The sequence below is a fragment of the Pseudomonas pisciculturae genome (assembly GCF_015461805.1).
GTDB lineage: Bacteria > Pseudomonadota > Gammaproteobacteria > Pseudomonadales > Pseudomonadaceae > Aquipseudomonas > Aquipseudomonas pisciculturae.
In genome coordinates, this window is the sequence record NZ_JACVZE010000003.1 from 1 (window position 1) to 57,671 (window position 57,671).

Annotated in this window: 51 protein-coding genes (1 of these 51 running past the window's edge); 26 read left to right on the forward strand and 25 right to left on the reverse strand. The window is 61.6% G+C overall.

Features of this window, described 5'->3' with window-relative positions:
• Positions 1-125: transposase (locus ICY20_RS09130; RefSeq protein WP_194937326.1), on the reverse strand; the 125-nt coding region annotated here is incomplete at its 3' end.
• 179 nt (positions 126-304) lie between these two features.
• A complete protein-coding gene (locus tag ICY20_RS09135) occupies positions 305-1,390 on the reverse strand; it encodes a calcium:proton antiporter (protein WP_159962888.1) in 1,086 nt (361 codons plus the stop codon).
• A 193-nt stretch (positions 1,391-1,583) separates the two neighbouring features.
• Here ICY20_RS09135 and ICY20_RS09140 point away from each other — a divergent pair, with 193 nt between their 5' ends.
• Positions 1,584-2,537 (forward strand): adenosine deaminase, encoded by a 954-nt coding sequence (locus ICY20_RS09140; RefSeq protein ID WP_159962889.1) that lies wholly within the window; start codon positions 1,584-1,586, stop codon positions 2,535-2,537.
• Between the two features lie 136 nt (positions 2,538-2,673).
• Here ICY20_RS09140 and ICY20_RS09145 read toward each other — a convergent pair whose 3' ends face one another.
• The 3 genes from ICY20_RS09145 to ICY20_RS09155 all read right to left on the reverse strand — a co-directional run bounded on the left by ICY20_RS09145 (position 2,674) and on the right by ICY20_RS09155 (position 5,909).
• Entirely contained in the window at positions 2,674-4,044 is a 1,371-nt protein-coding gene (locus ICY20_RS09145) for an MFS transporter (protein WP_159962890.1), read from the reverse strand.
• A gap of 105 nt (positions 4,045-4,149) precedes the next feature.
• Positions 4,150-4,845, reverse strand: a complete 696-nt coding sequence (locus ICY20_RS09150) for an ArsR/SmtB family transcription factor (RefSeq protein ID WP_159962891.1) — start codon at positions 4,843-4,845, stop codon at positions 4,150-4,152.
• A gap of 134 nt (positions 4,846-4,979) precedes the next feature.
• Positions 4,980-5,909, reverse strand: a complete 930-nt coding sequence (locus ICY20_RS09155; RefSeq protein WP_194937327.1) for a LysR family transcriptional regulator — start codon at positions 5,907-5,909, stop codon at positions 4,980-4,982.
• 118 nt (positions 5,910-6,027) lie between these two features.
• On the opposite strand from ICY20_RS09155, the gene ICY20_RS09160 reads away from it, so the two are divergent.
• The 3 genes from ICY20_RS09160 (at position 6,028) to ICY20_RS09170 (ending at position 7,677) form a co-directional block, all read left to right on the forward strand.
• Positions 6,028-6,321: a putative quinol monooxygenase gene (locus ICY20_RS09160; RefSeq protein WP_159962893.1), complete on the forward strand. Its 294-nt coding sequence runs from the start codon at positions 6,028-6,030 to the stop codon at positions 6,319-6,321.
• Between the two features lie 23 nt (positions 6,322-6,344).
• Positions 6,345-7,358 carry a zinc-binding alcohol dehydrogenase family protein gene (locus ICY20_RS09165; RefSeq protein WP_159962894.1) on the forward strand — a complete coding sequence of 338 codons (1,014 nt, stop codon included), beginning with the start codon at positions 6,345-6,347 and terminating at the stop codon, positions 7,356-7,358.
• A 145-nt stretch (positions 7,359-7,503) separates the two neighbouring features.
• Positions 7,504-7,677, forward strand: a complete 174-nt coding sequence (locus ICY20_RS09170) for a hypothetical protein (RefSeq protein WP_194937328.1) — start codon at positions 7,504-7,506, stop codon at positions 7,675-7,677.
• Positions 7,678-7,684: 7 nt separating this feature from the next.
• Here ICY20_RS09170 and ICY20_RS09175 read toward each other — a convergent pair whose 3' ends face one another.
• The gene (locus ICY20_RS09175; RefSeq protein ID WP_159962895.1) at positions 7,685-8,878 is read right to left on the reverse strand and encodes a Bcr/CflA family multidrug efflux MFS transporter; all 1,194 of its coding nucleotides are present in this window, start codon (positions 8,876-8,878) and stop codon (positions 7,685-7,687) included.
• Positions 8,879-8,963: 85 nt separating this feature from the next.
• A complete protein-coding gene (locus tag ICY20_RS09180; protein ID WP_159962896.1) occupies positions 8,964-9,155 on the reverse strand; it encodes a heavy-metal-associated domain-containing protein in 192 nt (63 codons plus the stop codon).
• Positions 9,156-9,302: 147 nt separating this feature from the next.
• Here ICY20_RS09180 and ICY20_RS09185 point away from each other — a divergent pair, with 147 nt between their 5' ends.
• From ICY20_RS09185 to cueR, 3 genes are all read left to right on the forward strand, one after another.
• Entirely contained in the window at positions 9,303-9,683 is a 381-nt protein-coding gene (locus ICY20_RS09185; RefSeq protein WP_159962897.1) for a hypothetical protein, read from the forward strand.
• Between the two features lie 66 nt (positions 9,684-9,749).
• Positions 9,750-11,951: a heavy metal translocating P-type ATPase gene (locus ICY20_RS09190; RefSeq protein ID WP_194937329.1), complete on the forward strand. Its 2,202-nt coding sequence runs from the start codon at positions 9,750-9,752 to the stop codon at positions 11,949-11,951.
• The gene (gene cueR / locus ICY20_RS09195; protein ID WP_159962899.1) at positions 11,948-12,349 is read left to right on the forward strand and encodes a Cu(I)-responsive transcriptional regulator; all 402 of its coding nucleotides are present in this window, start codon (positions 11,948-11,950) and stop codon (positions 12,347-12,349) included. Before ICY20_RS09190 ends, cueR begins: the two co-directional genes overlap by 4 nt.
• 161 nt (positions 12,350-12,510) lie before the next feature.
• Here the strand turns inward: cueR and ICY20_RS09200 are convergent, their stop codons facing one another.
• Both ICY20_RS09200 and ICY20_RS09205 read right to left on the reverse strand, forming a co-directional pair.
• Positions 12,511-13,410 carry a PA4780 family RIO1-like protein kinase gene (locus ICY20_RS09200; protein ID WP_159962900.1) on the reverse strand — a complete coding sequence of 300 codons (900 nt, stop codon included), beginning with the start codon at positions 13,408-13,410 and terminating at the stop codon, positions 12,511-12,513.
• Between the two features lie 124 nt (positions 13,411-13,534).
• On the reverse strand, positions 13,535-14,812 hold the full coding sequence (locus ICY20_RS09205) for an acetyl-CoA C-acetyltransferase (RefSeq protein WP_159962901.1): 1,278 nt from the start codon (positions 14,810-14,812) through the stop codon (positions 13,535-13,537).
• A gap of 113 nt (positions 14,813-14,925) precedes the next feature.
• Between ICY20_RS09205 and ICY20_RS09210 the strand changes: the two genes are divergently transcribed.
• The 4 genes from ICY20_RS09210 to ICY20_RS09225 all read left to right on the forward strand — a co-directional run bounded on the left by ICY20_RS09210 (position 14,926) and on the right by ICY20_RS09225 (position 20,764).
• Positions 14,926-16,269: a 3-oxoacyl-ACP reductase gene (locus ICY20_RS09210; protein WP_194937330.1), complete on the forward strand. Its 1,344-nt coding sequence runs from the start codon at positions 14,926-14,928 to the stop codon at positions 16,267-16,269.
• Between the two features lie 2 nt (positions 16,270-16,271).
• Positions 16,272-17,120: a MaoC family dehydratase gene (locus tag ICY20_RS09215; RefSeq protein ID WP_159962903.1), complete on the forward strand. Its 849-nt coding sequence runs from the start codon at positions 16,272-16,274 to the stop codon at positions 17,118-17,120.
• 302 nt (positions 17,121-17,422) lie between these two features.
• The gene (locus ICY20_RS09220; RefSeq protein WP_194937331.1) at positions 17,423-18,898 is read left to right on the forward strand and encodes a collagen-like triple helix repeat-containing protein; all 1,476 of its coding nucleotides are present in this window, start codon (positions 17,423-17,425) and stop codon (positions 18,896-18,898) included.
• A 183-nt stretch (positions 18,899-19,081) separates the two neighbouring features.
• Entirely contained in the window at positions 19,082-20,764 is a 1,683-nt protein-coding gene (locus tag ICY20_RS09225) for a ShlB/FhaC/HecB family hemolysin secretion/activation protein (RefSeq protein ID WP_194937332.1), read from the forward strand.
• Between the two features lie 353 nt (positions 20,765-21,117).
• Here ICY20_RS09225 and ICY20_RS09230 read toward each other — a convergent pair whose 3' ends face one another.
• Both ICY20_RS09230 and ICY20_RS09235 read right to left on the reverse strand, forming a co-directional pair.
• Positions 21,118-21,522, reverse strand: coding sequence for a response regulator (locus ICY20_RS09230; RefSeq protein ID WP_194937333.1), 405 nt, complete (start codon positions 21,520-21,522; stop codon positions 21,118-21,120).
• A gap of 53 nt (positions 21,523-21,575) precedes the next feature.
• A complete protein-coding gene (locus tag ICY20_RS09235; RefSeq protein WP_194937334.1) occupies positions 21,576-21,773 on the reverse strand; it encodes a Flp family type IVb pilin in 198 nt (65 codons plus the stop codon).
• Between the two features lie 334 nt (positions 21,774-22,107).
• Between ICY20_RS09235 and cpaB the strand changes: the two genes are divergently transcribed.
• The 8 genes from cpaB to ICY20_RS09275 are packed head-to-tail and all read left to right on the forward strand — an operon-like array spanning position 22,108 to position 29,531.
• Positions 22,108-23,052, forward strand: coding sequence for a Flp pilus assembly protein CpaB (cpaB, locus tag ICY20_RS09240; protein ID WP_194937335.1), 945 nt, complete (start codon positions 22,108-22,110; stop codon positions 23,050-23,052).
• A gap of 19 nt (positions 23,053-23,071) precedes the next feature.
• Positions 23,072-24,277 (forward strand): type II and III secretion system protein family protein, encoded by a 1,206-nt coding sequence (locus ICY20_RS09245; protein ID WP_159962909.1) that lies wholly within the window; start codon positions 23,072-23,074, stop codon positions 24,275-24,277.
• A complete protein-coding gene (locus ICY20_RS09250) occupies positions 24,274-25,467 on the forward strand; it encodes a pilus assembly protein (RefSeq protein WP_159962910.1) in 1,194 nt (397 codons plus the stop codon). The genes ICY20_RS09245 and ICY20_RS09250 overlap by 4 nt, the downstream gene beginning before the upstream one ends.
• Positions 25,464-26,735 (forward strand): CpaF family protein, encoded by a 1,272-nt coding sequence (locus tag ICY20_RS09255; RefSeq protein WP_159962911.1) that lies wholly within the window; start codon positions 25,464-25,466, stop codon positions 26,733-26,735. Before ICY20_RS09250 ends, ICY20_RS09255 begins: the two co-directional genes overlap by 4 nt.
• A gap of 13 nt (positions 26,736-26,748) precedes the next feature.
• The gene (locus tag ICY20_RS09260) at positions 26,749-27,630 is read left to right on the forward strand and encodes a type II secretion system F family protein (RefSeq protein ID WP_159962912.1); all 882 of its coding nucleotides are present in this window, start codon (positions 26,749-26,751) and stop codon (positions 27,628-27,630) included.
• 1 nt (position 27,631) lies between these two features.
• Positions 27,632-28,519 carry a type II secretion system F family protein gene (locus ICY20_RS09265; protein ID WP_194937336.1) on the forward strand — a complete coding sequence of 296 codons (888 nt, stop codon included), beginning with the start codon at positions 27,632-27,634 and terminating at the stop codon, positions 28,517-28,519.
• 10 nt (positions 28,520-28,529) lie between these two features.
• Positions 28,530-29,255: a tetratricopeptide repeat protein gene (locus ICY20_RS09270; protein ID WP_159962914.1), complete on the forward strand. Its 726-nt coding sequence runs from the start codon at positions 28,530-28,532 to the stop codon at positions 29,253-29,255.
• 9 nt (positions 29,256-29,264) lie between these two features.
• Positions 29,265-29,531 (forward strand): DUF3613 domain-containing protein, encoded by a 267-nt coding sequence (locus tag ICY20_RS09275; protein WP_159962915.1) that lies wholly within the window; start codon positions 29,265-29,267, stop codon positions 29,529-29,531.
• Between the two features lie 16 nt (positions 29,532-29,547).
• Here ICY20_RS09275 and ICY20_RS09280 read toward each other — a convergent pair whose 3' ends face one another.
• Positions 29,548-30,336: a response regulator transcription factor gene (locus ICY20_RS09280; protein ID WP_159962916.1), complete on the reverse strand. Its 789-nt coding sequence runs from the start codon at positions 30,334-30,336 to the stop codon at positions 29,548-29,550.
• A gap of 127 nt (positions 30,337-30,463) precedes the next feature.
• Positions 30,464-30,913 carry a prepilin peptidase gene (locus tag ICY20_RS09285; RefSeq protein WP_194937337.1) on the reverse strand — a complete coding sequence of 150 codons (450 nt, stop codon included), beginning with the start codon at positions 30,911-30,913 and terminating at the stop codon, positions 30,464-30,466.
• Between the two features lie 72 nt (positions 30,914-30,985).
• Here ICY20_RS09285 and ICY20_RS09290 point away from each other — a divergent pair, with 72 nt between their 5' ends.
• A complete protein-coding gene (locus ICY20_RS09290; protein ID WP_159963372.1) occupies positions 30,986-31,423 on the forward strand; it encodes a TadE/TadG family type IV pilus assembly protein in 438 nt (145 codons plus the stop codon).
• A 14-nt stretch (positions 31,424-31,437) separates the two neighbouring features.
• Positions 31,438-34,152: a PAS domain-containing protein gene (locus ICY20_RS09295; RefSeq protein WP_407692619.1), complete on the forward strand. Its 2,715-nt coding sequence runs from the start codon at positions 31,438-31,440 to the stop codon at positions 34,150-34,152.
• On the opposite strand, the gene ICY20_RS09300 is transcribed toward ICY20_RS09295, so the two are convergent.
• The 6 genes from ICY20_RS09300 to pbpC all read right to left on the reverse strand — a co-directional run bounded on the left by ICY20_RS09300 (position 34,149) and on the right by pbpC (position 41,033).
• A complete protein-coding gene (locus ICY20_RS09300; protein ID WP_194937339.1) occupies positions 34,149-36,104 on the reverse strand; it encodes a pilus assembly protein TadG-related protein in 1,956 nt (651 codons plus the stop codon). The two genes, ICY20_RS09295 and ICY20_RS09300, sit on opposite strands and share 4 nt — an antisense overlap.
• 190 nt (positions 36,105-36,294) lie before the next feature.
• Positions 36,295-36,852: a DUF4136 domain-containing protein gene (locus ICY20_RS09305; protein WP_159963374.1), complete on the reverse strand. Its 558-nt coding sequence runs from the start codon at positions 36,850-36,852 to the stop codon at positions 36,295-36,297.
• Positions 36,853-36,897: 45 nt separating this feature from the next.
• A complete protein-coding gene (locus ICY20_RS09310; RefSeq protein WP_159963375.1) occupies positions 36,898-37,500 on the reverse strand; it encodes a DUF4136 domain-containing protein in 603 nt (200 codons plus the stop codon).
• 24 nt (positions 37,501-37,524) lie between these two features.
• Entirely contained in the window at positions 37,525-38,274 is a 750-nt protein-coding gene (locus ICY20_RS09315; RefSeq protein WP_194937340.1) for a methyltransferase, read from the reverse strand.
• Positions 38,267-38,575 (reverse strand): MazG-like family protein, encoded by a 309-nt coding sequence (locus ICY20_RS09320; RefSeq protein WP_135291546.1) that lies wholly within the window; start codon positions 38,573-38,575, stop codon positions 38,267-38,269. Before ICY20_RS09320 ends, ICY20_RS09315 begins: the two co-directional genes overlap by 8 nt.
• Before the next feature lie 145 nt (positions 38,576-38,720).
• Positions 38,721-41,033: a peptidoglycan glycosyltransferase PbpC gene (gene pbpC, locus ICY20_RS09325; protein ID WP_194937569.1), complete on the reverse strand. Its 2,313-nt coding sequence runs from the start codon at positions 41,031-41,033 to the stop codon at positions 38,721-38,723.
• Between the two features lie 227 nt (positions 41,034-41,260).
• On the opposite strand from pbpC, the gene ICY20_RS09330 reads away from it, so the two are divergent.
• Positions 41,261-41,554, forward strand: a complete 294-nt coding sequence (locus ICY20_RS09330) for a hypothetical protein (protein ID WP_159962943.1) — start codon at positions 41,261-41,263, stop codon at positions 41,552-41,554.
• 122 nt (positions 41,555-41,676) lie between these two features.
• On the opposite strand, the gene ICY20_RS09335 is transcribed toward ICY20_RS09330, so the two are convergent.
• Positions 41,677-46,572, reverse strand: a complete 4,896-nt coding sequence (locus tag ICY20_RS09335; RefSeq protein WP_194937341.1) for an alpha-2-macroglobulin — start codon at positions 46,570-46,572, stop codon at positions 41,677-41,679.
• 298 nt (positions 46,573-46,870) lie between these two features.
• Between ICY20_RS09335 and ICY20_RS09340 the strand changes: the two genes are divergently transcribed.
• On the forward strand, positions 46,871-48,208 hold the full coding sequence (locus ICY20_RS09340) for an MATE family efflux transporter (RefSeq protein WP_159962941.1): 1,338 nt from the start codon (positions 46,871-46,873) through the stop codon (positions 48,206-48,208).
• Here the strand turns inward: ICY20_RS09340 and ICY20_RS09345 are convergent.
• From ICY20_RS09345 to ICY20_RS09365, 5 genes are all read right to left on the reverse strand, one after another.
• A complete protein-coding gene (locus tag ICY20_RS09345; protein WP_159962940.1) occupies positions 48,153-49,046 on the reverse strand; it encodes an alpha/beta hydrolase in 894 nt (297 codons plus the stop codon). The two genes, ICY20_RS09340 and ICY20_RS09345, sit on opposite strands and share 56 nt — an antisense overlap.
• A 100-nt stretch (positions 49,047-49,146) precedes the next feature.
• On the reverse strand, positions 49,147-51,060 hold the full coding sequence (gene speA, locus ICY20_RS09350; RefSeq protein ID WP_159962939.1) for an arginine decarboxylase: 1,914 nt from the start codon (positions 51,058-51,060) through the stop codon (positions 49,147-49,149).
• A 143-nt stretch (positions 51,061-51,203) separates the two neighbouring features.
• The gene (locus tag ICY20_RS09355; protein ID WP_043049484.1) at positions 51,204-51,575 is read right to left on the reverse strand and encodes a translation initiation factor Sui1; all 372 of its coding nucleotides are present in this window, start codon (positions 51,573-51,575) and stop codon (positions 51,204-51,206) included.
• Between the two features lie 196 nt (positions 51,576-51,771).
• Positions 51,772-52,308 carry an NUDIX hydrolase gene (locus ICY20_RS09360; RefSeq protein ID WP_159962938.1) on the reverse strand — a complete coding sequence of 179 codons (537 nt, stop codon included), beginning with the start codon at positions 52,306-52,308 and terminating at the stop codon, positions 51,772-51,774.
• Between the two features lie 2 nt (positions 52,309-52,310).
• Entirely contained in the window at positions 52,311-53,378 is a 1,068-nt protein-coding gene (locus ICY20_RS09365; protein WP_159962937.1) for a DUF2333 family protein, read from the reverse strand.
• A gap of 300 nt (positions 53,379-53,678) precedes the next feature.
• Between ICY20_RS09365 and ICY20_RS09370 the strand changes: the two genes are divergently transcribed.
• From ICY20_RS09370 to aroQ, 3 genes are all read left to right on the forward strand, one after another.
• Positions 53,679-55,349 carry a response regulator gene (locus ICY20_RS09370; RefSeq protein ID WP_159962936.1) on the forward strand — a complete coding sequence of 557 codons (1,671 nt, stop codon included), beginning with the start codon at positions 53,679-53,681 and terminating at the stop codon, positions 55,347-55,349.
• A 1,466-nt stretch (positions 55,350-56,815) separates the two neighbouring features.
• A complete protein-coding gene (locus ICY20_RS28385) occupies positions 56,816-57,364 on the forward strand; it encodes a methyl-accepting chemotaxis protein (RefSeq protein ID WP_407692620.1) in 549 nt (182 codons plus the stop codon).
• A 297-nt stretch (positions 57,365-57,661) separates the two neighbouring features.
• On the forward strand, positions 57,662-57,671 hold the start of the coding sequence (aroQ, locus tag ICY20_RS09380; RefSeq protein WP_056860456.1) for a type II 3-dehydroquinate dehydratase. 446 nt of this gene lie beyond the right edge of the window; 10 of the gene's 456 nt are visible here — the first part of the coding sequence; it begins with the start codon at positions 57,662-57,664; its stop codon lies off the right edge, out of view.

Consider the following 57,671-nt stretch of genomic DNA (forward strand, 5'->3'; position numbering starts at 1 on the left):
ACCCAGCGGCGCAGGGCCGTGGGACCAATATCCAAGCTGGCACAGACTTCAGGAACTGGCTGCTCCTCATCGAGCACCATACTGGCTGCCTTGAGTTTGAATTCACTGGAATAAGATTTGCGCATATTCAAAACACCTCAAATTTAGGCGCCATCATAGCGCCCGATTAAAGTGTCCAAAATCATTAGGCCAGATCAGCTTGCCCCCGATGAGGGAGTGTCAGTCGGCATATGTACCGCCTGGCACACCGCTATCGGGGGCAAGCCCCCTCCCACACTGCGCCCCATTGAGGTCAAAAATTGGGTTACAGACCGAGTAACGACAACATAATGAAGGTCGCAAACAACACAAAATGCGTCATCCCCTCGATGGCATTGGTCTCACCGTCGTTGAGGTTGATCGCACTCACAATCAGCGTAATAAACACCATCACCGTTTGCACCGGCGTCATCGCCATCTGGAACGGCTGGCCGGTATAGAGCGCCATCGCCTCCATCACCGGCACCGTCAGGATCACCGTCGACAACGACGCACCCAGCGCAATATTGACCACCGACTGCATACGGTTGGCCAACGCCGCACGTAGCGCCGTCAAGATCTCCGGCGCCGCCGAAATGGCTGCCACCACAATCGCCGTGATCACCGGCGGTGCGCCCGTCCCTTCAAGGCCCAGGTCCAGCGTCTTGGACATCACCTCGGCCAGTGCGCCAATCACAATCACGCCAAATACCAGCGTTCCAATAGAGAACGCCAGATTGATAGACGGCGCTTCTTCCGACGGTTTCTTACCGCGCTTCTCTGGGTAGTTGTAACTGAAGAAGTAACTGTGGGGCCCCACCTGCATGCGCAGGAACAAGGTGTACAGCACCACCATCGCGCCAATGGTGAAGGCCGAGTAAATTTTCCAGTCAGCCTCGGGGATGAATTCCGGCACCACCATCGACACGCCCATGGCGGTGAGGATCATCACGCTGTAGCTGCGCGCTGAATCATCGTTGTAAGACTGTTCGCCATGCTTGATACCCCCCATCAGCGCAGCCAGGCCAAGGATGCCGTTGATATCGAGCATCACCGCCGAATAAATCGTGTCGCGCACCAAGGTAGGCGACGGTTCGTTGCTCATCATGATCGCCAATATCACCACTTCCACAAGCACGGCGGCCAAGGTGAGAATCATGGTGCCGTAGGGGTCGCCGACCTTTTCCGCCAGTTGCTCAGCGTGATGCGCCACGCGCATCGAGGCGATCACGATGAACACGATCAGCGTCACTCCACCGAGCAGCGCCACGCCCTGCCCGCTGTTGAGCATCCAGTGTTCCAGCGGGTACGCGGCGATGGCTGCAATCAGCGCCAGCAGCATGAATTTTTCTTGCTTAAGGGATGTGAGCATTCCGGGCCTTATCAAACAGCAAATCAGTCATTGATGAGGTACAGACTACGGCGTGCCGCTAACGTTTCGTTACACCTTAGTTCACGCCGCCATTGCGCGAATGCAACAAAAACGATCCTGCTGGTCAGGTTTTACCGATTATTTCGGCCATGGCCTGTAGAATGCCGCCATTGCACCTGATGAGATTTTAGACATGTACGATTGGCTCAACGCCCTGCCCAAGGCTGAACTGCACCTGCACCTGGAGGGTTCGCTGGAGCCTGAGTTGCTGTTTGCCCTGGCCGAACGCAACAAAATTGCGCTGCCGTGGAACGACGTCGAAACCCTGCGCAAGGCCTACGCCTTCAACAACCTGCAAGAGTTTCTCGACCTGTACTACAAGGGCGCCGATGTGCTGCGCACCTCCCAGGATTTCTACGACCTGACCTGGGCCTACCTGCTGCGCTGCAAAGAACAGAACGTGATCCACACCGAACCGTTCTTCGACCCGCAAACCCACACCGACCGTGGCATCCCATTCGAAGTGGTGCTCAACGGCATCGCCGCGGCACTTAAAGATGGCGAGCAGAAGTTGGGCATCACCAGCGGTTTGATCCTCAGCTTCCTGCGCCACTTGAGCGAAGCCGAAGCCGAGAAAACCCTCGACCAGGCGCTGCCGTTCCGTGATGCGTTCGTGGCCGTAGGCCTGGACAGTTCCGAGATGGGTCACCCGCCGAGCAAGTTCCAGCGCGTATTCGACCGTGCCCGTCACGAAGGCTTCCTCACCGTGGCGCACGCCGGCGAAGAAGGCCCGCCCGAGTACATCTGGGAAGCCATCGACCTGCTGAAAATCCAGCGTATCGACCATGGCGTGCGCGCTATCGAAGATGAGCGCTTGATGCAGCGCATCATCGACGAGCAGATCCCGCTGACCGTGTGCCCGCTGTCCAACACCAAGCTGTGCGTGTTCGACGATATGGCCCAGCACAACATCCTCGACATGCTTGAGCGAGGTGTGAAAGTCACGGTGAACTCCGATGACCCGGCGTACTTCGGCGGTTATGTCACCGAGAACTTCCATGCGCTGTACACCAGCCTGGGCATGACCCAGGACCAGGCCAAACGCCTGGCGCAGAACAGCCTGGATGCAAGGCTCGTAAAGCCATAACCCGCACTCACTGAATGAATGCAGGCTAAATGTGGGAGTGGGCTTGCCCGCGATGGCGATGGATCAGTCAGCTTCAATGTCGACTGTTAAATCGCCATCGCGGGCAAGCCCGGCTCCCACACTGACCTCACCGGCCTTAAGCCTGAGTCAATTCTTCCAGCGTCTTACCCTTCGTCTCCATCCCAAACACCCACACCACCACAGCCGCTACCGCAAAACACAGCGCCCCCAAGGCAAACACCCCGCCCTGCCCGGTAATCGGGAACACCAACCCCGTCACCAACGGCCCCAGCAAAGAACCGACCCGGCCAATCGCCGAAGCAAACCCCGAGCCCGTCGCCCGCGCCGATGTGGGGTACAACTCAGGCGTGTAGGTGTACAGCACCGCCCACATGCCAAACAAAAAGAACTGCATCAACAAGCCTGACGTAATCAGCAGGCCAACGTTGCCGCCAAACACCGCACTCTGCCCATAAAGAAACGCCATCACCCCGCCGCCAAGCAACGTCACGACGCACACCGGTTTACGCCCCCACCGCTCCACCAGCCAGGCCGCCATCAAGAAGCCGGGGATCCCACCGAGGGAAATGATCACCGTGTAATACACCGACTGCGTCACGGCAAAACCCGACTGCTGCAACAGCGCGCTCAACCACGAGGTCAGCCCGTAGAAGCCGAGCAAAGCAAAGAACCACACACTCCAAATCATCATCGTGCGCTGGCGATACTGCGGCGACCACAGTTGCTGAAATGCCGAGAAGAACGTCCCCGGCGTGCTCTCCACCCGAGGCAGGCGAATCGGCTCCGGCAAGTCGGCTTGGCCTGTCGAGTGGCGAACCCTCTGCTCGATACCCAGCAATACCTTATCGGCCGCTTCATGCCGCCCGGCCTGTTCCAGCCAGCGTGGTGACTCCGGGATAAAAAAACGGATCGCCAGTACAAACACGGCCGGTACCGCCAACACCAGGAAGATGTCGCGCCAGCCAATTACCGGTAACAGGAAGTAAGACAACACCCCCGCCGCCACAAAGCCCAGCGGCCAGAAGCCATCCATCAAAGCGATATAGCGCCCGCGCCCCTTGGCTGGAATCAACTCCGAGAGCATCGACTGCGCAATCGGAAACTCCATGCCCATGCCAATGCCCAACAAAATGCGAAACAGCGTCAACGTCTCCACCGTCTGCGCGGTGGAACACAGGTAACTGGCGATGCCCCACAACACGATGCTCCACTGGAACACCGGCTTGCGCCCGAAGCGATCGGCGAGCATCCCAGACAGGGACGCGCCCACCACCATGCCGAAAAAGCTCGAACTGGCCAGTAACCCAGCCTGGGCCGTGCTTAAACCAAACTCGGTTTTGATCGACCCCAGGAGGAACGTCATCATCGCCAGGTCCATGGAGTCGAAGAAAAACGCCAAGGCGATGATGATAAAGATCACGCGGTGGTAGCCGCTGATGGGCAACCGTTCCAGCCGCTCTGCTGCGCTATAGCCTTGCATACCCATGCCGCACCCCCAGTGTGAAAAAACCCCTCGGCGAGTGTGCGGCATCGTTTTGCCGGGTTATTGCTGGATGCGACCTGATTAAAACTCTGAGCGACGCCACTGAAGCTAGGGTTGCTCGATCGCAGCCAATCGTGAGATTTCCACCTGCCCGAGATCGTGAACCACCAAGGCCCGGGAGTCGCTGACCACACTGACCCAGTTCGACTGCAAAAAAAGCTGCAGCAACCCGGCACCCAGCGCTCCGCCCAGGTGCGGGTATTGCTGACTCCAGTCGAAACAGTCACACACCAACGGCGTAGCCAGCGCCTGGGTAAAAATGCCCAGGCTCGCTAAATGCTGCGCCCCCTTAAGCGTGACTTCGGTGCGATGCTCATGGTGTTCGATCCATCCTGTCGCCAGCATTCGCTCGTACAGCCCTGCCGCCAGCTCCCCACCGAGATGGCCGTGGCACAAGCGAGCACGACGCAATGACAGCGGCGCGGCCAAAGGCGACAGTAAAACGTGCGGCGTGCGGCGTACCGCACTGGCAACGGTGGTGGTGGCCAAGGCATCGATGGCCGCGCTGACATCCGGGGCTGCCACGCGAAACAGCCGCTGACCACGCCGGCCTTCGGTGCGCAGCAAGCCGCTACCTGTCAGCCGGGCCAGATGCGCATTGGCCGATGCCAGCGTCAGCCCGGCGAGGCTCGCCAGGTCCTCCGACGACTTGGCCGAACCGTCCATCAAGGACCAGAGCATGGCGGTGCGTTTGGGGTCGGCCAGTAAGCTGGCGATCTGACTGATGCAAGGTGCTTCTTCCATCTATTCACTCCCTGTTAAGTCACTTGTTTGCTGTGATTAGCGTCGAAGTATAGGAGTGCAAACAGCCGGTTCCGCGTGGTCCTACAGCGCAGAGATGGACAGCAATTGAGTGAAACTTCCGTTTGTTCGTGAGGCTACTGGCCAGCGCTCAACCGCTCCGGCAACTGCGCACTCAAGGTCGCACAGCAGGACACGAGCATTTCCCGCAGCAGGTTGATGGGTTTGCTCAACTGCGCGCGATGGGCGCACAGCAGGTTGAGCGGCGTACGCTCGCCGCGCAGCTCGGGCAGGATCAGGCGCAGACGCCCCGCCAGCACATCGCTGCTCACATCCAGCCAGGACTTATAGGCTATGCCCACACCGGCCACTGCCCAGCGGCGCACCACATCGGCATCATCGCTGAAACGGTCGCCGCTGACCGTCAGGCTGACTTCTCGCTTGCCGTCGTGAAAGGTCCAGTGATCGTGGACACGGCTGCCGAGCATATAAAGCAGGCAATTGTGTTGGGCCAATTGCTCCAGGTGCCGAGGCTCGCCGTGGCGTGCAAGGTAACCTGGCGCAGCACACAGCACGCGCACGTTTTGTGGGGCCACGGGCAGCGCGATCAGGCTTGAGTCCTCGGGCTCGCCGTAGCGCAGGGCGATGTCTACCGGTTGGCGAAACAGGTCGGCAATGCGGTCGCCCAGTAACAAGCGCACGGAGAGTTGCGGGTACTCGCGCTGAAACTCATCCAACCAGGGCAATAGTTGATTGCGGCCAAAGTCCGAAGGGGCCGACAGTTGCAGCACACCGCTGACATGATCCTGGCCGCTGGCCAATAAACGCCGCCCCTCATCCAGCGAGCTCAGTGCTGCGCGGGCATATTCCAGGAACCCTTCACCTTCAGCCGTCAGGCGCAAGCTGCGGGTGGATCGCGCCAACAGGCGAGCGCCCAATTGTTGCTCGATGCGCTTCAACGCGGCGCTGGCCACAGCCGGCGACAAGTCCATCACCCGCGCCGCGGCCGACAGGCTGCCCAAGTCGGCGGCGCGTACAAACAACTGCAAATCATCAAAACGCAGCATGCATTCCTGCTCATTATCAAAATTTCATTGAAACAGCCCTCTGTTTTAGCCGCTTTTATCTTCATGGGAAATAGCCAATCATCTGCCCATCCCGTTCATCACGTGTCTGGAGTTGAATATGACCACCGCCTTTAACGTCATTGCCACGCTGATCGCCAAACCCGGTCAACAGGCCACCTTGGAAACCCTGCTGCGCGGCCTGCTGGAACCTACCCGCCTTGAAGCCGGTTGTGAGCAATACGACCTGCACCAAGACCTGCAACACCCAGAGACCTTCTACATGCTCGAACGCTGGAGCGACGACGCAGCCCTGGCCGACCATGACCAGAGCGCGCATATCCAGAGTTTCCGCACCAAGGCCGCCGACGTCATCGAACACTTCGAACTCAAGCGCCTGACATTTCTTGCCTGATCACCGCCTTTTTTGGAGCCCTCATGAAAGCCATTGCCTACTACGCGTCACTGCCGATCAACGACCCAGCGGCCCTGCAAGACATCGAACTGCCGGAGCCGGTTGCCGGCCCCCGCGACCTGTTGGTGGAAGTCAAAGCCATCTCGGTCAACCCGGTGGATACCAAGGTGCGCCAGAACGTCGCCCCTGAAAACGGCGCCGCCAAAGTGCTGGGCTGGGACGTCGCGGGCGTGGTCAAGGCCGTCGGCAGCGACGTGACCCTGTTCAAGGCCGGCGACAAGGTGTTCTATGCCGGCTCCCTGGTACGCCCAGGAGGCAACAGCGAACTGCACACCGTGGACGAACGCATCGTCGGCCATATGCCCAAAAGCCTCGGTTTTGCCGAAGCCGCCGCACTGCCTCTCACGGCCATCACCGCCTGGGAGCTATTGTTTGAGCGCCTGCAAGTACGTGAGGGTAAAGAGGATGAAGGCCAGAGCCTGCTGATCGTCGGCGCCGCCGGCGGCGTGGGTTCGATCCTGACCCAACTGGCAGCCCAGCTCACGGCACTCAAAGTGATTGGCACCGCCTCGCGCCCCGAAACCCAGGAATGGGCCAAGGCGTTGGGCGCAGACCTGGTGATCGACCACAGCCAACCGCTGAGCGAAGCGCTGAAAAACGCCGGCCACCCACAGGTCACCCACGTCGCCAGCCTGACCCAAACCGACCATCACCTGGACCAGTTGGTGGAGGCCCTGCAACCCCAAGGCAAGCTGGCACTGATCGACGACCCCAAGGCGTTGGACGTGAGCAAGCTCAAGCGCAAAAGCCTGTCGCTGCATTGGGAGTTCATGTACACCCGTTCGATGTTCGAAACGCCGGACATGATCGAGCAGCACAACCTGCTCAATCGCGTCGCCGAACTGATCGACGCCGGCACCTTGAAAACCACGGTAGGCGAGCACTTTGGCGTGATCAATGCGGCCAACCTGCGCCGTGCCCACACGCTGCTGGAAAGCGGCAAGGCCAAGGGCAAGATCGTGCTGGAAGGGTTCTGAACAACGCCTGTAGGTGTCGTCGATTATTCCTGTGAGTAATGGACGACACCATTAGTCCGAGAGTTGACCTTCGTCATCTTTATGGGGGGATTCAGGTTTATATTGGCCGCCTTTGCCACGATTCTTTTACGTGAGGAAGTCAGCAATGAAGATCCTGATAAAAGCGTTAGCAAAATCCCAGTGGGAAGTCCGGCTCGATCAAAAGGCCATTACTTTCCACACCGAGGCCGAGGCGCGCGCCTTTGTCGACACGCTGCAAGCCCGTATCCAGGCCCCCCATCGCTTTCCCGTCAACCAGCAACGTTGCGCCGCTGGCTGACTGCCCCCTAGACCTTCGCCTGCGCGGCCCTCGCCCGTTGCAGGCGCTGGGTCGATACCGCAAACGTCACGGCTAATACACCGCACAGGCTGATCACCATGGCCATCGGCATCGCCGTGCCATCGTGCAATACCCCCACCAATGAAGCAGCCCCCGCTGCCACGCCGAACTGGATGCAACCGAGCAGCGCCGAAGCGCTACCGGCCCGTGCACCCTGCCCGCTCATGGCGCACGCCGACGTGTTGGGCAAGATGCAGCCCAGGCTGGCAATGCAGATAAACAACGGCACCAGCAATGGCCACAACGCATTAGTGCGCAACGCCGCAATGCCAAGTAACGTCGTCGCCGCCAACAGATACACCCACACGCTGCGCGACAGCAGAAACGCCGGCCCACGCTTGGCAAGCAACCGCGCATTCACCTGCGCCACCAGGATAAAACCCGCCGCATTGGAACCGAACAGCCAACCGTAATGCTCGGCGGGCACGCCGTAGAGCTGGATAAACACGAACGGGGAACCGGCGATATAGGCAAACATCCCGGCAATCGAAATACCGCCGGTCAGCGCATAACCGAGATAAACCCGATCAGACAGCAGCGCTCCGTAGCGACGCAGCGAGCCAGACAACGGCTGGCGCGGCTGATGGGCCGGAAAGGTTTCCGGCAAGCCGACCGCCACGGCAATCGCGGCCATGACGCTGAAAAGCGTCAGCACCAGAAAGATCGACTGCCAGCCCCACAGCCCCACCATCACCCCACCGGCCAGCGGCGCAAGGATCGGCGCCAAGCCCGTCACCAGCATCAGTTGGGAGAACACCTTGGCCGAGCCCACCGCATCACATTTATCGCTGACCACCGCACGGGAGATCACCATGCCCGCGCAACCGCCCAAGGCCTGTACGAAACGTGCGCCGATCAGCCATTCCAACGACGGCGCGAAGGCGCAGGCAAAGGACGCCAATGTGAATAGGGTCACACCACTGAGCAGCGGGCCGCGCCGACCAAAGCGGTCTGCCAACGGGCCGTAGATCAACTGGCCGATGGCCAAACCGGCGAAATACACCGCCAGGGTCAACTGGATATGTTTTTCATCGGTGCCAAAAGCAGTCGCCATCGCCGGGAAGCCCGGCAAGTAAAAGTCGATCGCCAACGGCGCAAAAGCGCTCAAGGCACCCAAAATCAGAATTATGCGCAGGTTCATCAGGCACCCAAGTCAGTCGGCAGCCCGACAGTCTAGCCGCGCTTGGGGGCCTTGAACATTAAGTTAGCTCGCTAACTATTAAAAATCAGACGACGGTGTAGCCTTCTTCGCGGATCAGGTCGGCGATGACCTCGGGGCTCAGTTGGCTTTGTACACTGACTTGCTTGGCGGCGAGGTCCACCTTCACGTCGGCGGCCGGGTCCTGGCTCTGCACGGCCTGGGTCACGGCCCGAACACAATGGCCGCAGGTCATTCCTTCAACGCTGAATACTTGCATGACATGACTCCTTTGATGAGGTTGAACACACTCTCGACCTTGCCACGATGGCAAGGTCAAGTTCTGTAATCTTCGGCCGGGCTGGTATTCGGCGGCATCAAAGGCCAAGCTTGACCCATCTTGGATATAAACCATGGAGCATTCGCCATGCGCTGGTCGTTTTTTGCCCTTACGGGCTTGATGAGCTTGTCTGCCGTTGCGCCACAGGCCTTCGCCGCAGAAGACTATGCGGTGCTGATCATTTCCCGCGAGCGCCTCGAAGTACTCACCAACTGCGAGATCGGCCTGTACCTCAATGACCAGTTGGCAGGCCGGCTGTTCCAAGAGCAAGCCACCTCGTTCAACTTGCCGGCAGGCAACATGTCGCTGCGTTTGAAGCTACTGCCAGGTCAAGCCCCAGGTTGTCTGCCGGGGTTACTGGCGCCGCCCGCTCAGAACATCACCCTCAAGGCCGGTGATGTGCGCAAGTTGCGCATCGCCCAGGGCCCGGACGGCATGTATCTCAAAGCCGCCGCGCTGGAATACTGAACAGGCTTGACCTTACCCACAGGTCAAGGTTGATCCTAGGGGCAACGTCTTCTGGAGGACTGCCCCATGAATGGATCAACCACCTTTGACCTGCCCATCAGCGGCATGACCTGCGCCAGCTGTGCCGGCCGGGTCGAGCGCGCGCTGGGCAAGGTGCCGGGGGTGCAAAGCGTCAGCGTCAACCTGGCCAACGAACGCGCCCACGTTGAAGTGCTGGGCCAGATGGACCCCAGCGTGCTGATCGCCGCCGTCGACAAGGCCGGCTACACCGCCACTCTGCCCCAAACCGAAACCGCCACCGATGCAACCCAGGCACGGCGCCTGCACCGCGAACGCTGGTCGCTGCTGCTGGCCATTGCGCTGGCACTGCCGTTGGTGCTGCCGATGCTGGTGGAACCCTTTGGCCTGCACTGGATGCTGCCGGCGTGGGTGCAGTTCGCCCTGGCCACCCCCGTGCAATTTATCTTGGGTGCCCGCTTTTATATCGCCGCCTGGAAAGCCGTGCGCGCCGGTGCAGGCAATATGGACCTGCTGGTCGCCATCGGCACCAGCGCCGGTTACGGCCTGAGCATTTATGAATGGCTCACCGCCCACCCTGGCATGGCGCCGCACCTGTATTTCGAAGCATCGGCCGTGGTGATCGCCCTGGTGTTGCTGGGCAAATACCTGGAAAGCCGCGCCAAGCGCCAGACCGCCAGCGCCATTCGCGCCCTGGAAGCCTTACGCCCGGAGCGGGCGATTCGGGTTATTGAAGGCCGCGAAGAAGAGGTCGCCATCCAGGTACTGACGTTGGGCGACCTGGTCATGGTCAAACCCGGCGAACGTTTCCCCGTGGACGGTGAAGTGGTCGAAGGCCAGAGCCACGCCGACGAAGCGCTGATCAGCGGCGAAAGCCTGCCGGTGCCAAAACAGCCGGGGGACAAGGTCACCGGTGGCGCCATCAACGGCGAAGGTCGCCTGCTGGTGCGCACCACCGCCCTGGGCGCCGAAAGCGTACTGGCGCGGATCATCCGCCTGGTGGAAGACGCACAAGCGGCCAAGGCACCGATCCAAAAACTGGTGGATAAGGTCAGTCAGGTGTTCGTTCCAGCCGTGCTGGTCATTGCACTGATCACCCTGGTGGGCTGGTGGTTGTACGGTGCATCACTTGAAACCGCGATCATCAACGCCGTCGCGGTGCTGGTGATCGCCTGCCCCTGCGCCCTGGGCCTGGCCACGCCAACCGCGATCATGGCCGGCACCGGCGTCGCCGCACGCTACGGCATCCTGATCAAGGACGCCGAAGCCCTGGAGCGCGCCCATGAAGTCAGCGCCGTGGTGTTCGACAAGACCGGCACCCTCACCTCTGGCACACCGAAGATCGCCCACCTTGTCGCGGTGGATGGTAACGAGGCCCTGCTGTTGCAACAGGCTGGCGCGTTGCAACGGGGCAGTGAACACCCGCTGGCCAAGGCGGTGCTGGATGCGTGCCGCGAACAAGGGCTTAGCGTGGCCGATGTGAGCGCGAGTCAGTCCCTGACCGGGCGCGGCATTGCCGGCACCCTCGACGGGCGGCCACTGGCCCTGGGCAACCGCCGCCTGCTGGAAGAAAGCGGCCTGAGCGCCGGCGACCTGGCCGCATCGGCCAAGGACTGGGAGGCCGAAGGCCGCACGTTGTCGTGGCTGATCGAACAAGACCCGCAACCGCGGGTACTGGGGCTGTTCGCGTTTGGCGATACCCTCAAGCCCGGCGCATTGGAAGCGCTGGATCAACTCAAGGCCCAACACATCAGCAGCCACCTGCTCACCGGTGACAATCGCGGCAGCGCTCGTGTGGTCGCCCTCGCACTGGGTATCGACGATGTGCACGCCGAAGTGCTGCCCGCCGACAAAGCCGCCACTGTCGCCGAATTGAAAAAAACCGGCGTGGTGGCCATGGTGGGCGACGGCATCAACGACGCCCCGGCCCTGGCCGCTGCCGACATCGGCATCGCCATGGGCGGCGGCACCGACGTGGCCATGCACGCCGCAGGCATCACCCTGATGCGCGGCGACCCGCGCCTGGTGCCGGCTGCGCTGGAGATCAGCCGCAAGACCTACGCAAAAATCCGCCAGAATCTGTTCTGGGCCTTTGTGTATAACTTGATCGGCATCCCCCTGGCGGCCTTCGGCCTGCTCAACCCGGTATTGGCGGGCGCAGCAATGGCCTTGTCCAGCGTCAGTGTGGTGAGCAATGCTTTGCTGCTCAAAACCTGGAAACCCAAGGATCTGGAGGATCAACGCCCATGAACATCGGCCAAGCCGCACGTCAAAGCGGGCTGAGCGCCAAGATGATTCGCTACTACGAATCCATCGGCCTGCTCAAAGCCGCCCACCGCACCGACAGCGGTTACCGCGTCTACGGCGCGGATGATTTGCACACCCTGGCGTTTATCAAGCGTTCGCGGGACTTGGGCTTTTCATTGGAGGAGGTCGGCAAACTGCTGACCCTGTGGCAAGACCGGCAACGGGCCAGCGCCGACGTGAAAGCCTTGGCACGCCAACATATCGAGGCGTTGAACCAGAAGATCCTGGAGCTGGGGCAATTGCGCGATACGTTGCAGGATTTGGTGGAGCACTGTCAGGGCGATGATCGGCCGGACTGCCCGATTCTCAAGGAGTTGGCGTCGGGGAGTTGCTGCGCCTGAAGAAATCTATCTGAATACATTCAAAACCAAATGTGGGAGGGGGCTTGCTCCCGATAGTGGTGGGTCAGTTAGCTTAACTCCAACTGACCCACTGCTATCGGGAGCAAGCCCCCTCCCACATTTTGATCTCCACCAACTTTAGATCTGAGTTGGCCTAGAGATCACTGCATCCACGGCGGTGGCGGCGGCTCATCGGGTACTTTGCTCTGCGGCGCATCATCCGCTGCCCGAATCGCCTGGCGACGCTCTTCATCCAGCCGCGCCGCTTCGATCTCGCGTATCACACCGCCCACGTCCGCCAGTTCTTCCGGCTCATCGAACTCACCGGTCAACACGCTGGCCGGGTGCAGAGTGCCGGCTTCGTACAGCGCCCACATTTCCTTGGCGTACTTGGTCTTCTTCAGCTCCGGGGCAAAGCGCCCGAAGTAGGAAGCCATGTTACCCACATCCCGCTCCAGCATGCTGAAGGCGTGGTTGTTGCCCGCCGCATCTACCGCCTGCGGCAGGTCGATGATCACCGGGCCGGTTGGCGTGAGCAGTACGTTGAACTCGGACAAGTCACCGTGCACCAGGCCGGTACACAGCATCAGCACGATCTGGGAAATCAGGAAAGCGTGGTATTCGCGCGCCTGATCCGGCTCCAGCGTCACATCGTTCAGACGCGGCGCCGCATCGCCATACTCGTCGGCCACCAGTTCCATCAACAGCACGCCTTCCAGGAAGTCGAACGGCTGGGGCACGCGAACGCCCGCACCGGCCAGGCGGAACAGCGCCGCCACTTCGGCGTTCTGCCAGGCATCTTCGGTTTCTTTCTTACCGAACTTGGAGCCCTTGGCCATGGCCCGGGCCTGGCGGCTGTTACGCACCTTCCGGCCTTCCTGGTATTCGGACGCCTGACGAAAACTTCGTTTGTTCGCCTCCTTGTAAACCTTGGCGCAACGCAATTCATTGCCGCAGCGCACCACATAAACAGCTGCTTCTTTACCACTCATGAGTGGGCGCAGCACTTCGTCGACCAGACCGTCTTCGATCAGGGGTTCAATGCGTTTAGGAGTCTTCATCAGCTTTTATTGTGGGTCCTTTATTACCAAATACGCGTATGGCACTCGTTATACGGCAATCGGCTCGCCGGTGGGAGAGGCTACCGACCGTTGATTGCTTAAGAATGCATCCAATATGCCAGTTTCAACGCTCAATGATCGCTGTAACACCCTGGCCGCCCGCTGCGCAGATCGAAATCAGCCCGCGGCCCTTGCCTGCTGCATCCAACAATTTGGCCAGATTGGCGACGATACGCCCACCGGTGGCCGCAAAGGGGTGCCCGGCGGCCAGGGAACTGCCCTTCACATTCAAGCGGCTGCGGTCGATGGTGCCCAATGGTGCATCCAGGCCCAAGCGCGTCTTGCAGTAGTCCGCATCCTCCCAGGCTTTGAGCGTGCACAACACTTGGGCGGCGAAGGCTTCGTGGATCTCGTAGTAATCGAAGTCTTGCAGCGTCAGACCATTCCTCGCCAACAGACGCGGCACCGCATACACCGGCGCCATCAGCAGGCCTTCGGCACCGTTGACGAAATCCACCGCGGCCGCTTCGCCATCGCGCAAGTAGGCCAGAATCGGTAAGCCCCGCTCTTTGGCCCACGCTTCACTGCCCAACAGTACCAGCGACGCACCATCGGTGAGCGGCGTGGAGTTGCCGGCGGTAAGCGTGCCCTTTTCGCTGCGCTCAAAGGCGGGTTTGAGGGCGGCGAGCTTTTCCAGGGTCAGGTCCGGGCGCAGGTTGTTGTCTCGGGTGAGCCCCAGGAACGGCGTGAGCAAGTCGTTGTGCCAGCCTTCGGCGTACGCGGCAGCCATTTTCTGATGGCTCTCCAGGGCCAACTGGTCCTGTTCGGCGCGGGGGATCTGCCAAGTCTGCGCCATCAATTCGCAATGCTGGCCCATGGACAAGCCTGTACGAGGCTCACCGTTGCGCGGCAGCTCTGGCTTGAGGTGATGGGGGCGAAGTTGTAACAGCAGTTTTAATTTATCCCCCAGGGATTTGCTGCGGTTGGCTTGCAGCAAAATCTTGCGTAGCCCTTCATTGACGCCAATCGGTGCGTCGGAGGTGGTGTCTACCCCGCCAGCAATGCCGCACTCGATCTGGCCCAGGGCAATCTTGTTGGCCACCAGCAGCGCCGCCTCCAGCCCGGTGCCGCACGCCTGCTGAATGTCATAGGCCGGTGTTTGCGGCGACAGCCGCGAGCCGAGTACGCATTCACGGGTCAGGTTGAAGTCGCGCGAATGCTTGAGCACCGCGCCTGCGGCCACCTCGCCGATGCGCAGGCCGTGCAGGTTGTAGCGCTCGATCAAGCCTTCCAGCGCCGCCGTCAGCATCGCCTGGTTGCTCGCGGTGGCATACGGGCCATTGGAGCGGGCAAACGGAATACGGTTACCGCCGATGATCGCTACGCGGCGCAATTGAGTCATGGAAAGCTCCCTGAAGGTTGTGGGTGGAATCATCCAGCCTAGCCTAGGCTGATCGAACGACTACCGCCCAGGGGTGGTCAACCCTTTGAACCCCAGCCTTCGGAGAGCGTTCCATGTCTGACCGTTATATCGACTTCGCCAACTCAAGCCTCGGCCATCGCCTGGTCGCCGCCATTGGCCTGCCGTCACCGGTACGCCTGGAACGCTGGCAGGCCGGGCGCCTGCGCCCGGTAGACGGCGCGCTGCTGCTGGGCGGCGGAGCACTGACCGCCAAGGTGCAGGCGTTTGCCCACAAACTCACCGACGCCACTTACACCTATGGCGCCGAGGGCTCGACCTGGATTCCCGGCCACGGCCCCAAGCTAAAGGCGGTGGTATTTGATGCCAGCGACTTGCAGCACACCGACCAACTCAAGCAACTGCGCGAGTTCTTCCAGCCTTTGCTGAAAAACCTGGATAACAGCGCGCACCTGGTGATTCTTGGCCGTGCGCCAGAGAGTCTCAGCGATCCGTTCGCCGCCAGCGCCCAGCGTGCCCTCGAAGGGTTCAGCCGCTCGCTGGCCAAAGAGCTGCGCAACGGTGGAGTGCTGCAACTGCTCTACGTGGGCGACGGCGCCGACGATCAGTTGGAAGGCGCGCTGCGTTTCTTCCTCTCGCCAAAAAGCGCTTACATCAGCGGCCAGGTCATTCGTTTGCAAGCCTGCGCCACCCCGGTCGAGGACTGGACTCGACCCCTGGCCGGGCGCAAGGCGCTGGTCACCGGCGCCGCCCGTGGCATCGGCGCGTCCATTGCCGAAACCCTGGCCCGCGACGGTGCCGACGTGATCCTGCTGGATGTGCCCCAAGCCAAGACCGACCTCGAAGCCCTCGCCGCGCGCCTCGGTGCCCGCACTGTTGTGCTGGATATCTGCGCCGAAGACGCCGCCAGCCAGTTGATCGAACACCTGCCCGACGGCCTCGACATTCTGGTGCACAACGCCGGTATCACCCGCGACAAAACCCTGGCCAACATGACCCCGGAATATTGGGACGCCGTACTGGCCGTCAACCTGAATGCGCCACAGGTATTGACCAAGGCGCTGCTCGACAGCGGCACCCTGCATGACAACGCCCGTGTGGTGTTGCTGGCCTCCATCAGCGGCATTGCCGGCAACCGTGGGCAAACCAATTACGCCGCGAGCAAGGCCGGTTTGGTTGGCCTCGCACAGGCCTGGGCGCCGCTGCTCCACGCGCGTGGCATCAGCATCAACGCCGTGGCCCCTGGGTTTATCGAAACTCAGATGACTGCGCACATTCCCTTCGCCCTGCGAGAGGCCGGGCGCCGCATGAGTTCTCTGGGCCAGGGTGGTTTGCCCCAGGACGTCGCCGAAGCGGTGGCCTGGCTCGGCCAACCCGGCAGCGGCGCCGTCAGCGGGCAAGCGCTGCGAGTGTGCGGGCAAAGTCTTTTGGGAGCTTGAGCATGGAATGGCAAACATTAGGCAGCGCACCGTCTTTGCCGCCGCTGTATTGGCGTGCGGCGCTCAAGCGCAAGATCACCGGCAACACCTTGCCCGACCGCGGCTTGCGCTGCCGGGTACACATCAACCCCAAGGACGTGGCGGCGTATCGCAAGGTCTGCGGGTTTGCCGACAGCCCCATGCTGCCGGCGACCTATCCGCATATCCTCGCGTTCGGCTTGCAGATGCAACTGCTCACCGACAAAAGCTTCCCCTTCCCACTGCTAGGGTTGATCCACCTGAGCAATCGCATCCGCATTTATCGCCCCCTCGGGAGTGTGAGCGAGCTCAGCCTCGCGGTGCACGTGCAAAACCTCAAGCCGCACCCCAAGGGCGCGACGTTCGACCTGGTGACCACCGCCGAAGATAGCCTCGGCCTGCTGTGGGAAGCCGAGAGCCGCATGCTATGCCGTGGCGTGAAGCTCGAAGGCGACGCCACGGAGGATGTACAGCCCACCCCCACCCACGTCAGTGAACTGACCCGCTGGCCTGCCCCGGCTGATATCGGCCGTCGTTATGCCCGGGTGTCCGGCGACTACAATCCGATTCACCTCAGCGCCCTCACCGCCAAGCTGTTCGGGTTCCCGCAAGCCATCGCCCATGGGCTGTGGAACAAGGCGCATACCCTCGCCGCGCTGGGCGAGCACTTGCCCGCCGCCAATATCGAAATTGCCGTTGAGTTTCGCAAGCCCGTACGCCTGCCCAGTGAAGTCAGGTTATTGGCCAGCGCGGCCGGTTCCAGCGGCGAGTTATTGCTCAAAGGCACCGGTGAGATTGAACATATGGTAGGCAAATGGCAGCCGATCGCGTGAAATGAACTGGTTAATTGTATATATACACCCTAAGTAATAGCGGGCTTTTAGAAGCCCGCTATTTTATTCAAGCTACTGATTTTAAACATATATATATCTTGATACATCCTTCCCTTACACCGTTGGTATTAACCGTAAAGCCCCGATATACCGCCAGTATATAAATCGTTAATACCAAGTTGAGAATGGTGAGCAAACGCGCCCGGGTTTCTGATGACCTCACGGACAAACACATCGCGGCCCCTAGAAGTAGCGAGTGTTTGAAGACAACCAAGGTTGTACAGGTGCAAGGAATTCACATCATGAAAACTCAATTCGTGTTTTGGAAAGCAAGTAGCACATTGGCCCTGGCAATAGCCCTGACACTCAGCGGCTGCAGCAGCGGTGGTGGCGGGCATAGCAGCGGTGGTTCTTCTGGCGGCGGCACTTCCGGCACAGACAGCGTCGACCCAGGCACCACCTCATCCCCTCTGGTTACCGCCGCCGTGGTCGACACGGCCGGCGACACTGTGAGCACCCTCAGCACCACCGTGCGCAGCCTGGGCACCACGCTCGGCAGCCTGCCCATTGTTGGCGCCACCGCTGGCGGCCTGGTGACTGCGACCGGCAACGCAGTCGGCAGCATCGGCACCGGCTTGTCTGAAGGTTTGGGCACGCTGGGGACCGACAGCAATGCGTTGGGCAAAACCGTCGCTGGCGTCGCCAACGGTGTTTCGGACCTGGGCGATGGCGTGACCGTCACCGGTTCAAACGTCGCCACCCTGCTCGGCCAAGTCCCTGTCGTCGGCACCGCTGCACCCGCCGTGGGCCAAGTGGTCGGCAAAGTCGGCAACGTAGTGACCATGCTCGGCGACACCCTCAGCACCGCCAGCACTACCGGCCCGTTGGGCTCGGTCACCAACACCGTTGGCGCGAAAGTGTTGGTGCCGGTTGTATCCCTGGTCGAGAACACCACCGGTAAAGTCGGCACTGCAACCGGCCTGGACAGCCCGGTCGGCGGCCTGCTGGAAAAAGTCGGCGCTACCGTTGACGGGCTGGGCGATAAAGTCGCCAGCGCCGGTGGCACCAACAACCCGGTGACCGGCGCCGTGGGCGACGTGCTCAACGGTGTAGGCACCGTGGTCGGCAAGGCCAGCGGTTATGTTGACCCTTCGGCCGACGGCAGCGGTGGCAGCGGCAGCGGTTCGGGCGGCAGCACCGATCAACTGGGCCTGGCTGAACTCATCGGCGGCGTGATCTCTGGCGCCGGCAACGGTTTGGACGCAGGCAGCACCAATGGTGTAGTCAGCGCAACCGGCGTCACTGGCACCAAAGCTGGCAGCACCGTGGCCTCCCTGGGCACCCTTCTGGGCGGCAGCGGCGTACCCAACACCGCAGCGGGCGCCCCACTTGGCCAAGTGACCAGCACCCTCGGCAATGCCCTCAACCCTGTCACCAGCGGCGTCGCCAGCCTGACCCAAAACGTCGGCAACGCCACTGGCCTGGGCGCCCCGGTCAACGGCCTGGTCACTCAGGTAGGCGGTGCGGTCAGCAACCTCGGCGGCGCCATCAGCGGCACCAATGCCAACCCGGTCACCAACGCTCTGGGCGGCACCGTCACCGCAGTCGGCGGCACCGTAGCCTCCATCGGCGGCCTGGTCACCGGCGGCACCAGCACCGGCGGTGGTTTGCTCGGTGGCGGCCTGAGCCTGGGGGGTAGCGCATCTGCCTCCGCCGGTGCAGGTGCCACTGCCAACGGGGGTCTGCTGGGCGGTCTGCTCGGCGGCCTGAAAAAATAGAATTGCACCTGGCCGATTAGACGGCCTCACCTACAGCGCCTACGCTTGGTTGAGACGAGAGACCTAATAAGCCTCTCGTCTTTTTTATGGGCGAATGAAACGCCCAGAAAACCCCGAACCGCGCCCCCAGAGCCCGGCGGGCATCTGCGAAACGCTGCTGCAGTTTTGACCATGGAGTGTCCTATGCGCGCTTTGACGCCGTTGTTGTTGCTCACCCTCAGTACCTACGCTTACGCCGACACCCTACCCAGCTTCCTCAATAGCAACGACACCATCCGCACCCTGCCGGTGCCCAACCTGCCCGCCGATGCCTACCGCCCGGTCGCCCCGCAAACCCAACTGCCCACGCCCGCCGCCACCGACGCCCAACCCTTGCTGATGGGCACCAAAGTCACCATCCGCAAACTGCAGATCGACGGCGGTACGGTCTACCCGCTCAAAGAGATGGCCAAGGCGTTCGAACCGTTGATTGGCCATGAGACAGACCTGGCGCAACTGATCGAAGCCACCCGCAGCATCACTCGGCGCTATCAGGAGGACGGTTACCTGCTGTCCTACGCCTTCCTACCGGAGCAAAAATTCGAGGGCGGCCTGGTGCAGGTGGTGTTGGTGGAGGGCTATATCCGCGATTACCAACTGCAAGGCGATATCGGTTCGGTCTCGGCCTACGTCGACAAACTGGCCGAAAAACTCAAGGCTGAACGCCCGCTCACCCGTAAGACCTTCGAGCGTTACACCACCTTGATGAGCGCGATCCCCGGCGTCACCTTGCAGGCCCAGGTGCCACCGCCCGGCACCACCGACGGCGGCACCCATATGCAGATCACCGCCAGCCGCAAGCCGTTTACCACCAGCATGAGCCTCACCGAGTCCAGCCGTGGCAGCACCCAGGCGCTGCTCACCGGCACCAGCAATTCGCAGACCTCGATGGGCGAGCAGTTGAGCATCAGCGGCCTGTTCCCGCCAGGGGATGACAAAGAGCATTACTACCGCGCGGCCTACAGCCAATTCATCAATAGCGAAGGCACCCAGCTCGTACTCTCTGGCGAACGCTACCGCGCCGACCCCAGCACCAGCCTGCAACTGGGCGATGGCTTGGAGCTCAAGCAACACCAATCCATCGACCGTTACTCCATCGGTGTCACCCACCCCTTTATTGCCTCGCCCACCGAGTCGTTGACACTGGGCTCGCGCCTCTACGCCGTCGACCAGACCAACCGCTACAAAGTCGAAGGCCTCCCGCAACGGCCAGAACTGGAAACCAATCTGCGCGCCCTCGCGTTCGAAAGCGACTGGCGCAAGGCCGACACCACCCAACTGCGTATCCTCAGCGCTGGGGTGTACCAAGGCATCAATGGCATGGGCGCCAAGACTCACAACGATTTTGGCGGGTCCAAGCCCGACCTGGACTTCTTCCGGGTGCGCCTCTCCGGCGTGCAGAGCAACAAGCTGTTCGATAACTGGCAAGGCGTGCTCTCGGGCGCGTTGTACTGGAGCGATGACAACCTGCCCGACAGCGAGCACGCCACCTTCGGCGGGCAAAACTTCGGCCGAGGCTACCCCGATGACCAAGGCTCTGGCGACAAGGGCTGGGGCGTGGCCTATGAGGTCAACTACAGCTACAACCGCTCGGGCGATTGGGTGAGGGTCTTGCAACCCTACGTGGTCTTCGACCGCGCCAAGACCTGGTACAACGAGCTCCCCATCAAAGGCAACGACATGTCCTCGGCAGCAGTGGGCCTGCGCTTTGGCGACGCGAAGTACTACAACATTGCGCTGGAAGCGGCCAAGCCGATGTCGGATGTGGCGCAGGACAACTTCGATCGTCGGCCGCGCTACTCAGTGAGCTTCAGCTACCAACTGTAGTGAGCGGGCTTGCCCCGCGCTGGGCGGCGAAGCCGCCCCAACAAAGCCGCTGCGGTATTTCAAAAAGACCGCAGCGCCTGGTTTTGGGGCCCTGCGCGGGCATAGGTATCTACACAACTTTGAGCAGTGCGCTGAGTCTGTGGCGAGGGAGCTTGCTCCCGTGACGGCCTGTCGGCCTGGCGAGTTCTACCAGGTGTATACCGGCTCAACGGTGGGAGCTGTCGAGCTTTAGCGAGGCTGCGAAGGCGGCGGCATTGGCGATAGAAATGTTGTGCCTGAACCACCGCCATCGCAGGCAAGCCAGCTCCCACAGTTGATTGCATTTCAACAGGATGGGAGCGGTGCGCCCACGGTCAGTAACGGGGTTTGGCGAGGGGGAAGAGGCTGTTCAGCGTATCGATCAGCCGCACGAGGTAGATGGGTTTTCGAAACAGATCAAGCACCTGCAAGCGCAGCATGTCGCTCACATCATCCATCTCGGCATGGCCTGACATCACAATCACCGGCAGGTGCGCGCGGTCGGTGTGTTCGCGCAGGCGCTTGATCAAGGAGATACCGCTCTCCTCGGGCATGCGCAGGTCGGTGATGATCAGGGCGATGTCGGGGTTGAGTGTTAACTCCTGTAGCGCGTCAGTGACAGAGGGGGCGGTAAAACACACAAATCCCTCGTTTTCGAGGGATTCGGCGAGTTCGATCAGGGCGTCCTCTTCGTCGTCCACCAATAAAATTTGTTGGCGGCTACCCGAAGCGTGAGTCATAACACCTACCTAATGCCCAAAGTTGCCGGATAGTTAACGGATAGCCCATCAAATCAAGCCGCCGCCGGTAACGCATCAGATACTTGCTGGAAGACGCCTTTAATTTTATCGCCCAGCCCTGTACCAAACCCAATAATGACCAACGCGACAATAGCCACAATAATCACGTATTCGATGGCTGAGGCCCCGTCTCTACGACGGAAGAACAATTGTGTCTGAATGTACATATTTAAGATCAGGTCAAGGAACATGGATACTTCTCCCTAATTCGACGCAGAGTGCCGGTCTAGCCGGCCCGCACAGGATTGCCGCGTGCTAAGTGAGCATTGTCAACAAAGTGCCACCTCACAACTGTAATAACGGATTAATGCCAAAGTATTAGTCGCAAAGTTGACGCCATAAAACCCGGCACGGCGAAGGCTTTATTAAAGTTCACATAAATTTTCAACCGGCTAATGGCGTTTTGTCCTAGCTGGGCTACCTTCAAATAGCGAAATGGTTAGATGTTCATTGCAGGCCAGTTGCGCAGTAGTTCGTTTGGATTAATTGACGGGCAAGTAATGCAACGGGAAAGGGAGAGCCGTCATGAACAGTCGCGTCAGCATGGTTATTGCCGGCTTGCTGTTGATCGGAGCATTGATCGCCGGGTATTGGGGGTTGGTATTGAGCCGCCCACCTGCGCCCGTCGCTGTTCCTGTCGTTGCGCCGACGGCGACTGTGGAAAAAACCCTCGCCGCCGTAGAAGATCAAACGCGCCTGCCGGTCATTGTGCTGGTGCGTGACGTACCCGCCTTCACTGCGCTTACCGCCGGCGATGTGGCCGTTGAAAGACTGCGTACCGTGCCGGCGGGGAGCCTGACCAGCGTGGAGCAGGCCATCGGCCGTATGCCCCTGCGCAACCTGGCGGCAGGCGCCTGGCTCAATGAAGAAACCTTCAGCGCCGGCGGCCCGCTGGCCCGCATGATCCGCCCCGAAGAACGTGCCCTGGCTGTTGCGGTGGATGAGGTGATCGGCGCCGGTGGTCAACTGAGCCCGGGCGATTACGTCGATGTGTTGTTATTCCTGCGGCGCGACGTCGATAACACCGAGCAATCGGCGCAGATTGTCGTCCCCGCCATCCGCGTGTTGGCCGTGGGTGAGCAACTGGGCCTGGCCAATGACGGCACCCCCGCCGCACCGCCGCCGGCCACTGTCGAGGAGCGCGCGCAGGCCGCCCAACGCCGAGCAGCGGCCCGCAGCGTCGTACTGGCCGTGCCCGAGCCCCTGTTGAGCCGACTGATGCTTGCCGCGCAAGCGGGTGCGCTGCGCCTGGCGGTACGCAGTGCCGATGAAAAACTGCTCAGCCGCTACTGGGCGGGTGAAAGCAACGCCCCGGACAAGGTGCAGAACACCAATCGCGACCTTTACCAGTTCACCCAACTGGCACTGACAACCCCACCCAAAGCCGTCGCCCCCAGAGTTGCCGAAGGTGGCAAACCACGCGGCATCGAAGTGATTCGCGGCGCCGGCGCGACCCAACAGACCCCCTGATTGAACAAGGATGCACCGAATGCACCAGCGCTTCGCTCTAATGGCCTGGGCCATGATGTTGTCGAGCTTGCCCCTGGGCCTGGCCGTTGCGGCACCGGGCAATTGCAGCAGCCTGGGCCAATTGCCCGCCGTGATCGAGGTGGGCGAGGGCCTGCAACAGTCACTGCAGTCACCTGTAGCAATCACGCGCCTGGCCATTGGCGATCCCAAGATCGCCGATGTGCGGGTCAACGGTGACCGTAGTTTCTTGCTGACCGGTGTGGGCAGCGGGGCCACCAGCCTGTTGGTCTGGACCGGCTGCTCGACCACGCCGCGTCAAAGCATGGTGTTCGTCAAGGGCAAGGCCACCTCGGCCTTGACCAGCCAGTCGTTGTCGCCCTCCCAAGACCCAACGCTGCCTGACCAGGTGCAAACCGACATCCGCTTTGTCGAAGTCAGCCGCACCAAGCTCAAAGAGGCCAGCACGTCGATTCTCGGCCAGGGCAAAAACTTCTTCCTGGGCAGCCCCAACCTGCTCTTCCCCACGACCACCACCCAGGCCCTGCAAATCAGCAGCTCCAACTTCAATATCGGCTTTGGCGGGGGCCGCGTCTCCGCCATGATCAACGCACTGGAAAGCAGTGGGTTTGCCTACACCCTGGCACGCCCCAGCCTGGTGGCCATGAGCGGCCAGAGCGCAACCTTCCTGGCCGGCGGCGAAGTGCCGATCCCAGTGCCCAGCGCCGGCAGCGACACCATCACCATTGAATACAAGGAGTTCGGCATTCGACTGACGCTGACCCCCACGGTGATCGATCACAACCGCATCGCGTTGAAGGTCGCGCCAGAAGTCAGCGAGCTCGATTACGTCAACGCGATCCAGATCCAGGGCATCCAGGTGCCGGCCCTGACCGTGCGCCGCACCGACACCAGCGTGTCCCTGGCCGATGGCGAAAGCTTTGTCATCAGCGGGCTGATCAGCAGCAACAACCGCTCCACCATCAGCAAGTTTCCAGGCCTGGGTGATCTGCCCATCATCGGCGCGCTGTTCAAAGATTCTGAAATCAGGGCCGAAGAAAAAGAACTGCTGATGATCGTCACGCCGCACCTCGTGCAACCCCTGGCCGCCAACGCGAGACTGCCGTCGCTGCCGGGCGAGAAACTGCGCAATTACGACCCCAATTGGTATCGGCTGTTTTTCCTGGAAACCGGTAACTTCGACCGTCGCAGTGGACTTTCCCAATGAGCGATAGCCTGAGCCAGACGTTTCTGGCCATCACCCGCAACACCACCGACCTGGAGTGGCTCCAAGGTGCCCTCGCGCCCTTGGGTCAGGTGGTCAGTGCCGGCACCGGCAACCTGGATGAGCTGCTGGCGCTGGTGGATGTAACCTTCGCCAGCCTGGTGTTCGTCGGCCTCGACCGAGAAAACATCGTCGCCCAAAGCGCGCTAATAGAGGGCGCCCTGGAAGCCAAACCAATGCTTGCCGTGGTCGCCCTGGGCGATGGCATGGACAATCAGTTGGTGATCAACGCCATGCGTGCCGGCGCCCGGGATTTCGTCGCCTATGGTTCGCGCTCCAGTGAAGTGTCGGGCCTGGTACGACGCCTGAGCAAACGCCTGCCAGCCGTGACGTCCAATGCGCAACTGGGTGGCCTGACCGTACTGTTTGGCACCCAAAGCAACGCCGACGGCGCCATGCTGGCGACGCATCTGGCGCTGGTGGTGCAAAAAAGTGGTCAGCAAACCTTGATGCTCGATCTCGGTTTGCCGCGCGGCGACAGCCTGGCGCTGATGGGCCTGGAGAGCACGTTCAATTTCGGTGACGCGCTGCGCCATCTGCGCCGCCTCGACAGCACGCTGATCAACAGCGCCTTCACGAAAACCTCGGAAGGGCTACGCATCCTGGCCTACGCCACGGGCGATGACCCGCTCAAACTGACCAGCGCCGCCGAGCTGTTCATGCTGCTCAGCGCCTTGCGCCAACACTTCCAGCACATCGTCGTGAACATCACCGGCCAACCGGACAGCGAGGCGCTGCGCACCTTTGTCAGCCACTGCGACAAGCTGTTGTGGTGCACTGACCAGAGCGTGCTGGACTGCCGGCGCAACCTCGCGATCTTGAACCGCTGGCGCGAAAAAGGCATGAAACTGGACCATGCCAAATTGTTGATAGACCGCTACATCAAATCCTGCGCCCCCGATACCGAAGCCCTGGAAAAAAGCTTCGGGCTTGAATGCGTCGCCGTGCTGCCGTTGAGCGCCGAGCTGCGCCTGAACGTGAAAAACCAGGGCCAGACCCTCTTCACCCTGGCCCCTCGCGAGCCCTTGACCCAAGCCGTGAAAACCCTCGGCGAGCGCCTGGCAAAACGCTCAGAAGGCCTTGAGAAACCGTCGATGCGTTGGTTCGAACGCTTGCTGGGGTCTGGGCGATGAGCAGCGAAAAACTCTTTGGCGGCCCGGCCCGCAATGCCGTCGGCAACACCGACCACGATGGTCTGAAACTGGTGCTGCATCGCTACATCATTGATGCCATCGAAGAGTCGGGGCAGAACCTGCTCGAAGGCACGCGCCAAACCCTGGCGCAGTTTGTCATCGACAAGGTGTCCGAATACATCATGCGCATGCGCCTGGCGATCTCGCGTTATGAGATGGAGCGCCTGGCCGAAGAGATCGTTGACGAACTCACCGGCTTCGGCCCGCTGGAAGTGCTGCTGCGCGACCCGGCGGTGACCGAGATTTTGGTCAACGGCCCGCATCGGGTGTTTGTCGAGCGTGATGGCCTGCTGCATCAAAGTGACCTGCGTTTTATCGATGACCACCATGTTGAGCGGGTAATGCAGCGCATCCTTGCGCCCTTGGGAAGGCGCCTGGATGAGTCTTCGCCGATGGTTGACGCGAGGCTGCCCGATGGCAGCCGGGTCAACGCCATCATTCCGCCGATTGCCCTGGACGGCCCGTGCCTGTCGATTCGTAAGTTTCGCAAGGACATGCTCAAAAGCAGCGACCTGGTGGCGATGCAAACCATCGATCAAAGTATTTTTGAGTTCTTCCGGGAGGCCGTGGGCAAGCGCTGCAACATCCTGATCAGCGGCGGTACGGGTACGGGTAAAACCACCTTGCTGAATATTCTCAGCCAGTTGATCAACCCCCATGAACGGCTGGTGACCATCGAAGACGTCGCCGAACTGCAACTGGGCCACCCCCACGTGGTGCGCCTGGAAACCCGCCCGCCCAATGCCGAAGGGCACGGCGAAGTGCGCTCCAGTGACTTGATCCGCAACGCCCTGCGGATGCGCCCAGACCGCATCATCCTCGGTGAGATTCGCGGCGTCGAAGTGCTCGACGTGATGACCGCGATGAACACCGGTCACGATGGCTCCATGAGCACCGTGCACGCCAACAACGCCCAGGATGCGCTGCTGCGTCTCGAAACCCTGGTGGGCCTGACCGGCCGCGTGATCGCTGAAAAAACCCTGCGCCAGATGATCTGCGCCGCCCTCGACGTGATCATCCAACTGACCCGTATGCCCGATGGCCGGCGCTGCGTCAGTGAGGTGGTGGAAGTAGTGGGCATCCGCGATGACGTGTATGTCACCAATACGTTGTTCCGTCTCGACCGACGTACCGGCTTCGGCTTCCTGCGCGAAGCGATCAACCCGGCCGGCGACAAACTGCGCCGCGAGACGGCCTTGCCGCACTAGGGAGGACGCATTGATGACCGGGCCTATCCTGCTGCTGATCTGCATCATTCTGATCGGCCTGTCGTTGCGGATGTTTCAATCCAGCGTGCGCCAAGCCAATACTCAACGTGTGCTCGAACGCCTCGGCGACGGCCAACCGGTGGCGCAAGAACTCAACAGCGCCTGGGCACCGCTGGAACGTATGTTTTTGCGCGCAGGCATGGGCAAGCCCACCGAGCACCTGGGCCTGTGGTTTGCCGGCTGGGCCGTGAGCGCCTTGCTCGGCTTTGTGCTGGGTGACTGGCTGGGGCTGCTGACCATGCTTGTGCTGCCGCCGTTGCTGTTGCGTGTGTACATCGGCTGGCGCTACCAACGCCGGGTGCAGCGGATGATCGAGCAATTGCCCCAATTACTGGACCACAGCGTGCGCAGCCTCAAGTCGGGCCGAACCCTGGCGGATGCGGTGCTCGGCGGCATCGAAACCGCTGAAGACCCACTCAAGCAGGCCATGAGCCGTATCCAGCGCAACGTGCAAATGGGCGTCAGCCTGCCGGAGTCCGCCAGTGACTTTGCCGAGTTTTATGAGCAGGACGAATTTCGCTTGTTTGCCTTGGGCCTGAAGGTCAACCACCGGTATGGCGGCAATGCCAGCGAGCTGCTGGAAAACCTGATCAAGATGATTCGCGAGCGCGAGCAAGGCGCCCGTCAACTCAAGGCCATGACCGGTGAAACCCGCATGACTGCCTACGTGCTGGCGGGTTTGCCGGTGCTGATGGTCGGCTACTTTCTAGCGGTCAACCCTGGCTACCTGATGACCATGTGGAACGACGGCACCGGGCGTTATCTGTTACTGGGCGCGCTGGGCATGGACCTCTCGGGTACCTGGCTGATGTGGCGCATGTTGCGGAGTATTTGATATGGCCCTGGTGATCTGCGCCTTTCTATTGCTGGCCGCCATCGCTTTGCTGGTGGACCAGGTGCTGCAACGGCGACGCAATGTACGTGTGGTCACGCAGCGCTTGCAGGGCAACTTGGGCCGTGAGCGCAAACTGGGCAGTTTCATGCGCCAGCTGGGCGCCAGTTCGCTCGCCCAGCGCTCGGTCAGCCTGGACAACGAAACCCAGACACTGCTTAACCGGCTCGGCTGGAGAAAGGCCAACCAGCGCTCAATGTTCGCAGCCTTCCAGATCGGGTTGCCCATCGTACTGCTGGGCGTCACGTTGATCGGCCAGGAACTGATTTTCCCTGACAATGACGCGACTTGGGTTGCCCCTATCATTGCCCTGGGCATCGGTTACCTGGTACCCAAACGCGTGCTCGCCGCCGCCGCAAAAAACCGCCAGCAACGCATTGCCCGTGAGATCTCCACCTTTATCCCACTGCTGCGCATCCTGTTCGAATCAGGCATGGCCGTTGAACAATCGCTGCGGGTGATGAGTACTGAGGCCCAAGGACTGCTCCCCGATGTCACCCATGAGCTGCGCCTGATCCTGGCACGGGTCGACTCCGGCCTTGAGCTGAGCGAAGAGCTGGGCAAGACCGCCCGGCTGCTGGCGGTGGATGAGTTCACCGACACCACCATCATCCTCCAGCAATTGATCCACCAGGGCGGCGGCGCGATGAAATCGCTGCTGGCGCTCAAGCAACTGCTCGATGACCGGCGCCTGACTCGCCTGCAAGAGTTCATCTCGAAGATGTCGGCGAAGATGTCGGTGGTGATGATGGTGTTTTTGTTTCCCGCTTTGCTGACTGTGCTGGGCGGCCCGGCGTTTATCGCCATCGCCCGTGCCCTGAACAACCTTTGAGGAACGCTGGATGAAAGTACTGACTGCCACCTTGAGCCTGATGTTGCTGGCCGGCTGCGCCAGCAATGGTCAAACACCCTGGTCTGCATTGATGACCCCCGGCAGTTGCTCCAAGCCCAGCTCCGACCAGCAGTTGTCGCTGAGCCTGGCCGATGACATGGCCAACGAAGGCAAGCTGCATGCAAGCCTGGCCAACCTGCAAAGCCTGCCCGACAGCCTGCCCCAGGTGCGCCAGCGCAAAGCACGCGCCTATCGCTTGCTGGGGCGCAGCGAGGCCGAGCCGTTGTACCGCAGCTTGCTGGGCACCTGCCTGGCGGCCGACGGTGAACACGGCTTGGGGCAGCTCGCTTCGGCCAGGGGTGATAACGCCCAGGCCACAACCCACCTGCAACGCGCCGCGCGGCTGGCGCCGACCGACGAAAAAATCCGCAACGACCTGGGGGTGGTGTACCTCGACCAACTGCGCCTGGAAGAAGCACGCTTTGAATTCATGACGGCCATCGAACTCAAGCAGACCGACCCATTGGCCGCCGTCAACCTGGTGACCTTATTGATCTACCAGGACAACTGGGGGCAGGCAGCGCAGTTGGTCAGCCAGCTCGGCCTGAGCCCCGAGCAAGTTACCCAAGCCCAGGCCCGGGCCCAACGGCTCAAGGCCTCAAGCACCGCGCCCGCACGCACGCGCAAGGATCAAGTGGCAGTGGTTGGCGATACTGCGCCGGCTACCGCGAAATAGGAGTTGATGATGAAAGCCCACTACCTCGTCGGTCTGGCCCTGCTGCCCCTGATAGCTCACGGGATCGAGTCTGGCCCTTCGTCCCCGCAACAGGCCGAGACAGAAAACTGGATGGCCTTGCAGCTCAGTGGCCGAGTGGCCTCGCCCATCGTGCAAAAGACCTCCCCCGCCGAACGCGAACAGGCCCTTCAGCGCTGGCTGGACAGCAACAAGCATCCGATTCCGGAATATTTTGAGCAGAAGCAGGGCGGGACTTCACAGGGCGGGAGCAAATGACCCCCGCCCGCAAGGGTCAGTGCGCGGTCACACGCTGGCGCATCGCCGAATTGCTCGGCGAGAGCGCCAACGCGAGTTGCGTACGGTTATGCATATGAGTGAGGCGCAGTACCTGTGAAACATAGAGCTTGACCGTGTTTTCGGTAATCCCCAGTTCACAAGCGATCTGGTAATTGGTCTGCCCCTTGCCCACCAGGCGCGCCACGTCCATCTGCCGCGGCGACAGCTGGGTGAAGATCGTCGGCAGTTCAAGCGACGCGGCGTCGTCGGCTGCACGCTCGCCGTCGATGTCTACAACGGCCACCGGGCTGCGGCGCACTTTATCGAGGTCTTGATACAGGTCGTCAATCGACTCGGAAAGGTACTGCAACTTCTGGTTCAGATGCCCCAGGTGCAGCTCCTTTTGCCGCTCTTGCAGCGCGACTTCCTGGCGTTGCAGGCCTTCGAGCAATTCGTCGAGGTTGATCGGTTTCTGGTAGTAATCCGAAATGCCCGCTCGCAGCGCCTTGATCACGTCTTGCTTGTCGGCCTGGCCGGTCAGCATGATCGCTTCGAATGCCCGTTGGCGCCCCGCAACACGTTGCATGGCCTGCACCAGCTCGATGCCATCCATATCCGGCATATGCAGGTCACACAGCACCAGCCCGATCTCTGCATCCTCGCCAAAGCGCCGAAGCGCCTGTTGGCTAGACTCACAGGGAACGCAGCGATAGCCGCTGCTTTCGATAAATTCGCAGAGCTCTTCCACGATCAGCGGCTGATCGTCGACCACGAGCACCTTAATTGCAGAGGTAAGCTTGTTCACGCGCTACTCCATGCCTGGCAAGCCAATGAGGTTGACCTATCCTTTTTGACGACAAATCCTACGCACTTACTTAATAAAACTAGCTCTACTTTCCGACTATGTACATAGCAGTAGAGCGGCCGTGCGACTAATGGATCCAAAGCCAGTACAGCGCAAAGCCTGTCAAAACAAACGGTGCAAATGGCTGTTTTATTGACGCGCCCGTTGCGGGTACCCAGGCAAACCGGCTAAACCCTTGAACTATAAGCCACCACCCTCCCAGGGCCAGTCCCGCGCCCACCAGTGTGACCAGCAAACCCTCGACGCCAGAGGCCAATGCCAACGCCGCCAACAGCTTCACATCGCCCGCGCCGAAATGGCCGAGCGCGTAACCCGGCAGCGTCAGCAATAGCACCAGCCCAAATGCCCAGGCGGCATCGCTGGCGGGGAACCCTAGCCAGCTCACACCGACCCAGAGCAGGTAAATCAAGGCCAGCAGGCCCACCCCCAGGGTCAGCCCATTGGCAATTTGCCGCTCACGCAGATCCTGGATCGCACACAGCGCCAGCCACACCACTACTACCCAGCCCTGGATCACTTAAAAAACATCCCTTTTCGGCAAATGATTCTATGCTGATATCAAGCAGTAGCCGTCAGGGTAGACGCAGTCATGACATCGGGCCTCCCTAAATCGCAAAAAGGTGCCGCGGCGATCGAATTCGCCTTGGTATTCGTGATTTTTTTTGCCGTGCTCTACGGACTGATCAGCTATAGCTTGCCGTTGCTGCTGATGCAGTCGTTCAACCAGGCAGCCGCCGACGGTGTGCGCCGCAGTGTCGCGCTCGACCCCGCCACCACAGGCTACCCGGCCCTGGTCATCCAGCGCGCCAAAGCCACCGTGCTGTTGCAACTGAACTGGATACCCGCCCAATTCAAGTTTCTGCCCGAACACGTGACCGCCACCTACGACGGCACCACGCTGACCGTAAAAATCAACTACCCATCCGCCAACCTCAATGCAGTGCTACCCGCGTTGGTGCTTCCGGGCATTGGCAAAGTACCTAACCTGCCGGCCAATCTCACTGCACAGTCGAGCCTGCAATTTTGACCCTGGGGAACAACATGCTCGAACGCTTGCTGGGGCAACACGTGACGCTGCCACTGGACACCCCGCCCCTGCCAATAGCCGGGCTGCAACTGCAACTGGATGACCACGGCCATGTACTGAACATTGCCGGCACCCTGCGTGCGCAGTTGGCGCCATTGCACGGTGCAGAGGCCCCACCGACCCTGCGCGCACTGCTCTGCGCCCAAAGCGCCCTGAGCATCGAGGGCCAGCCCGCCGATTGGTCACGGCATAGCCTCGATCTGGATTTCCAGGGTGTCGGCGGTCGCGTGCTGCACACCCGTGGCGGCGTAGAGCGCAACGACGCTGGCTGGCTGTTGCGGCTGCTCGACATCGGCGACCTGTTGGCCGACCGACAACACACGCAACAGCGCGAGTTCACCCACCAGTTGGCGTTCCAGATCAGCCATCAACTGCGCATCTGCACCCTCGGCCGCTTGCGCGACGTGTTCGACGAACACCTGGGCAGCGTTGCCGAGCATTGGCACATCCCATGCTTGGCCATGGCCTTGCGCGACGCCGACGGGCAAGGCTGGCGCATCTACGCGCAGTACACGGCGCACGATGCCCCCGCCCTGTGGCAAACCGGCCAGCACCTGGGCAACAGCCTTGCGCACCTGAGCGCGCCGGTGAGGCTCGATATCCACCACGGCCACAGCGACCACCCACAATTAAACAGCCTGTTCGGTAGCAGCAGCGCGTTTCTGGTGCCCTACCATGATGACCACGAGGTGGCCGCCTGGCTGCTGTGCGGTGTCTATACCAATCATGCGCAAACCCCCGACAGCGACTGGCTGAACCTGACCGCCGCACTGGCAGCGCCCCTGCTCGCCCGCTTGCAGGAGCAACGCCATCAACAACACCAGGACCGGGACGATGCCTTGCAGGGCCTGCTGGGCACCGGTTGGTGGGAACTGCTGCCCGCGTCCGGCGAGATCCAGCTTTCACCGCAACTGTTGCACGGCCTGACGCAGGAAGACGGCTTGCCGCGCCTGAGCATGGACAGCTGGCTGGAGCTGATCCACCCGGCCGACCGCCAGGAACTCGACAGTCGCCTGCAAGACCTGCTGACCCTGGGCAAACCGCTGCTCACCAGCGTGCGCCTGCAACGCACCGACACCGACCAGACCCCACTGTGGTATCGCGTACAAGGCCAACAGTTGGGGGCTGGAAACAAGCGACGCTGGATCGGCGTCATGCTCGACATCAGCGACATCAAGAACCAACAACTGCAAGCCGCCGCCGCCCATGCGCGCCTGGATAACCTGATCGCCAGCTCGCCGGCGGTGATCTACGTGCAGCGCTACGTCAGCGGCGCGCTGCACCCGGTGTATTTCAGCGACAGCCTGTTGCCACTGCTGGGCTGGACTCTGGCCGAATGCAACCACGACAACCTTCCCGCGCTCATCCACCCCCAAGACCGCGACCTGTATTTCGAACGTACCCGCCAGTTGCTGCGCGAAGGCACTGCCCGCAGTCGCTACCGAGTGCGGGATAAACAGGGCAATTACCACTGGTTGCTGGACGAAGCCAAATTGCTGCGTGACGACCTCGGCCTGCCGGTGGAAGCGGTCGGCCTCTGGCTCGACGTCACCGAAGCCACGCTGGCGGCCGAACAGGTCAAGCAAAGCGAAGAACGCTATCGCATCTTGGTGGAAGACTCGCCGGCGATGATCTGCCGCTACCGCCCGGACCTTACACTGACCTTCGGCAACACCCCGCTGGCCAACTACCTGGAGTGCGCGCCCGCGCAGTTGCCCGGGCTGAACCTGGGGGATTGGCTGTCGGACGAACAGCAGCACGCCTTCGTGCAGCGCATCAGCCGCCTGACCCCGGAGTTTCCGGTCAGCACCGCCGAGATCAGCCTGCAACTGCCCGGCCGCGAGCACGCTTGGTGGGTGTGGTCGGACCGCGGTGTATTTGACGAGCAGGGCCGTCTGCTGGAAGTGCAGGCCGTGGGCCGCGACAACACCGAAGTACGGCGCTCCCAGCAACAACTGACCCAAAGCGCAAAAATGGCCACCCTCGGCGAGATGGCCACCGGCCTGGCCCACGAGATCAACCAGCCGCTGAACGTCATGCGCATGGCCATTACCAACGTGCTCAAGCGCTTGAGCAATGGCGATGTGCAAGTGGACTACCTCACGGAAAAACTCCAGCGCATCGACGCCCAGGTGCATCGCGCCGCTCGGGTGGTCGACCACATGCGTGTGTTTGGCCGCCGCTCGGAAATCGAGCAACAACCCTTCGACCCTGCACAGGCACTGGAGGGCACGCTGTCACTGCTCAGCGAAGGCCTGCGCGGCAAAGGCGTGGATGTGCGCCACACCCCGGCGGGCGTCGCGGTACAGGTCAATGGCTACGCCGACCAGTTGGAGCAGGTGTTGATCAACCTGATGGTCAACGCCCGTGACGCGCTGTTAAGCCAACGTGAAAAACAGCCAGACCTTCACCCCTGGATCGCCGTGCACACCGAGCACGACAGCCGCCACGTGCGCATCTGGGTCGAAGACAACGGCGGCGGCATCGACCCGCGCCTGCTGGAACGGATTTTCGAGCCGTTCTTCACCACCAAACCGATTGGCGTGGGCACCGGCCTTGGGCTGTCAGTGAGCTACGGAATCATCGAAAACATGGGCGGGCGCCTGAGCGTCACCAACGGCAACGAAGGCGCCCGGTTTTGCGTGGAGTTGCCGCTGGCCCAGGCTTAGATCACCAGGTACGCACGGCCCATATGGCAGGTGAGGTTGGCGCCGACTTCGGCGTTGCCAAGGCTGATGCCGAGGGCCTTGAGCACCGTGTTGACGATAGGGTCGAGCAACGGTGAGAGCAGGCTCTTGATCGCGGTCACCAACGTCGTGGTAATCGTCGTCAGCAGGCTCGCCACCCCCTGAAGTGCCGAACTCGATACCGTGCCGGTAGGCGGTATATAGGTGACCTGTAGCGCACCCACCGTATTGGCCAGGCTGCCGACAATATCGGTACTGGACGAGAATGATTTATAGGTGGGTGTCGTGTTCATTTCATTGACTGGCGAATAGACCAGGCTTTGACTGCTGCCCGCCACTTGCGCATGCCCCACCGTCAACGCCAGCCCCCCTCCCGCGCCAGCCTTACGGGCCCCACAACCGAATATCCCCGCACAGGTCTGGATGCCTATATCAATCAAACGGGCCGGATTGACCGTAACCGCTGCGCTAGAAGAAAACGCCGTAGCCGGGTCGATTTGGCCGATGGACACATCGGCGAGCGCCGAACTGGCCATGACCGTCAGGGATTTGGTTGCGGGGCTGTCGCAGTTGTAACCCGAGACATAGCTGCTTGCACTGGCCACTTCAATATTGATGTTCAGGCTGGAGAGCAACTGCACATCGGTATGGTCGCAAGGTTTCAACAACAGGCATAACAGTGGGTCCAGCAGCCCCACCAGGTTCAGATGCAGCAGGTTATTCACGACGCCGGTCACCGGGGTGGTGAGCTGAGAGACCCCGGATATCAGGCCCGAAACCGTCTTGAGCACCGTCAAATCAACGGTCACCAGCGTGCGCACCTGCGCTGTGCGTACAAAAATCTGATCCACCTTCGGCGTTTTATTAAAGCCTTTGACCGCCTTGGACGGGTCGCCCACCGCCGACAACTGCGGCGGTTCGATAACCTTGGTCTGGATCGACACATTGCCCACCAACGGCACGCTCAGCGTGGCCGCCGCGCTCACGGCACTCTTGCTGCTCGACAACTGGGCGATGCCTTGCAGCAACTGAAACAACTGCACATTGGTATTCAACGCCGCCGTCGGCGTACCGGACGCAACGTTCAGCAGGTTCCCCAGGGTCAGCACCTTGGTATTGGGCGCGATGGCTTTGATCGAGAGCACATCGTTGATGACCGCCGTCGCTACGTTGCCGTTTTTTTGCAGCACTTTGACTGCCGCGTCGATCAATTGGGTGGCGGTGAGCGATGTATTCAACAAGGTGTTGTAGTCGCCGGCCTGCAGGTTCAGGGAAACGGCCAATTGGTCGAGGTAACTGAGAAGGTTCACATTGGTGCCCAGCAGGCCATTCCAACCGGCCGCCGTGATCGACAGGCTGCCGCCGAGCAGATTGCCAAGGGCGAAATTCAGCAGCGGTGACTTGGTGGAATCCACCGTCGCCAGGCTACTGCGGATGGTCAACTGCGCCACCGGCGGGCCCAGTGCGGCAACGGCCGTAGCGCTGAGGGTGGTTTGGGCGGCGACCGGCGCGCCGCTGAACAGGTTCCAGATACCGTTGGCTACGCCGGTCACGACCTTGCGGCTGGCTATCACGCGTATCGCATCGCTTTTGCTGGCATCGGCGGTAAATACGCGAAGGTTGCTGGCATTGGTCGGTATGGTGCCGCAGGCCACCTCCAGGGTGCGGGTGGCGTCACCCGCGATGACGACAAAACCGTTACGCGTAGCGTTCTGCTTGGCGTAGTCATTGGCGGTGGTACTGGCGCCACACTGCCCTCCACGGTTGGCCGCTTCGAGCGCCGCCGTATCGGCCACGGACTGCAATTTGCGCTTTTCGAGGTACAGGCGACCGCTGTCCACCGCCAGCAGCATGAATACCAGGCCCATCGCCAGGGTACCCGCCGCCATCAAGCCAATCGCACCGCGTTGTCTGGAACGAAGTCGGGGAGACATCGAGCACTCCTTAGCACTTACTCTCCGTGGGTGAATTGGAGTGTAGACAAGGCTTGGCGGGTGTGTGGCTGACATATAACAAATGTGGGAGGGGGCTTGCCCCCGATGGCGGTGTATCAGTCAAGACATCATTAACTGAACCACCGCTATCGGGGGCAAGCCCCCTCCCACAGGGGATTTGTAGTGTTGTTTAGTGCGGGGGATAGCTGGAGAGGATGCGCGTGATAGTCGTGCGAATGGCATTACTGCGATCCTGCGGGTTCGGCGTGCTGCTCATCATCTGCTCGTCACTGCCGCGCCACACCAGTTTGCCGTCCTTGCCGTCAAGCAGGTCGATCTGCAGGGTCGCCACTTTGTAGGTGATGTTGCGCGTTTCGTTGTACATCGGCGCGCCCCAATAGCCATTCCACGGGCCGCCCCAGGCGCCGCCGTAGTTGGTGGTGACTTGTTGCTGGCGATCTTCGACGATCAGGTAGGCCTGTACGTTCAGGTCGGCCTTGGTACCGGCGGCGGCCGGACGCAGGCCGCGCTGGTCGAGTTGCTCGGCCACGGCCTGGCGGATACGTTGCTCGGTGAGGTCGCTCTTGATACGCGGGTCATCCGGGCGGTATTGCAGCGCCGGGTCTTTCCAGGCCCAGTTGCGGTAGGCGCCGAAGTCTCGGCTGGCGTCAAAATCGTGGTTGACCTGGCTGGTCTGGCAGCCGCCCAGCAGCACGATAAAAGCGAGCGTTGCGATACGACGAAACATGGTTGTTCTCCAAAGAGCGAACGGCGCTTGAGATGAGAATAGCGTCTAACTGGGCGGGTAAGCAGCCATGGCCTTTTGCACGGCCTGGCGCAACGCATCGGCGCGCTCGCTGAGGCTACCGTTGCTGGCGGTTTCGGCGCTGGTACTCCACACCGGCTGGCCGCTGCGGGCGTCGAACAGGTTTACTCTTACCACCGCCACCGTCACTTCATAGGTACGCACGATGGGCACCGAGTTGTACATGCCGTAGCCGTTGCCATAGCGGTTGTAACCGCCGTAACCGTACCCGTAGTCATCCTGCACTTGCTTGAGGCGCTTCTCCTGACGCACGTCGGCGCTCACCAGCAAGTCGGGCTGACGCTTGTCATGCAAAGGGCGCAGGCCGCGTTGGTCGAGGGCGCCACTGACGGCTTCGGCAATTTGCGCCGAATCAGCCCACGCCGAGCCCGCCGGAAGCTGACCGTTGCGCCAGGCCCAACTGCGGTAGGCGCCATAATCGCGCACCGGCGCGGGGTAAGCGCTGGCATCAAAGGTAGTGGCCGCTTGGGGCGGTGCCGGTGGGATGGGCGCCGACGCGGCCACGTAAGGGTTGGGGCTGGAGCAAGCCGCCAAACCGAGAGACAACAGGATCAAACAGAGACGACGCATTTCGACCTCCGCAGACTGGGCCGCTTAAACCGGACGGCAGATCCAGTGCAAATAACGCCCAAGTCCGGCAAAGCTTGGGTGACGACGGTGAGCGAGTTCCATCTCCAACAAGTCCTGTAGATCAGCGCGGGCCTGGAATTCCACCGGCATATAGTCGTGGAACACCCGCACGCCACTTTGGCTTTCGACCTGCCAAAGCCCTGCGAGTTGCGCCGCCAGTTCACGTGGGTCCAGCGGCTGTTGCGGGGTGAGGCTTTGTTTTTCACCGGCCATGTCGTTCTTGCGCATTTTTCGGAAGTGGCCTTTGAGCAAATTACGGTAGATCAGCGCATCGCGGTTGTAGAACGCCAGGGACAACCAGCCACCGGGCACCGTAAGTTGATGCAACACCGGCAGGATCGCGTGGGGCTCGGCCAGCCATTCCAGCACCGCATGGCACAGCACCAGGTCGTAGGGCTCGGTGAGTTGGCCGAGCAGGTCTTGCCAGGGCGCGTGGATAAAGGTCGCGGTTTGCCCGGCGTCGGCGAAGCGTTGGCGTGCGCCTTCGAGCATCGGCTCGGCGGGCTCGGCCAGCGTGACTTCATGGCCTTGCTGCGCCAGCCACAGCGACATGTGGCCCAGGCCCGCGCCAATATCCAGCACCCGTAACGGGCGTTTGGGCAGCGCTTCAGTCAGGTCGGCCTGGAGCACCGCCAGGCGAATCGCACCTTTGGCGCCGCCGTAGATCTTCTCGGCAAAGCGCGTGGCCAACTGGTCGAAATGACGATCACTCATGGGCAAACCGCCGTTCGCTGTCGGCCAACTTGGCGCGCACCACCTCGTTCATGTCCAGGCCCAACTCACTGCACAGCAACAGCAGGTACAACACGATATCGCCCACTTCCTGCCCGGCATGGGCGAGTTTATCGGCGGGCAACTGGCGGGACTGGTCTTCGGTGAGCCATTGGAAGATCTCCACCAGCTCGGCCATTTCCACACTGGCGGCCATGGCCAGGTTTTTCGGGCTGTGGAACTGCTTCCAGTCGTTGTTATCGCGGATGCGATGCAGGCGTTCGGTGAGGTGTTCGAGGTTCATGCGGGGGCTCCTGAAGGTGAGTAGCTTCGGGGGGATTGGCTTTGAAGGCAAGTGAACCTTTAGGCCGCCATCGGGGGCAAGCCCCCTCTCACACTTGATTTGTGAATACCTTCAAATGTGGGAGGGGGCTTGCCCCGATGGCGATCTAATCAACAACGCTGAACTCCAGCCTGGCCGTCTGCCCCGCTTCATCCAACACACTCAACTGATACCGCCCCAACCGCTCAAAACTGGCATTGATAAAGTCCTGGTTGGCACTGTCCCCCAACGGCGCACCATTGAGAAACCACCAACGCCGCCCGCTGCCGCCCAAGGCGGAAAGTTTCAGGCGCAGCGCCTGCTCGCTCGCCGCCGGCAACCGCAGTTGATCACCTTCACGCACGCCGACAATCGACAGCGGTGACGACGCCGCCAGCGCCGGCGGCGGGCAATCCGGGTCGGCCGCCGGAATGCGCGCTTCACGGCGTTCGACCCTGGGCAGCCACGGTTCCAATGGCGCAGGCCACACGGCAACGTTTTTGGGCTCGGCGCCGGGGCAGCGGGCGTCCACGCGCAACCCCTTGGCATTGACCCAGATGCTTTCCGTGAGGCCCACGCTCAAGGGCTGATCCAGTGCCTGCAAGGTCGGCGGCGTGGTGTTGTCCAGCGTCCAGGCAAAACGCTGGCGGCGGCAATTGGGGTCGCTGCGGCTCATCGGCTGGCCCAGTGGCCAACAGATCGCCGCCACGCCGACATTCGCCGGCACAGGTTTAACCGGCGCGCTGATACCGCGCTGGCTGTCGCGGTTGGTCAGTACATCATGCACCTGCAACATCAACGGCGCCGCCGACGCTAGGCCGAACTGGCCCGGCACCGGCGTGCCGTCCGGGCGGCCGATCCATACACCGATCAAATAACGCGGCCCCACGCCAATCGCCCAGGCGTCACGAAAGCCGTAGCTGGTGCCGGTTTTCCAGGCCAGTACCGGGCGCTGCACCAGTTCGGCACGCGGGTCGCGATCGGGCCGTGCCTGCCCGCTGAGGATACGCCGCACAATCCAGGCCGCGCCCGGCGACAACATCGGCCGCTCCCTGAGCACGTCGTCTGGCTGCAAACGAATCGTCGCGCTCTTGCCATCGCGGGCGAAGGCGCTGTAGCCGCTCACCAGGTCTTCCAGGCGGCTGCCCGCGCCACCGAGGATCAGCGCCAGATTGGGCTCGGCCAACGCTGGCAACGCCAAGGGCACACCACCAATGCGCATCTGCGCGGCAAAGCGTTTGGGCCCGTAGGCTTCCAGCAACTGCACCGCCGGCAGGTTAAGCGAGCTGGACAGCGCCGTGCTCGCCGGCACTGCGCCGGTAAACCCCATGGAGAAATTGCCCGGCCGGTAATCGCCGTAACGCCGGGGCACGTCCTGCAACAGCGATTCGGAATGGATCAGGCCCTCGTCCAGAGCCATGCCGTACAGGAACGGTTTCAAGGTCGAACCCGGCGAACGCAGCGCGCTGATCATGTCCACATGACCAAAGCGCTTGGCATCGTTGATATCCACCGAGCCGAGGTAGGCGCGCACGGCCATGGTTTCTTCCTCTACCACCAGGATCGCGGCCGATGTGTGTTCCGGCAGGCGTGCGCGCCAGCCCAGCAGCAGGTCTTCGAGGCGGCGTTGCAGGGTGGCATCCAGCGTGGTGCGGATCAGCGGCGGGCTGTCGGCGCGATTCAGGCGGCGCGCCAGCAAGGGTGCCAGGCTCGGCTCCAGGCGGGGGGCGAGCAGCAGCGGTTCTTCCAGCGCCTCATCGACGGCGGCTTGCGGCCATACCTGGAACTCGCCGAGGCGACGCAGCACTTTGTCGCGGGCTTGCTGGGCACGCTGCGGGTGGCGGTCGGGGCGCAGGCGGCTGGGTGCCTGGGGCAACACGGCGAGCAAGGCGGCTTCAGCGTGGGTGAGCTGGGCTGGGGACTTGCCCAGGTAGGCCCAACTGGCCGCTGCTACGCCCTGCAACGTACCGCCGAAGGGCGCGCGGTTCAGGTAGAGGTTGAGGATCTCTTCCTTGGACAAGTGCCATTCCAACTGCGCGGTGCGCCACAGCTGGCGCAACTTGCCGTGGAAGGTGCGTGAATGCGGGTCCAGCAGGCGGGCGACCTGCATCGACAAGGTACTGCCGCCCGACACCACCCGTGCGCCGGTGAGGTTCTGCCAGGTCGCGCGGGCCAGTGCGAGTGGGTTGACGCCGGGGTGCTGATAGAACCAACGGTCTTCGTAGGTGAGCAGCGCGTCGAGGTAGTACGGTGAGACTTCGTGGGTTTGTACCGGGTAGCGCCATACGCCGTTGGCGTCGGCGAAACGCCACAATGGGGTGCCATCCTCGGCCAGGACGACGCGGGCGAGGTCGTCCTGGGGCAAGGGCAAAGGCCAGATGCGGTCGGCGAGCCACAGCAGTGCCACCACCAACGCCACTAATCCCAAGACATAGCGCAGTAGGTGTGGGAGCTGGCTTGCCTGCGATAGCGGTGGGTCAGCCAATGGTGATGTCACTGACCCACCGCTTTCGCGAGCAAGCCCGCTCCCACATTAGACCGAGTACGGCTGTCATTAATGATTAATCGCAAACTCAAACAGTCAAACCTCTATGCTTGTAGGGAACTAGCCTGGCGCAATAACAACCAAAGGCACAGATACGCCCACCTTCTCATCAGGACACACACATGCAGGTAGAAAGCTTTTTCGAATGGTTGGGCCAGGCACTCGGTTCCGTTATCCGGTTTATCGTTGATGGGCTCAGCGGGTTGTTTGGCGCCTTGACCAATGCGGGTGGCAATTTTGTCGAAGGGCTCTCCCGGACGCTGGGCATGGACACGTCGATCATCAGCATCCTGACGTTGATCGTCGGTTTGCTGTTCCTGTATTCGGCGGTGCGCGCGTTTATGCGGGCTTCGATCATCTTCGGGATTATCTGGTTACTGCTTGGGTTGTGGCTGCTGAGCTGGGTCGTGCACTGATTACCTGTGGGAGCGGGCTTGCCCGCGATAGCGGTGTATCAGTCAAAGATGCGTCAACTGACAGATAGCTATCGCAGGCAAGCCAGCTCCCACAGCTTAGAACCGGTTCCCTCAGTCGGATATCAGCGGCCTTTGATCACCAGATCGGCTGGGGTCTCGCCCACCGCCTGCCAGTTCGGCCGGTACATCGACTCCACCTGCGGCGGCGGCACACGGTAAGTGCCCGGCGTCACGGCACGCGCCAAGTACAGCAGGTGCGTGGTGCCGCCCTCATCCAAATTCATCGCCGCCACATAACGGTCATCACGGAACTCCTGGTGCTTGAGGGACGCGTTTTGCATCGACTCGCGCCATTCCTTCACTTGGCTGCTGGCGTTTTCCAGGCTGGCGGCGCTTTGCGCCAGGTTCTGGTTTTCCAGCTCAAGGCCCGCGGGCAGCAAGTCCACTACCAGGGCATCCGGCACACGCTGCTTGGCGTTCACCGCCAAATGCACCAGCACCAGATCACCGCTGTTGAGGCTACGCAGGTTCAGCGGCTGGCCGTTCATACCCAGGTATTCGCGGCGAATGCTCAAGTTATCCCCACGCGCCGGCGGCGGCACTTGTGGATAACCCGAGATCGTCAGTTGCTGGTACACCGGCGCCTCGCCCTGATTGCTCAGGCTGAGGTCGCTGGACAACGCCGTGCCCGCCAGCGCCAGTGTCGACTGTTGGTTATTGAGCTCCTGCACACCGCCACTGCCGGTGAGCGTCACTTGCCAGTTCGCATCCGGCTTGGCAAAGCCCAGGCGCCCGGCCAGGAATAACGAATTACGCTCCTGGGTCGACAAGTACGGGCTGGCCGCCAACTGATCCGACAGTGTGAACAGGCGCTCTTCACGCTTGCCCTTGGCCAGGTCGTTTTCTTCCAGCAAGGCCAGGATCATCGCCTGGTCACGCAGTGGGCTGCCGTAGTCGGCCAGCCATTCATTGGCCTTGCGCTGCGCCGCCAGGCCGGCCATGAGCGCCTGGTCCGCACGCGGTTGGTCGCCCATCTTTTGCAGCGCAATCGCCAGTTGCACCAGCGGCAACCCAGAGCGCGCCTCGCTGCGGCGCTCGAAGAGGCTGCGCAGCGCCCCCAACGGTGCCTGCTGACTACGCGCCAACACCATGCCGGCGTAGGCCTGTACGGCAAAACGGGTGTGGTCGGCGTTGTCGCTGTAATCGACTTCGATCAGGTTGCGTTCCTGCACATAACGCAGCAGGCGTTCGCTGGCCTTTTTCAGGGCCTCAGACGGCACCGCAAACCCCTGGTCGCGGGCGCGCAGCAGGAAGTCGGTGACATAAGCGGTCAGCCAATATTCTTCTTCGCCATCGGCGCCCCACAAACCAAAGCTGCCGTTGTAGCGCTGCATGCCCAGCAGGCGTTCGATGCCGATTTCAATTTTGCGCTTGCGCTCAACGTCCGACTCGCCCTTGATCGACAGGCGCTTGAGCAACGCATCATCGGCATACAGCGACGGGTACAGGCCGCTGGCGGTCTGTTCCAGGCAGCCATAGGGGTAAGCCTTGAGTGCGCTGATCTGCGCGCCGAGGTTCAACGGCGGCCGGCTCGACAGGCTCAGCAGCGCCTCACGCCCCGAGGCGTCGAACTGATCCAGCGCGCCCGCCGGCAAGCTCCATGGCTGGTCCTTGAGCACGGCGCGGTACTGCTTGAGCAACGCCGGGTACGCCGGGCGTACGCCCAGTGTCCATTCGCGGCTGAACGGCGGCAGGTTCTCACCCGGCAAGTCCAGGCCATTGACCGTGACCTTGACCTTGCCCTGCCCCAACCCGCCCCAGGCTTTGACCGGGATGCGCAGGGTGGTGCGCTGGCCCTGTTTGAGCTCGACGGTTTGCGCGCCACCGTTGGCCAATTCCAACTGCCCGTCGGCGCTCAGTTGCACATCGAGTTTTTGCGCCTTGCCCGACAGGTTGGACAGGTCCAGCGCCAAGGTGGTCTGGTCACCACCGGCCAGGAAACGCGGCGCCGACAGCTCGGCGATCAGCGGCGCGGCGATCACCGTCTTGGCTTCGGCCATGCCGTAGCGATCATCGCTCCAGGCCTGGGCCATCAGGCGCAGTTCGCCGTTGAAATCCGGGATGTTGACGCTGACTTCGCCCTCACCCTGCTCATTCAAGGTCACCGGCGCGCTTTGCAGGGCGACGATGGTCACGCTGGTGTCCGGGCGCTTGCCGCCCTTGGCCAGCACCGCGTCACCACCAAAAGCCAGGCTGGCCAAGCGGCCTTGGCCGGCTTCGATCAGTTGGCCGTAGATGTCGAACTGGTCCACGCCGTAGGCCTTGCGGCCAAACAGGCTGGAGTAAGGGTCGGGCGTGGGGTACTCGGTGATATTCAGGATGCCGACGTCCACTGCGGCTACCAGCACATGCACCTGTTTGGGCACGCTGCCATCGGCATTCTTGGCGGCGACTTTCACCGTGAGCGGTTGTTTGGGGCGCATTTTTTCCGGTGCGCTGAGGGTCAGGCCGAGTTTGCGCTGGGTGCGATCCAGCGGCAGATGCAGCAAGCCCACCGCACGTTTGGGGGTGATATTGGCTTTGCGTTCACCGGGGCGAATCACCAGCGCACTCACGTACAAGTCATGGCGCGACCATTTCGGGTCGAGCTTCACGGCGAAGCTTTTACCCTCGGCCGGCACGTCGATTTCCTGCCACCACAGCGGGCCTTCGGCGGATTCCACCAACAGGTAGCCTTTACCGGCAGCCGGCGGGGTGACGGTGACGTTGGCGGTATCGCCGTCGCCATAGGCTGGTTTATCCAGCGCCAGCTTCACCTGGTCGGGGCGTACCGCGCCGCCTTCGGTGTTGTCCTGGGCCTGGTAACCGGCCCAGAAACGCAGGCTGCTGACCAGCCCGGTCTGCGGGTCTTCAACCTCGACGCGATACGGGCCCCACTCCACCTGGAAGCTGACCTTGGCGGTGTCACCGGCCTTGATGTTCAGGGTCTGCTCATCGAGGTTGAGGAATTTCTCGTTGAAGTGGTAGCTCCAGCCATCGTTCTCGGAGTAGTTCCAATAGTAGTCACGGCGCTCGCGCACCAAGCGAACCTTGAGGTTTTGCGCGGCGAGTTTTTGCCCGTCCTGATTGGCCAGCAGCACTTCGAATTCCGCCGGGCCATCGCCATTGGTTTCCTTGCCGTCAAACATCCCGCGCAAGCCCGGCAGTTGCTCTGCCGGCCAGATTGGTTGCACCAGGCGCCGGGTGATCGGCCGCCCGCCCGACTCTTGCAGGCTGGCTTGCACGATCAATTGCAGTGGCGATTTGGCGTCGGCCCATTTGCTTTCCAGGGTCAGCGCTTGCTGGCCCTTGGCGTCGAGCACGCTCTCGTCCAACTCGAAATCCTGGCTCAGTTCTTCTTCGGTGACGGAGCCAAACTGGTAGCCGGGGAGTGACTTGACCGCCTCGCGCAACGGCCGCACATAGACTTGGCCGCTGACGCGATTGCCCGACGCGGGTGCGCCGTAGAGGTAGCGGCCGTTGACCTGAATCACGGGGTTGTCCGACGGGCTCAAAGGCGTGTCGCTGCCCTTGAGTTCCAGCGCCAGGCGCTCGGGCAGGAAGTCTTCGACGAGGAATTCATACAGCTGCGGCTTGCCGTCGCCCAGGTCGAATACCAACTGCCAGCGCCCGGTCGGTGCTTCGCCGGCCAGTTGCAGTTGATATTGATAGAGGCCGGAAGCATCGGCATCCCATACGAACTTGCGGCTCACCTGCTCATCCGGGCGGCGCACTTCGACGCTCACCGGCTGCGGCTTGACGGCGTTGCCATCCTTGTCTCGCAACAGGGCGTTGAGCAGCACGGTTTCGCCGGGGCGATACAGGTCGCGTGGGCCGAACACAAAGAACTGCAACGGGTGGGACAGTTGGCCGCCGATATCGAATTCGGCCAAGTCCAGCGCAACGCTGTCGAGTCGCAGCAGGCTGGTTTGTTCGCCTTGCTTGGCCAGCAACACCTGAGCCTTTTTCGGCAGCGGCAACTCGGCGTGGCCACCGTTCTCGGTCTTGCCTTGGCCGACCACACGGCCGTCGCCGTCAAGCACTTCGAGGTCAACGCCATCCAACGCCTTGCCGCCTTCCAGTGCCTGGGTAAACACATCCAGGCGATTGGCGTAGCGGTGCACCGACAGGCCGATGTCACTCAGGGTGAACAGTGTGGCCGGTTGGGAATAGTTGTAGGTGCCGGACGCACGCATCACGGCCAGGTACACGCCGGGCTGCTGCAATTGCTTGAGGCCGGCGATAGGCAGCAACAAGGTTTCGCGGGTGTTGCGCGCCGGGTTCAGGTCGAAGCGGCCGCCATAGACCAGATCGGCCAGCGGTAGCAGTTCGCGGGACTCATAACTTTGCAGGCTGGTATTGCGGCCCCATTGCGCCAGGAAGGTGGGCAGGGACTCGGGCTTGATGCGGAAGAATTCGACGTCGATCTTGTCGACATTCAGCGCGATCACCGGCAAGCCTTCGGCCAAACGGGTCGGCAGCAAGGTGCCACGGCTGGCGAAGCCGACGGTGGCTTGCAAGTCGCGGGTTTCCAGGCGGGCGATGTACTCGGCGGCAAGCTTGTTGTCGTTGACGGCTTTCACACCGGCATCGACCGTCAGTACCAGTTTGCGCTGCGGCTCCAGGTGGCGCAGGCGCAGTTCCATCAGGTTGTCGGAGATCTCCCAGGCGCCATCGACCTTGCCGGACTTGCTGTCCACCAGGTGGAGCTTGTCGGCGAACTTCTGGTCGGGGTCCAACGGGATGGAAAAACTCACGGAGAGCGTGCTGGCCCCATCGAGCTGCACTTCGGACACGTCCACCACGCTTAACTCACGCCCGGCGTAGCGCTGCTTCAGCGCCGCCACGTCCACCACTGCCTTGGCCGGTTTTGGCGCTGGCGCCACGGTGGGAGTAGGCGGTGCGGTGGGTTTGTCGGAGGAATCGCAGGCGCTCAGCAGGGCCAGCGCGCAGGCCAGGAACAGTCCTTTGTTAAGCATGGGGCACTCGTTGTGAAGGGGGCCGAGGGGATGAACTATATATCAGCCTGAGTGGGGCCGATGTGGTGCTGGTCACATTGACCGACGGAGGGTGGTTTGGTTCTTGAAAGCACATCAGCCAAGCCAAATCCCACAAACAACAGAGATCCAAATGTGGGAGGGGGCTTGCCCCCGATGGCAGTGGGTCAGCCAAATAGTCTGTGACTGACACACCGCTATCGGGGGCAAGCCCCCTCCCACATTGGTCCTGTAGTGTTGCTGAGGGCCAGTTACAATGCTGCTCCCCCAAGGAGCCTTCATGAAATCCCTGCTCACCGACTGGCGCCACCGCCCCACCCACCGCAACGTCTGGGCCCTGGCCGCGCCGATGATCCTGTCGAATATCTCGGTGCCCTTGGTGGCGCTGGTCGACAGCATGGTCATCGGCCACCTGCCCCACGCCCACCAATTGGGCGCCGTGGCCGTGGGCGCCAGCCTGTATACCTTTCTGGCCTGGGCCATGGGTTTCCTGCGCATGGGCTCCACCGGCTTCGCTGCGCAAGCCGCCGGGCGCAATGACGGGGCGGCGCTGCGGCAAATCCTGCTGCAAGGTTTGCTGCTGGCGCTGGGGTTGGCGATGGTGCTCGGCACCGTCGGTATTCCGCTAAGCCATCTGGCTTTGGAGTGGATGCAGCCCTCCCCCGAACTCAATCAACTGACCCAGGACTTTTTCCACACCCGTCTGTTCGGCCTGCCCGCCGCCCTGGCCAGCTACGCGCTGGTGGGCTGGTTCCTCGGCACGCAGAACGCCCGAGCACCGCTGGCGATTTTGTTGACCACCAACTTAGTGAATATCGCCCTGAACCTGTGGTTCGTACTCGGCCTGGATTGGGGCGTGGTCGGGTCGGCAAGAGCCTCCGTGATCGCCGAATGGACCGGCGCCCTGCTGGGCCTGGCCATGACGCAAAAAGCCCTGCGCGCCTACCCCGGCCATATCGCCTGGGCAGCATTGAAGCTTTGGGAGAGCTGGCGCCCGTTGCTGGCGGTGAACCGTGACATCTTCATCCGCAGCCTGGCGCTGCAATCGGTGTTTTTCATGATCACGGTGCAGGGCGCACGCCTGGGCGACGCGACCGTGGCGGCCAATGCGCTGCTGCTCAACGGTTTGTTGCTGACCGCTCACGCGCTGGACGGCTTGGCCCATGCGGTCGAAGCCCTGTGCGGCCACGCCATCGGCGCCCACGACCGCCACGCCTTGCGCCGCTCGCTGGTGGTGGCCGGCGGCTGGTCGTTGATCGCCAGCGTCGGTTTCGCGCTGCTGTTTACCCTCGGCGGGCACCTGTTTATCGCCATGCAGACCGATATCCCCAGCGTGCGCGAAACTGCTGACATCTACCTGCCGTATCTGGCAGTGCTGCCGTTGATTGCGGTGTGGAGTTACTTGCTGGACGGCCTGTTCATCGGCGCCACCCGCGCGCGGGAAATGCGCAACGGCATGCTGCTGACGCTGTTGCTGACACTGCCCATCGCCTGGGCGATGCAAGGCTTGGGCAACCACGGCCTGTGGATCACCTTCCTGCTGTTCATGGCCCTGCGCAGCCTTACGTTGTGGGCGATTGCGTGGCGCTTGAACCGGCAGAATCAGTGGCTTGGATAAACGCCGTCACACGGTCCAAGACCGGTGCAAGCCAGCGTAGCGGCCGGGAGAGGGAGGCCACCAACGTCGCGTGGCTGGTTTTACTGAAGTAGAACGTTTCTACAGGCACACCGGCTGCCCGAAGCGTGCGCGCCAGCCCACCGGTATTGCGCGTGGGGTTGACCAGGTCGTCATCCGTCGAGGCGATCAGCAGCGTTCGCGGTGCCTCGGCACTCACATGGTTGATCGGCTGGGAGTCGGGCGGCGAATCCGGGAAGAAAAACACCGGTCGCACATCCCGGTTCTCAATCGGCAAGAAATCATACGGCCCGGCCAGGCCGATCCAGCCTTTGAAAATCGACGGCGATAAACCGACTGCATTCAGCCAGCGCGCATCCAGCGCGAGCATCGAGGCGTTGTAGGCCCCGGAGCTGTGGCCCATCACATAGAGTTGCTTGGGGTCGGCGCCGTAGTCGGCGATGTGTTGGTGTGTCCAGGCCACCGCTTGGGCGCCGTCCTGGAGAAAGGCGGGGTAACGCACTTGGGGGTAAAGTCGGTAGTCGGCGATGACGACGACGATGCCGCGTGAGGCCAGGGCTTCGCCGACAAAACCGTAATCTTCTTTAGCGCCTGAGTTCCAGCTGCCGCCGTAGAAAAACACCACCACGGGGGCGTGGGCGATGGCAGGCGCAGGGCGGTAGATATCGAGTTTTTGGCGAGGATCATCGCCATAAGCGATAGCCGATGTTTTGCTGAAGGTGCTGGAGGGGGTGAGTGCGTTGAGCACTTTGATGGGGGAGCATGCCGCGAGAAGTGCGGCGAATGCCAGGGTGAAGGCTTGCAGCCATTTGCTCAACATCGTCCAGCCCTCACACGAAAGGTACTACCAGATGAAGATCTAAATGTGGGAGGGGCGGTGCGACTTGCCCCCTCCCACATTGGATTACCGTCAGCTTGAATTACGAGGACAAGTACGAAGACCGCGTCAGCCCCAATCGCAACGCATCCAGGAACTGCGTACGCTCCGAAGCACTGATCTTCGCGCTCGCGCACTTGTCACGGTAATGCGTCATCAACTCTTCCGGCGACAAGTGCACATAACGCAGCATGTCTTCGATAGTGTCATGGGTCTCGATGCCGGCGCTGTACACCGAACCGTCTTCACGCTGGTAGATGTTCACCGAGTCGGTGTCACCGAACAGGTTGTGCATGTCGCCGAGAATTTCCTGGTAGGCACCGACCAGGAAGATGCCCAGCAAGTAGTCTTCACCTTCGTTCAAGGCGTGCACCGGCAGGCTGGTCTCGATGCTCTGCTCGTCGACGTACTGCTTGATCTTGCCGTCGGAGTCGCAGGTCAGGTCTTGCAGCACGGCGCGGCGCAGCGGCTCTTCGTCGAGGCGATGCAGCGGCAAGATCGGCAGTACCTGGCCGATCGCCCAAGTGTCCGGCAGGCTCTGGAACACCGAGAAGTTGCAGATGTACTTGTCGGCCAGCTTGTCGTTGAGTTCGTCCAGCACCTGGCGGTGCGAGCGCTGGCGGGCCTTCAACGAGTTGTGCAGGCGGCGGCACACGGCGAAGTAGCATTGCTCAGCCAGGGCTTTTTCGGCCAGGGTCAGCTTACCGTCGGCGTACTGGGTGGCCACGTCGCTCATGTAGTGAGTGGCGCGCCAGTAGGTTTCGGTAACCATCTCGATGTCGGTCGGGCCGAGCAGGTCCACCAGCCATTGCACGGTTTCGGGCAGGCTTTCCTTGTTTTCGATCAGCGGGATTTCGTCGTTGTGTTTCTCGACATCGGTGACCTGCACCACCAGCATGGCGTGGTGGGCGGTGAGGGAACGGCCGCTTTCGGAGAAGATGTTCGGGTGCGGCAGGCTCTGCGCATCGCAGAATTCCTTGAGCATGCCCACGACCACGCCGGCGTAGTCGTCCATGTCGTAGTTGATGGAGCTGGCGTTACGCGAGTGGGTACCGTCGTAGTCCACACCCAGGCCGCCGCCCACGTCGATGTGGTCGACCGGCAAGCCGAGGTTGCGCAGTTCGCCATAGTAGCGAATGGCTTCCTTGAAGCCGTGCTGGTAGTCGGCCAGGTTGGCAATCTGCGAGCCCATGTGGAAGTGCAGCAGGCGGATGCCCTGGTCCAGGCCGGCGGCGCGGAAGCGCTCGACGACGGACAGCAGTTGCGCGGCCGACAACCCGAACTTGGATTTCTCGCCGCCGGTGTCTGCCCACTTGCTCGACGCCAACGATGACAAACGCACGCGCAAACCAACCTGTGGCTTGACCTTGAGGCTGGCGGCCTCTTCGATCACCAGCTCCACTTCGGATTCTTTCTCGATCACGATAAATACGTTGTGGCCAAGCTTCTGACCCATCAACGCCAGGCGGATGAACTCACGGTCTTTATAACCGTTGCAAACAATGGTGCCGCCCTTCGGCGCCAGGGCCAGTACGGCCAGCAGTTCCGGCTTGGAACCGGCTTCCAGGCCGATTGAAACGTCCTGGGTAGCGATGATGTTCTCGATCACCGCTTCCTGCTGGTTCACCTTGATCGGGTACAGCGCGGTGTACTTGCTCTGGTATTCCAGGCGCTCGATGTTCGCATCGAAGGCGCCGGTCAACTGGCGTACACGGTCTTGCAGAATGTCGGGGAAGCGCACCAGCAGCGGCAACGACAGGCCGCTTTTGCGCAGCTCGTCGACTTGCTCGTACAGGTCGACAGGCGTGCTGTTGGGGCCGTTCGGACGGACTTCTACGCGACCGGCTTCATTGATCGCGAAATACCCGGCCCCCCAATGGCGAATCCCGTAAACACTGCGGCTGTCCGCAACTGTCCATTGGCTGCCATCGTCTTTGCGTGTGCGTCGTACGGACATCGAAGTCCCCTATAAATGAAGTCGAAAACACCGCCCCTATCAGAGGCTGGCGCAGTCTAAAGAATGAAAATGACGATTTGCCTGCGTGCAAGGTAGGACCCCACGCGCAGGACAGAGTTTAGACACAGGTCGGGAAGAGGCTTTCAGCCGCCGGACTTCTTGGCCTTGTACCCGAGCTTGATCAGCTCGGCCAACAGCAACTCGACGTGATCGCCCTGGATCTCGATGACGCCGTCTTTCAACGCGCCACCAGTGCCACAGCGCTTTTTCAGCGTGGTGGCGAGTTCCTTCAGAGCATCCTCGGCCAACGGCACCCCGGTGATGGTGGTCACCGTCTTGCCGCCACGGCCCTTGCTCTCGCGTCGCACGCGGGCAATACCGTCGCCTTCAGGGATCAGGGTCTGTTTGCAGATGCACGCGTCCACGGGCTGACGACAGTCCGGGCAGTGTCGACCTGCGTCGGTGGAAAATACCAGGCCACCAAGGGCGGCGAAGGATGCGGCTTTTTTGGCCACCGGCAATCCTCTTGGGAGGACAAAGACTGATCGGCACCCGCCAAGGGGAACACCGACCGCGAAGCCCCACTCAGGCAGGGGCAGCGCTACCGAACCGCCCTACTCCTAATAGCAGGATGGCTCGGGTGAAAAGTCGCGCAGTGTAACGGCAAAAAGCCGACTTGCTAAGGGCCAAATGGCGCCAATTTATGCAGCTTTAGCGACGCGAGGCGAGATAGCGACGAAGGCCCTCTTGGGCATCCGGGCAGTAGGGCTTTTGCTCAGCGTCCTGCAGGACGGTTTCGATGGGTAAAAATCGTGCTTCCATGACCTCTTCGGGCTGCAAACGTAGAGGCCCGTCCCACACGGCAGAGTAGGACGTGCACCACAGCCGGCTGTCGCCATCCTCAAAGTAGAAATGGTCATGTTCGACCAACTCCACCCCGCCCACACCAAGCTCCTCTTGCAGCTCGCGGGCCGCCGAATCGGCGTAACTCTCCCCCGCTGCCACCATGCCACCGGCCGCCGTGTCCCAAAAACCAGGGTACATGGCTTTGCTCAGGGTGCGCCGATGCACACACAGCTCACCGGCCGAGTTGAACAGGAAGATAAAGGTGCAACGACCAATCAGGCCGCGCTGGCGCAAATCGGAGCGGACAAGGGCACCGAGCAGGTTGTCCTGCTCGTCGACCCAGCAAATCAGCTCGGCGTCGGAGGCCGCACGGTGGGCGGCCTCCTTTTGAGTGGCGTCCATCATCAACCCTGGTTGAGCAGTTGACGCAAATCGATCACGGCCGCGTTGGCCCGGGAAATGTAGTTGGCCATGACCAGCGAGTGGTTGGCCAATACGCCAAAGCCGCTGCCGTTGAGGATCATCGGGCTCCATACCGGCTCTTGCGAGGCTTCCAGCTCACGAATGATCTGACGCACGCTGACGGTGGCGTTCTTCTTGGCCAGTACGTCGGCAAAGTCGACTTCGATGGCGCGCAGCAAGTGGGACAAGGCCCAGGCCTGGCCACGGGCTTCGTAGAACACGTTGTCGATCTGCATCCATGGGGTTTCCACCACTTCTTCATCAACCTGCGGCACTTCACCTGGCGCCAGGGCTTCGGTTTTCAGTGCGGTGTTCAGTTTCACCCGGCCCACACTGGCCGACAGGCGTTGCGACAGCGAACCCAAGCGGGTGGCGACATCGCCCAGCCAGTTGTTGAGGTTGTCGGCACGGGCATAGAACAGCGCGCCGCGCTGGTTCGGGTCGGACAAGCGCGCTTCATAGCGGCTCAGGGAGTTGATGCCCTCTTGGTATTCCGACTCACTGGACGGCAGCACCCAGCTCTTGTTGTCAAAGTTGAAGCGCGGCTCGGCCTTGGCCAAGTCAGCGTCTTCAGCCGACTGCGACTGGGAGCGGGCGAAGTCTTTACGCAGGGCACGGGTCAGGTCACGCACCTGCACCAGCACGCCGTATTCCCAGCTCGGCATGTTGTCCATCCACAGGCCCGGAGGGAAACGGTCGTTGGAAATGTAGCCACCGGGTTTGTTCAGCAAGGTGCCGACCACGGTCTTGAGGGTTTCGACAGTGGTGAAACCCACCACCATCTGCTTGCCGTCTTTTTCGGCGGCAATCTGCGCATTTTGCTGGACCGGGAACAGCGCCGGCTCTTCGCTCCAGTACCAACCCAGGGCACCAGTGACCAACAGGTACAAGCACAACACACTGAGCAAGGCTTTGCTCATCAGCAAGCTGCGAACGTAGCCGCGGTTGGCCGACTTGGGCTCAGGGGCGGGGCCTTTGGCACTGCCTGCACGGTTTTTCCAGTCCAGCATGGCGATATCCTTTCAATCACTTGAGTTCATGCACTTGAATTGATGGCGTGCGTTCAAACACTCCGACCACAACCCTACCCCATCGTGCCGCCAGTGCGAGGCTTTTATAACGAAACTGGCACGACAGCGAGGTTGGACTATAAAGGATGCACGTTTTTTGCGCTGCGCGACCACTGGGTCAATAACTGAATTTCACACAGATGCAGTTTATTGACGTACGACACTCATCCTATGGATAAGAGGTGCTAGCATAGAGCCATCAGTTCGACCTCAGCATGCAGCCTAACTAGTAGTCAGGATATGACCGAGCCAGAAGACCCCAGCCGTGAGCGTCTCAAGCACCATTTTGCCCAGCGGGTAATTCATCAGGCACGTCAAATTCTTGAGATCTGGCAGCGCCTGCAACGTAGCGAATGGTCCACCGCTGACCTCTCTGAACTCAGCGAAGCCAACCTGCGCCTGCTGCGCTTTGCCGAGCGCTTCGAGCAACCGGAGCACGGCCAGTTGGCGCGCCATATCGGCGAGTCACTCAAGCAGGTGGACGAAAATCGCGGCCGCCTCAGCAGCCAGTTGATTACCGAGCTCAATCGTTTGATGCAGCGCTTGTCGCGTACCGGCCTGCGCCAAGGCGACCAGCTGGAACAAACCTTCCTGCCGCCAATGCGCAAGCCGATCTACGTGATGCTCGCCGACCATGAGCGCGCCGAACGCCTGGCCAAGCAGTTGGAATTCTTTGGCATGAGCGCCCAGTCCCTGGACAGCGTAGCCGCGTTTCGCGCCTCAATGGCCGAGCGCCTGCCATCGGCGATTGTGATGGACGTGGACTTCTGCGGCGCAGGCCTGGGCCTCAAGCTCGCTGCCGAAGCCCAGGAAGGTCTGGAGCAAAAGCTGCCGCTGCTGTTTTTCAGCCTGCATGAAACCGATACCCCCACCCGCCTGGCCGCCGTGCGCGCCGGGGGTCAGGAATTTCTCACCGGTACGCTGGAAGCCTCAAGCCTGCTGGAAAAGATCGAAGTGCTCACCTGCGTCGCCCAGTACGAACCCTATAAAGTACTGATCATCGACGACTCGCGGGCCCAGGCGTTGCACACCGAGCGGTTGCTCAACAGTGCCGGCATCGTCACGCGCACCTTGATCGAGCCGATCCAGGCCATGGCCGAGCTGGCAGACTTCCAGCCCGACCTGATCATCCTCGACATGTATATGCCCGCCTGCACCGGCACTGAACTGGCCAAGGTGATTCGCCACAACGATCGTTATGTCAGCGTGCCGATCATCTACCTGTCGGCCGAAGACGACCTGGACAAGCAACTGGACGCCATGAGCGAAGGCGGCGACGACTTCCTCACCAAGCCGATCAAGCCACGCCACCTGATTACCACCGTGCGCAACCGCGCCGCCCGCGCCCGCCACCTCAAGGCTCGGATGGTGCGCGACAGTCTGACCGGCCTGTACAACCACACCCATATCCTGCAATTGCTCGAAGACTGTAGCTTCCGCGCCCGCCGCGAAAACAAGCCGCTGAGCTTTGCCATGCTCGACATCGACCACTTCAAGCGGGTCAATGACAGCCACGGCCACCCCATGGGCGACCGAGTGATTAAAAGCCTGGCGCTGTTTCTCAAGCAGCGGTTGCGCAAAACCGACTTCATCGGGCGCTACGGCGGCGAAGAGTTCGCCATCGTGATGCCCGACACCGACCTGGAATCGGCCTGCAAAGTATTGGATGAGATTCGTGGGCGCTTTGCCGAGATCCACTACCCCGCCCAGCCGCAGGACTTGTGGTGCACCTTCAGCGCGGGGCTGGTGGAGCTGCGCGACGGCTCCGACAGCCTGATGATGGCCGCCCAGGCCGACGAGGCGCTGTACCGCGCCAAGGATGCCGGGCGCAACCGCGTGCAAGCTGCGCACGCATCAAAGCAAAGTGCCATCTTTTCACCAGAATCCACTGATTCGGTCATAACCTTGTAACGAAAACGCAATAACTTCAGGCACTTATCTTTTGTCGTCGGTTGAAACCACGCATGCGCCTGAAGCTGCTGACCAATCTCAACACCCTTCTTCTCGTCGCCGTGTGCCTGGCCCTCGGGGCCACGCTCTGGTGGTCGCAACGGGCGCTGGAACGGCCTTATCTGCTGATGGAGCGCTACCTGGGCCTGTCGCAGACCTTTCAGAACCAGGCGGCACGCAATATCGACGACTACCTGGCGAGCGGGGACGCCTTGCGCTTGAGCAGCGCCAGCCAGAGCCTGGAAAGCTTGTTACAACACCTGGATGAACTGCCTGCTGATCTGGCGCAAAACCTGCGCCCGAGCCTGACGGACCTAGACTCGTTCAGTAAGACCGACCTGCTGGCCGCCGGCAAACTGGCTGGCGACCCGCAGGCGCTGCTGCTGCAAGCCGAACGGGAATTGGGCGCAAACCTGGAGCAATTGAGCCAGTACGCTACCGGCGTCAACTCTGCCGACGCTGCACGCTACCTGCCGCCACTGCTGGCCGCCTCCCAACACCTGGGCAAACTGTCCCTGGCCCGCGACAAATTGGTGAGCAGCGGCCGCGCAGAATTGGCCGATGATGTAGAGCGTGAAGTCGGGAATATCCGCAGCCAGGCTGACGTGCTTGAGAAACTGCCGCTGCTGGGGGTAAAAGCCAGCGCCGAATCCAGCGCCGATGATTTCTCAGCCCTGATGGGCCTGGAAAACAGCGAAAAAGCCGAGGCCCAAGACACCGGCGTCGACCTCAAGCGCGAACTCAACAGCCTGCTCACCCGCTACCCCGCCGAACTCAAGCGCACGCGCGCGCAGATCCAGCAGCGCGCCGACCTGGCCACCGCCACTCACCTGAAAATCAACGCAGTGCAGCAAGCCATCGCGGGCCTTGAGCCGGTGGTGCGCGCGCAGCACGGCCAAATCCAGGGTGAAGTGCGGGTGATGCAAGGGGTAATGATCGGCCTGATTCTGCTGATCGCGCTGCTGATCGACACCCTGCAACGGCGCCTGGCCCGCGTGCTGACCAACCTGGCACCGGCCCTGTCGACCTGGGCCGAGGGTGACTTCAGCCAGTCGATTGCCCTGGGCAAGACCAACCGCGAATTGCACGACATCGAAGCCTCTCTCAACCGTCTGCGCGCTTATTTGGTGGCGTTGGTGGGCACCATTCGCGGCAATGCCGAAGAAGTCGCCGGCAGCAGCCGCGCCCTCGCCGAATTGAGCAGCGGCCTGCATGACGGCGCTGAGCGCCAGGCCGGGGATACCGCGCAGATCCGTGATTCGCTGGGGGAGCTGGAAGCCACCATTCAACAAGTGGCCGGTGATGCCAGCCAGGCCGCCGGGGCCAGCCGCAGTGCGGGTGAAGCCGTGCAACAGGGTCAGCGGGTAATCGGCCTCAGCCTTACTGGCTTGCATGCCCTCGTGGGCGAAGTGCAGCAAAACGCGCAGATGATCGAAAAACTCGCCGAAGAATCCGCCACCATCGGCGGCGTACTCACGGTAATTCGCTCGATTGCCGACCAGACCAACCTGTTGGCGCTCAACGCGGCCATTGAAGCGGCGCGTGCCGGTGAAGCCGGACGGGGTTTTGCCGTGGTCGCCGACGAAGTACGTTCCCTGGCCCAGCGCACCGCCGGCGCCACGGCAGAAATCCAGACGTTGATCGCTGGCCTGCAAAGCGCCGCGCACCAATCGGTGCAAGGTATGCGCGCCCAGGTCGAACACGCCGAAGCCACCGCCCAGCAGGCACAGGCGGCCGATGGCGCGTTGGATGAGATTGTCGGGGCGATCCAGACTATTTCTGACACGGCGGTGCGGATTGCGGATGTGACGGCGCAGCAGAGCGGCGCGGTGAGTGAGATTCGGGATAACAGCGAGCGGATTCATCGGTTGGGTGAGGATAATTTGCTGCGGATTGGGCAGGGGCGCAGCCAGGGTGAGCATCTGTTGGTGCTGGGTGGGCAGCTCAATACGGCGGTGCAGGCCTTTCGGGTTTAACCCGATCCGCTGCCAAGTGAAGATCAAAATGTGGGAGCGGGCTTGCTCGCGAATGCGGTGTCTCAGTCAACACATCCATCACTGACCCACCGCATTCGCGAGCAAGCCCGCTCCCACATTTGATCTCCTGCATGTTCAGAACCGTATTGCCAATGACTGGATTCGAGGCCCTAGTCACAAATTTTGCGCTATCCTCGCTAATCGTGCTGCCTACTGCATAGAACTGGACAGTCACAAAGGCTTTGCGGCATAGTCGCCGGGTTCTGCCGTACCCACATCGATAACAAGGAACAGCCGATGGCGACCT

Coding starts and splice junctions, on each gene's coding strand:
- ICY20_RS09135 (WP_159962888.1), bottom strand. CDS start 1,390: ATGCTCACATCCCTTAAGCAAGAAAAATTCATGCTGCTGGCGCTGATT.
- ICY20_RS09140 (WP_159962889.1), top strand. CDS start 1,584: ATGTACGATTGGCTCAACGCCCTGCCCAAGGCTGAACTGCACCTGCAC.
- ICY20_RS09145 (WP_159962890.1), bottom strand. CDS start 4,044: ATGGGTATGCAAGGCTATAGCGCAGCAGAGCGGCTGGAACGGTTGCCC.
- ICY20_RS09150 (WP_159962891.1), bottom strand. CDS start 4,845: ATGGAAGAAGCACCTTGCATCAGTCAGATCGCCAGCTTACTGGCCGAC.
- ICY20_RS09155 (WP_194937327.1), bottom strand. CDS start 5,909: ATGCTGCGTTTTGATGATTTGCAGTTGTTTGTACGCGCCGCCGACTTG.
- ICY20_RS09160 (WP_159962893.1), top strand. CDS start 6,028: ATGACCACCGCCTTTAACGTCATTGCCACGCTGATCGCCAAACCCGGT.
- ICY20_RS09165 (WP_159962894.1), top strand. CDS start 6,345: ATGAAAGCCATTGCCTACTACGCGTCACTGCCGATCAACGACCCAGCG.
- ICY20_RS09170 (WP_194937328.1), top strand. CDS start 7,504: ATGAAGATCCTGATAAAAGCGTTAGCAAAATCCCAGTGGGAAGTCCGG.
- ICY20_RS09175 (WP_159962895.1), bottom strand. CDS start 8,878: ATGAACCTGCGCATAATTCTGATTTTGGGTGCCTTGAGCGCTTTTGCG.
- ICY20_RS09180 (WP_159962896.1), bottom strand. CDS start 9,155: ATGCAAGTATTCAGCGTTGAAGGAATGACCTGCGGCCATTGTGTTCGG.
- ICY20_RS09185 (WP_159962897.1), top strand. CDS start 9,303: ATGCGCTGGTCGTTTTTTGCCCTTACGGGCTTGATGAGCTTGTCTGCC.
- ICY20_RS09190 (WP_194937329.1), top strand. CDS start 9,750: ATGAATGGATCAACCACCTTTGACCTGCCCATCAGCGGCATGACCTGC.
- cueR (WP_159962899.1), top strand. CDS start 11,948: ATGAACATCGGCCAAGCCGCACGTCAAAGCGGGCTGAGCGCCAAGATG.
- ICY20_RS09200 (WP_159962900.1), bottom strand. CDS start 13,410: ATGAAGACTCCTAAACGCATTGAACCCCTGATCGAAGACGGTCTGGTC.
- ICY20_RS09205 (WP_159962901.1), bottom strand. CDS start 14,812: ATGACTCAATTGCGCCGCGTAGCGATCATCGGCGGTAACCGTATTCCG.
- ICY20_RS09210 (WP_194937330.1), top strand. CDS start 14,926: ATGTCTGACCGTTATATCGACTTCGCCAACTCAAGCCTCGGCCATCGC.
- ICY20_RS09215 (WP_159962903.1), top strand. CDS start 16,272: ATGGAATGGCAAACATTAGGCAGCGCACCGTCTTTGCCGCCGCTGTAT.
- ICY20_RS09220 (WP_194937331.1), top strand. CDS start 17,423: ATGAAAACTCAATTCGTGTTTTGGAAAGCAAGTAGCACATTGGCCCTG.
- ICY20_RS09225 (WP_194937332.1), top strand. CDS start 19,082: ATGCGCGCTTTGACGCCGTTGTTGTTGCTCACCCTCAGTACCTACGCT.
- ICY20_RS09230 (WP_194937333.1), bottom strand. CDS start 21,522: ATGACTCACGCTTCGGGTAGCCGCCAACAAATTTTATTGGTGGACGAC.
- ICY20_RS09235 (WP_194937334.1), bottom strand. CDS start 21,773: ATGTTCCTTGACCTGATCTTAAATATGTACATTCAGACACAATTGTTC.
- cpaB (WP_194937335.1), top strand. CDS start 22,108: ATGAACAGTCGCGTCAGCATGGTTATTGCCGGCTTGCTGTTGATCGGA.
- ICY20_RS09245 (WP_159962909.1), top strand. CDS start 23,072: ATGCACCAGCGCTTCGCTCTAATGGCCTGGGCCATGATGTTGTCGAGC.
- ICY20_RS09250 (WP_159962910.1), top strand. CDS start 24,274: ATGAGCGATAGCCTGAGCCAGACGTTTCTGGCCATCACCCGCAACACC.
- ICY20_RS09255 (WP_159962911.1), top strand. CDS start 25,464: ATGAGCAGCGAAAAACTCTTTGGCGGCCCGGCCCGCAATGCCGTCGGC.
- ICY20_RS09260 (WP_159962912.1), top strand. CDS start 26,749: ATGACCGGGCCTATCCTGCTGCTGATCTGCATCATTCTGATCGGCCTG.
- ICY20_RS09265 (WP_194937336.1), top strand. CDS start 27,632: ATGGCCCTGGTGATCTGCGCCTTTCTATTGCTGGCCGCCATCGCTTTG.
- ICY20_RS09270 (WP_159962914.1), top strand. CDS start 28,530: ATGAAAGTACTGACTGCCACCTTGAGCCTGATGTTGCTGGCCGGCTGC.
- ICY20_RS09275 (WP_159962915.1), top strand. CDS start 29,265: ATGAAAGCCCACTACCTCGTCGGTCTGGCCCTGCTGCCCCTGATAGCT.
- ICY20_RS09290 (WP_159963372.1), top strand. CDS start 30,986: ATGACATCGGGCCTCCCTAAATCGCAAAAAGGTGCCGCGGCGATCGAA.
- ICY20_RS09295 (WP_407692619.1), top strand. CDS start 31,438: ATGCTCGAACGCTTGCTGGGGCAACACGTGACGCTGCCACTGGACACC.
- ICY20_RS09300 (WP_194937339.1), bottom strand. CDS start 36,104: ATGTCTCCCCGACTTCGTTCCAGACAACGCGGTGCGATTGGCTTGATG.
- ICY20_RS09305 (WP_159963374.1), bottom strand. CDS start 36,852: ATGTTTCGTCGTATCGCAACGCTCGCTTTTATCGTGCTGCTGGGCGGC.
- ICY20_RS09310 (WP_159963375.1), bottom strand. CDS start 37,500: ATGCGTCGTCTCTGTTTGATCCTGTTGTCTCTCGGTTTGGCGGCTTGC.
- ICY20_RS09315 (WP_194937340.1), bottom strand. CDS start 38,274: ATGAGTGATCGTCATTTCGACCAGTTGGCCACGCGCTTTGCCGAGAAG.
- ICY20_RS09320 (WP_135291546.1), bottom strand. CDS start 38,575: ATGAACCTCGAACACCTCACCGAACGCCTGCATCGCATCCGCGATAAC.
- ICY20_RS09330 (WP_159962943.1), top strand. CDS start 41,261: ATGCAGGTAGAAAGCTTTTTCGAATGGTTGGGCCAGGCACTCGGTTCC.
- ICY20_RS09335 (WP_194937341.1), bottom strand. CDS start 46,572: ATGCTTAACAAAGGACTGTTCCTGGCCTGCGCGCTGGCCCTGCTGAGC.
- ICY20_RS09340 (WP_159962941.1), top strand. CDS start 46,871: ATGAAATCCCTGCTCACCGACTGGCGCCACCGCCCCACCCACCGCAAC.
- ICY20_RS09345 (WP_159962940.1), bottom strand. CDS start 49,046: ATGTTGAGCAAATGGCTGCAAGCCTTCACCCTGGCATTCGCCGCACTT.
- speA (WP_159962939.1), bottom strand. CDS start 51,060: ATGTCCGTACGACGCACACGCAAAGACGATGGCAGCCAATGGACAGTT.
- ICY20_RS09360 (WP_159962938.1), bottom strand. CDS start 52,308: ATGGACGCCACTCAAAAGGAGGCCGCCCACCGTGCGGCCTCCGACGCC.
- ICY20_RS09365 (WP_159962937.1), bottom strand. CDS start 53,378: ATGCTGGACTGGAAAAACCGTGCAGGCAGTGCCAAAGGCCCCGCCCCT.
- ICY20_RS09370 (WP_159962936.1), top strand. CDS start 53,679: ATGACCGAGCCAGAAGACCCCAGCCGTGAGCGTCTCAAGCACCATTTT.
- ICY20_RS28385 (WP_407692620.1), top strand. CDS start 56,816: ATGATCGAAAAACTCGCCGAAGAATCCGCCACCATCGGCGGCGTACTC.